This is a genomic window from Ewingella sp. AOP9-I1-14 (genome assembly GCF_052375995.1).
Classification (GTDB): Bacteria; Pseudomonadota; Gammaproteobacteria; order Enterobacterales; family Enterobacteriaceae; genus Ewingella; species Ewingella allii.
This window is the reverse complement of the sequence record NZ_JBQSVA010000010.1, coordinates 1-57,671: the sequence shown is the minus strand read 5'-3', so window position 1 is coordinate 57,671 and position 57,671 is coordinate 1. Positions and strand designations below refer to the sequence as shown.

At 54.2% G+C, this 57,671-nt stretch carries 49 protein-coding genes and 6 tRNA genes (1 of these 55 running past the window's edge); 14 read left to right on the top strand and 41 right to left on the bottom strand.

Translation table 11 applies throughout. From position 1 onward, the window contains the following. Positions 1 to 13, top strand: partial view of a homoserine/homoserine lactone efflux protein gene (gene rhtB, locus ACT3RT_RS20460; protein ID WP_034794819.1) — the final stretch only. Its footprint begins 608 nt before the window's first position; the window shows 13 of its 621 coding nt (coding positions 609-621); the start codon falls outside the window, past its left edge; it ends in the stop codon at positions 11 to 13. A 63-nt stretch (positions 14 to 76) separates the two neighbouring features. Here the strand turns inward: rhtB and rhtC are convergent, their stop codons facing one another. The 3 genes from rhtC to pldA all read right to left on the bottom strand — a co-directional run bounded on the left by rhtC (position 77) and on the right by pldA (position 3,581). Beyond that, entirely contained in the window at positions 77 to 706 is a 630-nt protein-coding gene (gene rhtC, locus ACT3RT_RS20455; protein ID WP_496203640.1) for a threonine export protein RhtC, read from the bottom strand. A gap of 40 nt (positions 707 to 746) precedes the next feature. Next, complete coding sequence (gene recQ / locus ACT3RT_RS20450; protein ID WP_353504387.1) at positions 747 to 2,579, bottom strand: ATP-dependent DNA helicase RecQ; 1,833 nt, start codon at positions 2,577 to 2,579, stop codon at positions 747 to 749. 123 nt (positions 2,580 to 2,702) lie between these two features. Further along, complete coding sequence (pldA, locus tag ACT3RT_RS20445) at positions 2,703 to 3,581, bottom strand: phospholipase A (RefSeq protein ID WP_034794811.1); 879 nt, start codon at positions 3,579 to 3,581, stop codon at positions 2,703 to 2,705. A gap of 248 nt (positions 3,582 to 3,829) precedes the next feature. Here pldA and ACT3RT_RS20440 point away from each other — a divergent pair, with 248 nt between their 5' ends. Together ACT3RT_RS20440 and rarD are read left to right on the top strand one after the other, a co-directional pair. Next, the gene (locus ACT3RT_RS20440; protein WP_486033842.1) at positions 3,830 to 4,309 is read left to right on the top strand and encodes a thioesterase family protein; all 480 of its coding nucleotides are present in this window, start codon (positions 3,830 to 3,832) and stop codon (positions 4,307 to 4,309) included. Between the two features lie 81 nt (positions 4,310 to 4,390). Next, on the top strand, positions 4,391 to 5,278 hold the full coding sequence (rarD, locus tag ACT3RT_RS20435; RefSeq protein ID WP_496200946.1) for an EamA family transporter RarD: 888 nt from the start codon (positions 4,391 to 4,393) through the stop codon (positions 5,276 to 5,278). Here rarD and ACT3RT_RS20430 read toward each other — a convergent pair. Together ACT3RT_RS20430 and corA are read right to left on the bottom strand one after the other, a co-directional pair. Next, complete coding sequence (locus ACT3RT_RS20430) at positions 5,267 to 6,328, bottom strand: AbrB family transcriptional regulator (RefSeq protein WP_485903946.1); 1,062 nt, start codon at positions 6,326 to 6,328, stop codon at positions 5,267 to 5,269. The genes rarD and ACT3RT_RS20430 overlap by 12 nt on opposite strands. Before the next feature lie 142 nt (positions 6,329 to 6,470). After that, the gene (corA, locus tag ACT3RT_RS20425) at positions 6,471 to 7,427 is read right to left on the bottom strand and encodes a magnesium/cobalt transporter CorA (protein ID WP_034794805.1); all 957 of its coding nucleotides are present in this window, start codon (positions 7,425 to 7,427) and stop codon (positions 6,471 to 6,473) included. A 429-nt stretch (positions 7,428 to 7,856) separates the two neighbouring features. Here corA and ACT3RT_RS20420 point away from each other — a divergent pair, with 429 nt between their 5' ends. After that, entirely contained in the window at positions 7,857 to 8,333 is a 477-nt protein-coding gene (locus ACT3RT_RS20420; protein ID WP_353504385.1) for a WbuC family cupin fold metalloprotein, read from the top strand. A gap of 122 nt (positions 8,334 to 8,455) precedes the next feature. Here the strand turns inward: ACT3RT_RS20420 and uvrD are convergent, their stop codons facing one another. The 7 genes from uvrD to ACT3RT_RS20385 form a co-directional block, all read right to left on the bottom strand. After that, a complete protein-coding gene (gene uvrD, locus ACT3RT_RS20415; RefSeq protein ID WP_496203639.1) occupies positions 8,456 to 10,621 on the bottom strand; it encodes a DNA helicase II in 2,166 nt (721 codons plus the stop codon). Positions 10,622 to 10,699: 78 nt separating this feature from the next. Further along, positions 10,700 to 11,416, bottom strand: a complete 717-nt coding sequence (gene yigB, locus ACT3RT_RS20410; RefSeq protein ID WP_496200947.1) for a 5-amino-6-(5-phospho-D-ribitylamino)uracil phosphatase YigB — start codon at positions 11,414 to 11,416, stop codon at positions 10,700 to 10,702. Then, positions 11,416 to 12,330: a tyrosine recombinase XerC gene (gene xerC, locus ACT3RT_RS20405; protein ID WP_353504382.1), complete on the bottom strand. Its 915-nt coding sequence runs from the start codon at positions 12,328 to 12,330 to the stop codon at positions 11,416 to 11,418. Before xerC ends, yigB begins: the two co-directional genes overlap by 1 nt. Continuing rightward, positions 12,327 to 13,031, bottom strand: coding sequence for a DUF484 domain-containing protein (locus ACT3RT_RS20400; RefSeq protein WP_353504381.1), 705 nt, complete (start codon positions 13,029 to 13,031; stop codon positions 12,327 to 12,329). Before ACT3RT_RS20400 ends, xerC begins: the two co-directional genes overlap by 4 nt. After that, entirely contained in the window at positions 13,028 to 13,852 is an 825-nt protein-coding gene (gene dapF / locus ACT3RT_RS20395) for a diaminopimelate epimerase (RefSeq protein WP_185688847.1), read from the bottom strand. The genes ACT3RT_RS20400 and dapF overlap by 4 nt, the downstream gene beginning before the upstream one ends. A gap of 102 nt (positions 13,853 to 13,954) precedes the next feature. After that, positions 13,955 to 14,158, bottom strand: coding sequence for an LPS translocon maturation chaperone LptM (lptM, locus tag ACT3RT_RS20390; RefSeq protein WP_353504380.1), 204 nt, complete (start codon positions 14,156 to 14,158; stop codon positions 13,955 to 13,957). A 136-nt stretch (positions 14,159 to 14,294) separates the two neighbouring features. Next, on the bottom strand, positions 14,295 to 16,853 hold the full coding sequence (locus ACT3RT_RS20385; protein ID WP_353504379.1) for a class I adenylate cyclase: 2,559 nt from the start codon (positions 16,851 to 16,853) through the stop codon (positions 14,295 to 14,297). Between the two features lie 374 nt (positions 16,854 to 17,227). Here ACT3RT_RS20385 and hemC point away from each other — a divergent pair, with 374 nt between their 5' ends. Genes hemC through hemY form a run of 4 tightly spaced genes read left to right on the top strand, consistent with a single transcriptional unit; the run spans position 17,228 to position 21,310 of the window. Then, a complete protein-coding gene (gene hemC / locus ACT3RT_RS20380; protein WP_496203638.1) occupies positions 17,228 to 18,169 on the top strand; it encodes a hydroxymethylbilane synthase in 942 nt (313 codons plus the stop codon). Further along, positions 18,166 to 18,906 carry a uroporphyrinogen-III synthase gene (hemD, locus tag ACT3RT_RS20375; protein WP_353504377.1) on the top strand — a complete coding sequence of 247 codons (741 nt, stop codon included), beginning with the start codon at positions 18,166 to 18,168 and terminating at the stop codon, positions 18,904 to 18,906. Before hemC ends, hemD begins: the two co-directional genes overlap by 4 nt. 22 nt (positions 18,907 to 18,928) lie before the next feature. Next, positions 18,929 to 20,110 (top strand): uroporphyrinogen-III C-methyltransferase, encoded by a 1,182-nt coding sequence (gene hemX / locus ACT3RT_RS20370; protein ID WP_485903888.1) that lies wholly within the window; start codon positions 18,929 to 18,931, stop codon positions 20,108 to 20,110. Between the two features lie 3 nt (positions 20,111 to 20,113). Then, the gene (gene hemY / locus ACT3RT_RS20365; RefSeq protein WP_485903887.1) at positions 20,114 to 21,310 is read left to right on the top strand and encodes a protoheme IX biogenesis protein HemY; all 1,197 of its coding nucleotides are present in this window, start codon (positions 20,114 to 20,116) and stop codon (positions 21,308 to 21,310) included. A 711-nt stretch (positions 21,311 to 22,021) separates the two neighbouring features. On the opposite strand, the gene ACT3RT_RS20360 is transcribed toward hemY, so the two are convergent. From ACT3RT_RS20360 to trxA, 17 genes are all read right to left on the bottom strand, one after another. Further along, positions 22,022 to 22,098, bottom strand: a tRNA-Pro gene (locus ACT3RT_RS20360). Between the two features lie 59 nt (positions 22,099 to 22,157). Next, positions 22,158 to 22,243, bottom strand: a tRNA-Leu gene (locus ACT3RT_RS20355). Positions 22,244 to 22,274: 31 nt separating this feature from the next. After that, positions 22,275 to 22,350 (bottom strand) — tRNA-His (locus ACT3RT_RS20350). 71 nt (positions 22,351 to 22,421) lie between these two features. Beyond that, positions 22,422 to 22,498 (bottom strand) — tRNA-Arg (locus tag ACT3RT_RS20345). Positions 22,499 to 22,641: 143 nt separating this feature from the next. Continuing rightward, positions 22,642 to 24,036, bottom strand: a complete 1,395-nt coding sequence (gene thrP, locus ACT3RT_RS20340) for a bifunctional threonine/serine APC transporter ThrP (protein ID WP_353504374.1) — start codon at positions 24,034 to 24,036, stop codon at positions 22,642 to 22,644. Positions 24,037 to 24,283: 247 nt separating this feature from the next. Further along, positions 24,284 to 25,024 (bottom strand): lipopolysaccharide N-acetylmannosaminouronosyltransferase, encoded by a 741-nt coding sequence (wecG, locus tag ACT3RT_RS20335; protein ID WP_496203637.1) that lies wholly within the window; start codon positions 25,022 to 25,024, stop codon positions 24,284 to 24,286. Further along, on the bottom strand, positions 25,021 to 26,403 hold the full coding sequence (gene wzyE, locus ACT3RT_RS20330; RefSeq protein ID WP_496203636.1) for an ECA oligosaccharide polymerase: 1,383 nt from the start codon (positions 26,401 to 26,403) through the stop codon (positions 25,021 to 25,023). The genes wecG and wzyE overlap by 4 nt, the downstream gene beginning before the upstream one ends. After that, on the bottom strand, positions 26,400 to 27,488 hold the full coding sequence (locus ACT3RT_RS20325; RefSeq protein WP_485903883.1) for a TDP-N-acetylfucosamine:lipid II N-acetylfucosaminyltransferase: 1,089 nt from the start codon (positions 27,486 to 27,488) through the stop codon (positions 26,400 to 26,402). The genes wzyE and ACT3RT_RS20325 overlap by 4 nt, the downstream gene beginning before the upstream one ends. Next, positions 27,485 to 28,735 carry a lipid III flippase WzxE gene (gene wzxE / locus ACT3RT_RS20320; RefSeq protein ID WP_496203635.1) on the bottom strand — a complete coding sequence of 417 codons (1,251 nt, stop codon included), beginning with the start codon at positions 28,733 to 28,735 and terminating at the stop codon, positions 27,485 to 27,487. Before wzxE ends, ACT3RT_RS20325 begins: the two co-directional genes overlap by 4 nt. A gap of 1 nt (position 28,736) precedes the next feature. Continuing rightward, on the bottom strand, positions 28,737 to 29,867 hold the full coding sequence (gene rffA / locus ACT3RT_RS20315) for a dTDP-4-amino-4,6-dideoxygalactose transaminase (protein ID WP_485903881.1): 1,131 nt from the start codon (positions 29,865 to 29,867) through the stop codon (positions 28,737 to 28,739). 4 nt (positions 29,868 to 29,871) lie between these two features. After that, complete coding sequence (gene rffC / locus ACT3RT_RS20310; RefSeq protein WP_485903879.1) at positions 29,872 to 30,570, bottom strand: dTDP-4-amino-4,6-dideoxy-D-galactose acyltransferase; 699 nt, start codon at positions 30,568 to 30,570, stop codon at positions 29,872 to 29,874. A gap of 21 nt (positions 30,571 to 30,591) precedes the next feature. Further along, complete coding sequence (gene wecC, locus ACT3RT_RS20305) at positions 30,592 to 31,854, bottom strand: UDP-N-acetyl-D-mannosamine dehydrogenase (protein WP_396132681.1); 1,263 nt, start codon at positions 31,852 to 31,854, stop codon at positions 30,592 to 30,594. Next, positions 31,851 to 32,981: a non-hydrolyzing UDP-N-acetylglucosamine 2-epimerase gene (gene wecB, locus ACT3RT_RS20300; protein ID WP_353504367.1), complete on the bottom strand. Its 1,131-nt coding sequence runs from the start codon at positions 32,979 to 32,981 to the stop codon at positions 31,851 to 31,853. The genes wecC and wecB overlap by 4 nt, the downstream gene beginning before the upstream one ends. A gap of 73 nt (positions 32,982 to 33,054) precedes the next feature. Further along, positions 33,055 to 34,113, bottom strand: a complete 1,059-nt coding sequence (gene wzzE / locus ACT3RT_RS20295; RefSeq protein ID WP_496203634.1) for an ECA polysaccharide chain length modulation protein — start codon at positions 34,111 to 34,113, stop codon at positions 33,055 to 33,057. Positions 34,114 to 34,153: 40 nt separating this feature from the next. Next, entirely contained in the window at positions 34,154 to 35,233 is a 1,080-nt protein-coding gene (gene wecA, locus ACT3RT_RS20290) for a UDP-N-acetylglucosamine--undecaprenyl-phosphate N-acetylglucosaminephosphotransferase (protein ID WP_353504365.1), read from the bottom strand. Positions 35,234 to 35,513: 280 nt separating this feature from the next. Next, complete coding sequence (gene rho, locus ACT3RT_RS20285) at positions 35,514 to 36,773, bottom strand: transcription termination factor Rho (protein ID WP_013577536.1); 1,260 nt, start codon at positions 36,771 to 36,773, stop codon at positions 35,514 to 35,516. A 417-nt stretch (positions 36,774 to 37,190) separates the two neighbouring features. Beyond that, positions 37,191 to 37,517 carry a thioredoxin TrxA gene (gene trxA, locus ACT3RT_RS20280; protein ID WP_353504364.1) on the bottom strand — a complete coding sequence of 109 codons (327 nt, stop codon included), beginning with the start codon at positions 37,515 to 37,517 and terminating at the stop codon, positions 37,191 to 37,193. Between the two features lie 118 nt (positions 37,518 to 37,635). Between trxA and rhlB the strand changes: the two genes are divergently transcribed. Continuing rightward, positions 37,636 to 38,934 (top strand): ATP-dependent RNA helicase RhlB, encoded by a 1,299-nt coding sequence (gene rhlB / locus ACT3RT_RS20275; RefSeq protein WP_353504363.1) that lies wholly within the window; start codon positions 37,636 to 37,638, stop codon positions 38,932 to 38,934. Between the two features lie 6 nt (positions 38,935 to 38,940). Further along, positions 38,941 to 40,446, top strand: coding sequence for a guanosine-5'-triphosphate,3'-diphosphate diphosphatase (gene gppA, locus ACT3RT_RS20270; RefSeq protein WP_353504362.1), 1,506 nt, complete (start codon positions 38,941 to 38,943; stop codon positions 40,444 to 40,446). 70 nt (positions 40,447 to 40,516) lie between these two features. On the opposite strand, the gene rep is transcribed toward gppA, so the two are convergent. Next, on the bottom strand, positions 40,517 to 42,535 hold the full coding sequence (gene rep / locus ACT3RT_RS20265; RefSeq protein WP_353504361.1) for a DNA helicase Rep: 2,019 nt from the start codon (positions 42,533 to 42,535) through the stop codon (positions 40,517 to 40,519). A gap of 175 nt (positions 42,536 to 42,710) precedes the next feature. Here rep and ppiC point away from each other — a divergent pair, with 175 nt between their 5' ends. Then, entirely contained in the window at positions 42,711 to 42,992 is a 282-nt protein-coding gene (gene ppiC / locus ACT3RT_RS20260; RefSeq protein WP_154148082.1) for a peptidylprolyl isomerase PpiC, read from the top strand. A 244-nt stretch (positions 42,993 to 43,236) separates the two neighbouring features. Here ppiC and ilvC read toward each other — a convergent pair whose 3' ends face one another. Beyond that, complete coding sequence (gene ilvC, locus ACT3RT_RS20255) at positions 43,237 to 44,712, bottom strand: ketol-acid reductoisomerase (RefSeq protein WP_485903871.1); 1,476 nt, start codon at positions 44,710 to 44,712, stop codon at positions 43,237 to 43,239. 173 nt (positions 44,713 to 44,885) lie between these two features. Here ilvC and ilvY point away from each other — a divergent pair, with 173 nt between their 5' ends. Then, positions 44,886 to 45,767 (top strand): HTH-type transcriptional activator IlvY, encoded by an 882-nt coding sequence (gene ilvY / locus ACT3RT_RS20250; RefSeq protein WP_353504359.1) that lies wholly within the window; start codon positions 44,886 to 44,888, stop codon positions 45,765 to 45,767. A 57-nt stretch (positions 45,768 to 45,824) separates the two neighbouring features. On the opposite strand, the gene ilvA is transcribed toward ilvY, so the two are convergent. The 7 genes from ilvA to ACT3RT_RS20215 all read right to left on the bottom strand — a co-directional run bounded on the left by ilvA (position 45,825) and on the right by ACT3RT_RS20215 (position 53,822). Next, positions 45,825 to 47,369: a threonine ammonia-lyase, biosynthetic gene (gene ilvA, locus ACT3RT_RS20245; protein WP_353504358.1), complete on the bottom strand. Its 1,545-nt coding sequence runs from the start codon at positions 47,367 to 47,369 to the stop codon at positions 45,825 to 45,827. Positions 47,370 to 47,374: 5 nt separating this feature from the next. Continuing rightward, a complete protein-coding gene (gene ilvD / locus ACT3RT_RS20240; protein ID WP_353504357.1) occupies positions 47,375 to 49,225 on the bottom strand; it encodes a dihydroxy-acid dehydratase in 1,851 nt (616 codons plus the stop codon). 134 nt (positions 49,226 to 49,359) lie between these two features. After that, positions 49,360 to 50,289: a branched-chain amino acid transaminase gene (locus tag ACT3RT_RS20235; RefSeq protein WP_486033807.1), complete on the bottom strand. Its 930-nt coding sequence runs from the start codon at positions 50,287 to 50,289 to the stop codon at positions 49,360 to 49,362. A gap of 16 nt (positions 50,290 to 50,305) precedes the next feature. Next, complete coding sequence (gene ilvM / locus ACT3RT_RS20230) at positions 50,306 to 50,569, bottom strand: acetolactate synthase 2 small subunit (RefSeq protein ID WP_034794713.1); 264 nt, start codon at positions 50,567 to 50,569, stop codon at positions 50,306 to 50,308. Then, complete coding sequence (gene ilvG / locus ACT3RT_RS20225; protein WP_485903868.1) at positions 50,566 to 52,212, bottom strand: acetolactate synthase 2 catalytic subunit; 1,647 nt, start codon at positions 52,210 to 52,212, stop codon at positions 50,566 to 50,568. Before ilvG ends, ilvM begins: the two co-directional genes overlap by 4 nt. A 137-nt stretch (positions 52,213 to 52,349) precedes the next feature. Further along, a complete protein-coding gene (gene ilvL / locus ACT3RT_RS20220; RefSeq protein WP_015699153.1) occupies positions 52,350 to 52,451 on the bottom strand; it encodes an ilv operon leader peptide in 102 nt (33 codons plus the stop codon). 132 nt (positions 52,452 to 52,583) lie between these two features. Next, a complete protein-coding gene (locus tag ACT3RT_RS20215; protein ID WP_353504355.1) occupies positions 52,584 to 53,822 on the bottom strand; it encodes an MFS transporter in 1,239 nt (412 codons plus the stop codon). A gap of 363 nt (positions 53,823 to 54,185) precedes the next feature. Here ACT3RT_RS20215 and ACT3RT_RS20210 point away from each other — a divergent pair, with 363 nt between their 5' ends. After that, positions 54,186 to 55,727 carry a YifB family Mg chelatase-like AAA ATPase gene (locus ACT3RT_RS20210; protein WP_496203633.1) on the top strand — a complete coding sequence of 514 codons (1,542 nt, stop codon included), beginning with the start codon at positions 54,186 to 54,188 and terminating at the stop codon, positions 55,725 to 55,727. Between the two features lie 25 nt (positions 55,728 to 55,752). Here the strand turns inward: ACT3RT_RS20210 and ACT3RT_RS20205 are convergent, their stop codons facing one another. Then, positions 55,753 to 56,091 (bottom strand): MaoP family protein, encoded by a 339-nt coding sequence (locus ACT3RT_RS20205; RefSeq protein WP_034794706.1) that lies wholly within the window; start codon positions 56,089 to 56,091, stop codon positions 55,753 to 55,755. A gap of 118 nt (positions 56,092 to 56,209) precedes the next feature. On the opposite strand from ACT3RT_RS20205, the gene hdfR reads away from it, so the two are divergent. Next, positions 56,210 to 57,037, top strand: coding sequence for an HTH-type transcriptional regulator HdfR (hdfR, locus tag ACT3RT_RS20200; RefSeq protein ID WP_353504353.1), 828 nt, complete (start codon positions 56,210 to 56,212; stop codon positions 57,035 to 57,037). A gap of 400 nt (positions 57,038 to 57,437) precedes the next feature. On the opposite strand, the gene ACT3RT_RS20195 is transcribed toward hdfR, so the two are convergent. Further along, positions 57,438 to 57,513, bottom strand: a tRNA-Trp gene (locus tag ACT3RT_RS20195). 53 nt (positions 57,514 to 57,566) lie between these two features. Further along, positions 57,567 to 57,643: transfer RNA gene (locus ACT3RT_RS20190), tRNA-Asp, on the bottom strand. Positions 57,644 to 57,671: the final 28 nt, after the last annotated feature.

The following is a 57,671-nucleotide window of genomic DNA, read 5'->3' as shown; positions in this document are numbered from 1 at the left end:
CAGAAAAGCCTAGTTAGCACAACACGTTAGGCAAAATGCGCGCAGTCAGTTGGCTGCGCGCAGGCAAGATGAAGTCTTAACGAGAAATAATCAGGTGGATGCCGAAACCGGTGAACAGCACGCCCGCCACGCCATCAATCCACTTCGCTAAACGCTGATAACCACGGCGCATCACAGGCATTGCAAACACCATCGCCACCACGGAGAACCACGCAAAGGTCTCGGCGATGATCAGGATAAACAGCCCCCAGCGCTCGCCACTTCCCACGTCATCACCCACAAACAGCGAGAACACGCTGCCGAAGTAAATCACGGCTTTCGGGTTAGACAGATTGGTCAGGAAACCGCGCATAAAGGTGCGGCCACGCGCGGGAAGCTGCACCGGCTTTTCTACCTCGGCTTCCACGCCAGCCTGCTTCTTGGCGCGGGCAGATTTCAGCAACTGCCACCCCATCCAGCACAGGTAAATGCCGCCGCCGATGGTGATGACGTCATGCAGCCACGCCATTTTCTGCAAAATCAAATGCAGGCCCATCAAGGCAACACCGGCCCACACCACGATGCCGAGTGAAATCCCCACCACGCCCATCATCGCCTCTTTACGAGAACGGCTGGCGGCAGTTTGGGAAACGAAAAAAAAGTCAGGGCCTGGGCTCATTAACGCAATCAGATGCACCATCGCCACGGTCAAAAACAGAATTAACATAGCTCGTACTCAGTGTGGAAAAATAAAGAAAGAGCCCCGATCACTCGTCGCCATTATCAATGTGATCGCGAATCATCGCCATAAATGGTCTGCCAAACTTCTCGAGCTTGCGCTGGCCGACGCCGGTGATATCCAGCAGGTCGCTTGGGCTGACCGGTAACTGCTCGGCCATCTCCAGCAGGGTGGTGTCATTGAAGACCACGTAAGGCGGCACGTTATTTTCATCGGCCAGGGTTTTACGCAGCTTGCGCAATTTGGCGAAAAGCTTGCGGTCGTAATTTCCGCCATAGGTTTTCTGGCTGTTGCTGCTTTTGATTTTCAGCGTCTGAATTCGCGGCACCGCCAGTTGCAGAGCCACTTCACCACGCAGCACCGGGCGCGCAGCCTCAGTGAGTTGCAAAGCAGAGTGCATGGCGATGTTCTGCATGATCATGCCGAGATGAATCAGTTGGCGCACCACGCTGGTCCAGTGCTCGTTGCTCTGTTCTTTGCCGATGCCGTAAACCGTCAGCTTGTCGTGCCCATACTCGCGAATTCGTTGGTTATTTGCGCCGCGCAGCACTTCAACCACATAGCCCAAGCCAAAGCGTTGGCCGACGCGCGCCACTACTGAGAGCGCCTTTTGCGCGTCCAGCAAGCCGTCATAGCGTTTTGGCGGATCAAGGCAGACATCGCAGTTGCCGCAGGCGTTCTGCTTGCCTTCGCCAAAGTAGTTGAGCAGCACCAGGCGCCGACAGGTCTGAGCTTCGGCAAAGGCATTCATCGCATTGAGCTTGTGGCGCTCGACGTCCTGCTGCGGCCCGGCTGGCTTTTCATCCAGACAGCGACGCAGCCAGGCCATGTCGGCCGGGTCATACAGTAAAACGGCTTCTGCGGGCAGGCCATCACGCCCAGCGCGGCCGGTTTCTTGGTAATAGGATTCGATATTGCGCGGAATGTCGAAATGGACCACGAAACGCACGTTGGGTTTGTTAATCCCCATGCCGAACGCCACGGTCGCCACCACGATTTGCAAGTCATCGCGCTGGAAGGCTTCCTGCACATTGCCACGGGTTTCATTGTCCAAACCGGCGTGATAGGCCCCGACGCTCAAGCCACGGCTTTGCAGACGTGCGGCGGTGTCTTCGACTTTCGCCCGGCTGTTGCAGTAGATAATGCCACTTTTGCCGCGCTGGTCTTGCACGAAGCGCAGCAGCTGGTCCAGCGGCTTGAACTTCTCCACCAAGGTATAGCGAATGTTAGGGCGGTCGAAGCTGCTAACTTGAATCAGCGGGTCGTTGAGCTCCAGCAGGCGAGCGATGTCGCTGCGGGTGGCTTCGTCGGCGGTGGCGGTCAGCGCAATCACCGGCAGCTGCGGATAACGCAGCTTAAGCTGGCCCAGCGCGCGGTATTCCGGGCGGAAGTCGTGACCCCATTGGGAGATACAGTGCGCTTCGTCCACGGCGAGCATCGCCGGATTCCACTGCTGTAGCTGCTCCATAAAGTCGCCCATCATCAGGCGCTCAGGGGCGATATAGAGCATTTTGATGCGGCCAGTGCGGCAGCCGGCCATCACGTCCATCTGCTGTTCGCGAGTTTGCGTCGAGTTGAGGCAACCGGCTTCAACCCCGGCGGCCATCAGTTGGTCGACCTGATCCTTCATCAGCGAGATGAGGGGAGAGACCACCAGCGTCAGGCCGTCCATCACCAGCGCGGGAATTTGATAGCACAGTGACTTACCGCCACCCGTGGGCATCACCACCAGACAGTCTCGTCCGGAGATAGCCGCATTGATGATGGTCTGCTGACCCGGTCGGAATTGCTGATAACCGAAGGTATCGCGTAATACCTGCTGTGCCAGCTCTTCTTTGTTTATCACTGCCGCCGTAGACACTCAATTCCCCAACTGTTCAAACCGCCCGGCGCCTAAAGAGACACCGAGAATGTACACTTATCATTACCCTAAATCCTGCGAGTCGCCTTAGGGCAACCTGTAGCTTGAAGTATGACGGGTAAATTACATAATGTCGTTCAGCATAATACCAACACCGACGCGAGTCTGCTTGTAGTTGTAATCAATCAATGACTCGCCGTAGCCGCTGAAGACTTTGGTATAGAAGCGCATGTGCTTGGTGATCGGGTAGCTTACGCCCACGTCAGCGCCGCCGTAGCCGGTGTTCCAGTTGTAACGACTCTCAACGCTAATGACGCTCTCGCCCAGCGCGTAGCCCACTTTCAGACGGTAGTAACCCATGTATTTGGTGATGTCCGGGTTGTCATCGTTTTTGTCGCTTTCGGGAATGCGATACCAAGGCTTAAGATCTAACTGCCAGTTACCATTTTGTGCCATCCAGCGTGCATACACGCGGTTCCAGCTGCGCGAGGTCGGGTCTGAGCGGCCATTGGAGTCATGATTTACACCATACTCGGCTTCGCGCAGGGTCCAGCCCATAAACTGATAATCTGTCGCCCAGGCGATAAAAATTTGCGGCTCATAGTTGGTTTCACGGAAAGGGGAAGATTCCGCACGGTTAGAAAGCTGCCAGAACGATTTTTGCGTATAAGACGCACCGAGCAGGGAGTTATCACCGGCAATGCCGCGCCAAATCGGGAAACCGAGGCTAAGTTGGAACTCAACTTCATCATGGCGAGCATTGTCTGCCCAGTCATAAGACTTAATGGCGTCTTTATTGATGCTGCTGGTGTCGGTGTAAACTAAATAGTTGGTGTCGTAAGGATAAAGCGTAAAAGGGTTGTCATGCTCTTGCAGTAAGTTGGCGATAACGCTGCCACGAACGCTAGGTTTATCGTGCACTTCCTGAATTGTCGCTTCTGCCGCATAGCCCAACGCAGGCATTACCATCAAGGTTGCCCCAACAGCCCAATTTTTACGCATTATGTCTCCACTCAAAAGTAGGTGCCGGTAAACGGCTTTGATTTTATAGAGTTATCTCTTGCCTGCCCGCTGGCGGCTTCCTATCCTGGCCCCAGAAGGCGAAGCTATTCTACACAAAAACTTACAATGGCTGAGGATTGATTAGATTTAGCACTTACCGTATGGAAATCAATGATACCAAGGCCTAAAATCTACAATCTATTAACATTCAAACCGGTATTCACCGCGACACCCTTCAGGAAATTGTCATGTCCGCATCTCTTAGCCACGAGGCTGCTCGCCAGCTCATTGGCGAAATTTTCGTTTACGATATGCCGTTTAACCGCGAGCTGGGCCTTGAACTCAAACATCTTGACGGGGACAGCGCCGAGCTGACCTTCACCCATCAGACGCGGCTGGTCGGCAACGCCGCGCAGAAGATCCTCCACGGGGGCGTGATTGCCGCCGTGCTGGACGTGGCCGCCGGGCTAGTGTGCGTGACCAGCTCCCTGATTCGCCGCGATAAGCCAGACCACCCGCTGTTGGAAGACGAAATGCGCCAGCGCCTGTCCAAAATGGGCACCATTGATCTGCGCGTCGACTACCTGCGTCCGGGGCGTGGCGAGGTGTTTACCGCCAGTGCCAAGCTTATTCGCGCGGGCAATAAAGTCTCGGTCGCACGCGTGGATTTGCACAGCGACAGCGGCGTTCACATCGCCACCGCCAACGCCACCTATCTGGTTGGCTAAATCACAGCCTGAACATATCCTAAACTCGCGGCGGCAAGATTCAGTTAGACTTGTCGCCTCACTTTCGTTTCGAGCATGAACATGGACGCACAGCGCACTCGACAGGGCATTATTTTCGCCTTCGTCGCTTATTTCATCTGGGGGATCGCCCCGGTCTACTTCAAGTTAATCCATCAAGTTCCGCCGCCGGAGATCCTGACTCACCGGGTTATCTGGTCGTTCTTCTTTATGCTGGCCCTGCTCTCTCTGAGCCGCAGCTGGGGCGACGTCCGCCGCGTGGCGAAAAAGCCCAAAACCCTGATGCTCCTGCTGGCGACTGCGCTATTAATCGGCAGTAACTGGCTGATTTATATCTGGGCCATCAATAACAATCACCTGCTGGAAGCGAGTCTCGGCTATTTTATCAACCCATTGGTGAATGTGGTGCTCGGCATGCTGTTTTTGCGAGAGCGATTCCGAAGAATGCAGTGGGTGGCGGTGCTGCTGGCCCTGATTGGGGTGCTGATTCAGGTGTGGGTGTTTGGCTCGGTGCCGGTGATTGGTCTGGCGCTGTCGATGACCTTCGCCTTCTACGGCCTGCTGCGCAAGAAGATGGGGGTGGACGCGCAAACCGGCATGTTGATTGAAACGCTTTGGCTGCTGCCGGTGGCGGCTATTTACCTGTTCCTGCTGGCGGACAGCGCCACCAGCCACCTGACGGCCAACGCGTGGTCGCTGAACCTGATGCTTATCTCGGCGGGCATCATTACCACTATCCCGCTGCTGTTCTTCACCGCGGCCACCACGCGCCTGAAGCTCTCCACGCTGGGCTTCTTCCAATACCTTGCTCCGACCTTGATGTTCCTGCTGGCGATTTTCTACGGCGAGCAGGTCACGGCGTCCATGATGATCACCTTCGGCTTTATCTGGGCCGGGCTGGCATGCTTCATCGCCGACGCCCTCTACACCCAGCGTCGGTTAAGGCGCTGAGGAAGCAGGCTTGGCGCTGCGCGAGATAAACCTCGCCATCGCCGGGCCAGTGACAATGATGGTCAGCAGGCGCAAGGTCTGCATGGCCATCACGAAGCCCAAATTAACGTTACTCCCCGCCGCGATAATCGCCACGGTGTCCAGCCCGCCGGGGCTGGTTGCCAGATAGGCCGTCAGCATATCCACGTGCAGCACTTTGGTCAGCAGCCACGCCATCGCGCCACAGAGCACCATCAAGCCAATGATTGAAGCAATCATCTGCGGCAGCGTGCGTAACGCCAGTTTGAAAATCGGACGGGTGAAGCGCAAACCGACGCTCCAGCCAATCAGCGTGTAGGCAATCGCCAGTAGCCATTCAGGCACTTGCAGCGTCATGGTGCCGGTTGAGTGCAACACCGCGCCGACGAAGGCTGGCAGCAGCAGCGCGCCGGAGGGAATGCGCAAGCGCGGCCCCAGCCAGACGCCCGCCAGCGCCAGCAGCAGCGTTACGCCAAAGCGCCAGTCAATCGGCGGAAACCAGACCACTGCGGCGGCGGCCGAGGCGCTGTCTCCGAGGCTCATGCGCGCCACAAAGGCGGCGGCCGTGGCGACAAACAGCACGCGCAGATATTGCATGAAAGCCACTAAACGCACGTCTGCGCCGAAATCTCCCGCCATGGCAACCATCGCGCTGGCCCCGCCCGGCGATGAGCCCCAGGCCCCCGTCGGCCCCGGCAAATTACTGAATTTCACCAGCAGCCAGCCCGACAGCCCACTGGCCATCAGCGTGGCGATCAGCACCAGCAGCACCATCGGCCAGTCATTGAGCAAGGGAGGAATAATCGAGGGAGAGAGGCTTTGGGCGATCATACAGCCCAGAATGCCCTGTGCGATTTTGAAGAAGATCGGCGCAATTCGCACCGTGGCTCCCAGCAAACCCATCAGAACGCCGATAATCATCGGGCCGAGCAGCAAGGCGGCAGGCACGTGGAAAGCCTGAAAAATAAAGCCGAGGATCAGCGAGGAGATCACCAGCAGCGTCCACTGGCCCCAGGGAGCAATCTTTTCCATCAACATGGTTTGAATCTACATCGGCATAAGCGGAGGCATAGTTTTAGCATAAAAACTATTAACAGAATTAGAACATCTGCGGGAAAAAGGGGATTTTCGCGGGAGGCAAACCGCCAGCCCCGAGAGGCTGGCTGATAAAAACTTACAGCCAGTTTTTACGTTTGAAGTACAGGTAAGGCGCGAGTCCGGCCAGAATCATCAAGCTGATAGCGCCCGGATAGCCGAAGCTCCACTTCAATTCCGGCATGAACTCGAAGTTCATCCCGTAGCTTGATGCCACCAGCGTTGGCGGCAGGAACACCACCGAGACCACCGAGAAGATTTTTATGATGCGGTTCTGCTCGATATTGATAAAGCCCATCGCCGCCTGCATCAAGAAGTTGACCTTCTGGAACAGGGATTCGTTATGCGGCAGCAGGGATTCGATATCGCGCAATACTTCGCGCGCCTGCTCCAGCTGACCTGCTGGCAGACGAGCCTTGCGCACCAGGAAGTTTAGCGCACGCTGGGTATCCATCAGACAGAGGCGAACTTTCCAGCCCACGTCTTCCAGCTCCGCCAAGGTAGAGAGCGCGGCGTCATATTCGTCGCCCTGATGCCCTTCCATGATAACCCGGCTAAGTTTTTCTAGATCGCTGTAGATGTTTTCGATTTCATCCGCCAGCTGTTCGATTTTGGTTTCGAACAGGTCCAGCAGCAGCTCATAGGCGTTGCCGTCGCCAAGCTTTTGATTTCTGGCGCGCATGCGGTACAGGCGAAACGCGGGCAGTTCACGCTCGCGCAGGGTGTAGAGACGCCCTTCGCGAATAGTAAACGCCACGGTGCTGTTGCCCGCGTGGTCTTCGGCATCTTCGAAATAGAAAAAGGAGTGAATATGCAGGCCGTCTTCATCTTCGAAGAAACGGGCCGATGCTTCGATATCGTCCAGCTCTGGACGGGTCGCCAGGCTTTGGCCTAGCTCACATTGAACGCGCTCACGCTCTTGCTCATCGGGTTCAATCAGGTCAACCCATAACGACGTTTTCAGGTCGTCCGGCTCGCCTTCTTCCAGTTCCAAACGGGATAAGCGGCTGTTTTCTAACTTAAAAGCACTCAGCATGTGTCCGTTCTCCCTAAGGTGACAGGTGTGGACAACGCATTGAAGCACAGAAAAATACGGGGGTTGAAAGTCACCAGTACGTTTCAGACCAAATTCAGATCCGACTCACAGCGACAGACGGGGGTCGCCGACAACCACTAAGGCTATCAGCATTGAGGATAGCCTTAGAAGTGGTACCTTAAGAACAGGTTATCGAGCCAGTATCTACTGGGTGTGTCCAAGGCGCAGTTCCTCATTGATATTAGTGCGCGCATGTTACGCCGAGAAGAAAAACAGTGTCAACAAAGAACAAAACGAATTTTGCAACATTTAGGCATAATTTTCTCAGCGCCCTAACGCCCCTCACAGGCTTATGTGATGCCCGCTTTTTGGCTACACTCGGGCAATTCTTTTTCGTGCTTCACCGCCACTCGCGGTACAGGAATTCCGATGATTAAACAGATTAGCCAAGACACCCTGTGTGACTTAATCACCAAGGCGACCAACTCCCCGCGCCTGCGTCAGAACCTTAACATTCATCCTGCACCGGAAGACGAGGTTCAGCGTCTGGCCATCGCCATGGAGCCGGGCACTTACGTACGCATCCATCGCCACCCGCACACCTGGGAGCTGCTGACCCCGCTGCGTGGCCGTTTCTTGGTGCTGACCTATGACGAATCAGGCAAAGTCGCCGACCGCCTGTGGCTCGGCGGTGAGACTCGCCTGCTGGAGATCCCCGCCAATACGTGGCATAGCGTTCTGTCGCTGGATGAAGGCGGCGTGATTTTTGAAGTGAAGCACGGCGCCTATCAGCCGGTCACCGAAGAAGATTACCTGCCGGGCTCTGCGCCAGAGGGCGACGAGCGCGTCAAAGCGACACTGGAATGGTATGCGAATGCCGAAATTGGGGATGTGTTTGCTGTCTAGTCTGCCACAGAGTAAGCGTTAACGACGCAGCAAGGTTGAGTTCGGCCAGCGCGTAGACACCGGAATGGACACAGAGGCCATGAGGATGTCGAACACTGCCCGAACTCAAGATTGCCGGTAAGTTAGCTTACTGCCTCTAACCTTGCGTAGGCCGCAACCAGCCACTTGATCCCTTCGCCGGGGAACGCGACCTGCAAGCGGCTGTGCTCGCCGCTGCCTTCCATGTTAACGATAGTGCCTTCGCCGAATTTCGGGTGCATTACGCGCTGGCCGAGTTTAAAGCCGGTATCGCTGGTGCTGACCGGCGTTCCCATGCGTTTATGGCTGACCGGGCGCGACACGCTGGCGCGCAGGCGGACTTCCTCGACGCAGTTTTCTGGCAGTTCGCCCACAAAGCGCGAAGGCCGGTGGAACACCTCTTTGCCGTACAGACGGCGCGTTTCAGCGTAAGTCAGCGTCAGCTTTTGCATGGCGCGGGTTACGCCGACATAGGCCAGACGGCGCTCTTCTTCCAGACGGCCGCCCTCGTCGAGCGACATCTGGCTTGGGAACATGCCCTCTTCCATGCCGACGATAAACACCTGCGGGAACTCCAGACCTTTTGCCGAGTGCAGCGTCATCAGCTGCGTGGCGTCCTGATTGGCATCGGCCTGCCCCTCACCGGCTTCCAGTGCGGCGTGGGAGAGGAATGCCTGCAGCGGCATCAGGTCCTGATCTTCATCCTGATAGCTGAACTGGCGCGTCGCCGTCACCAGTTCCTCAAGGTTTTCAATTCGCGCCTGGCCTTTCTCGCCCTTCTCCTGCTCATACATCATGAACAGGCCGGAATCTTTAATCACGCGGTCCGTCTGCACGTGCAGCGGCATATCGGCAGTTTCATGGGCCAGTGCGTCAACCAGTTCGCAGAAACGTTGTAATGACGCCGCGGGGCGGCCCGCCAGCACTTTCTCTTGCAGCAGCACGCGGGTGGATTGCCACATGGTCAGCTGTCGGTCACGGGCAGTCTGGCGCACCACGTCCAGCGTGCGATCGCCAATGCCGCGCGTCGGCGTGTTGACCACGCGCTCGAAGGCGGCGTCGTCATTGCGGTTGGCCATCAGGCGCAGATAGGCTAAGGCGTCTTTGATTTCCTGACGCTCGAAGAATCGTTGCCCGCCGTAGATGCGATAAGGCATCGCCATTTGCAGTAAAGCTTCTTCCAGCACGCGCGACTGGGCGTTGCTGCGATAGAGGATAGCGCAATCTTTCAGCGCGCCGCCGTTGTCCTGCCACGTCTTGATACGGTTGACCACGAAACGCGCTTCATCCAGCTCGTTAAAGGCGCAGTAGAGGGAAATCGGCTCACCCTCTGGGTCTTCGGTCCACAGATTTTTACCCATTCGCCCGCTGTTGTTGGCAATCAGGGTGTTGGCCGCGGTCAGAATGTTGCTGGTGGAGCGATAGTTCTGCTCAAGGCGAATGGTGTGCGCGTTAGGGAAATCTTTCAGGAAACGCTGAATGTTTTCGACCTGAGCGCCGCGCCAGCCGTAGATTGACTGGTCATCATCGCCAACGATCATCACATTATTGTTATTGCCTGCCAGCAGGCGGATCCAGGCATATTGAATGCCGTTGGTGTCCTGAAACTCGTCCACCATCAGGTTGGTAAAGCGTTCGCGGTAGTGCTGAAGAATGTGCGGCTTGTTGAGCCACAGCTCGTGGGCGCGCAGCAGCAGCTCGGCGAAGTCCACCAGCCCGGCGCGGTCACAGGCCTCTTGATAAGCCTGATAGATGCGCAGCCAAGTGGCTTCCACCGGATTGTTGTACGTCTCGACGTGCTGCGGGCGCAAACCTTCGTCTTTTTTGGCGTTGATGTACCACATCGCCTGACGCGGCGGCCACTGTTTGTCGTCAATATTCAATGCTTTAACGATGCGTTTCAACAGGCGCAGCTGGTCATCGCTGTCGAGGATTTGGAAGTCCTGCGGCAGATTGGCGTCCAGATGGTGGGCGCGCAGCAGGCGATGCGCCAGACCGTGGAAGGTGCCGATCCACATGCCGCCCTGACTGGTGCCAATCAGCTGATCGATACGATGACGCATCTCCGCCGCGGCTTTGTTGGTAAAAGTCACCGCCATGATGGAATACGGCGAGCAGTTCTCTACCGACAAAAGCCAGGCAATGCGGTGTACCAGCACGCGGGTCTTGCCGCTGCCCGCTCCCGCCAGCACCAACAGATTGCTGCGCGGCGCGGCCACGGCTTCACGTTGTTTTTCATTTAAGCTGTCGAGCAGGTCAGAAACGTCCATAGGCACCGTAGGTCTGGATGAGAAAAGCATCCACGGGGGACGCTTTTCTACTGTGAATTTATACAGAGAATGAGGGGATTATAGCAATGCTGTCAGCGATGCCAACTGCGAAATCTCAATGTGGGGTAGCAGGCGGGCATCTTTGACCTGCATCAGGTTGCCTTCGCGCAGGTTTATCCAGCAGGCCTGCATGCCGCAGCTTACTGAACCGGCGACATCGGTGGTCAGGTCATCGCCGACGTGCAGGAACTGCTCAAGGGGGATGCCGAGCTTCTCAGACGCCGTTTGGTACATGTCGACGTAAGGCTTGGCACGCCCGTCGGGGCCGCCGCGCAGGGTAAATTGGAAGTACTGCGATAGGCCACAGGCTTCCGGGTCGGCATTACCATTGGTGATCGCCACCAGCGGCCAGCGTTTGGCTAAGGCCGCCAGCGCATCGTGGTTTTCCTGCGGAACGGTGATTTGACTGCGCCAATGGGCGAAGTTTTCCATCGCCGCATAGGAGCCTTCGCTGGCCTCGTTTTCGTTTAAGCCAGAACGCTTCATGGCGTGAAATACCGCCTGACGCCGCCACTCGGTAACATCGTGATAAATCTCGCCGTCCTGCTCCAGCAGCTCGGCGCGCACTTCGCGGATAAACTCGCTTTGCAGATTCGCCAGCGCGGGGTGATAGCCCTGAATAAATTTCAATGTTTCGACATCGGTGCGACGGATAACCGGATAATTGTCATAAAGCGTATCGTCTAAATCGAAGCTGATCGCCTCAATCCGGTTAAGCGGACGGTAAAACTTCATCAGGTTTTTCCTCGTTTAGCGCGTGGATGTGCGGCATCGTACACCGACGCCAGATGTTGGAAGTCGAGATGGGTATAGATTTGGGTGGTCGATAAATTCGCGTGGCCCAGCAGCTCCTGCACGGCGCGCAGATCCCCACTCGACTCCAGAACGTGCGTCGCAAAGGAGTGGCGCAGCTTGTGCGGATGAATATGGCTATTCACTCCCTGCTTAACGCCCCACTCGGCAAATCGCTTTTGTACATTGCGCGCCGAGATACGCTTGCCCTGGCTCGACAGGAATAAGGCGTCATCTTCCGGCCCAAACAGGTCGCGCAGCTCCAGCCAGTGCTCAATCCACGTCACCGCCGTGCGGCCTATCGGCACTTTGCGCTCTTTGCTGCCTTTCCCCACCACCCACACTTCGCCCGAGGCCAAATCCAGATGGCGCGTATTGACGCCAACCATTTCAGACAGACGCAGCCCCGCGCCGTACATCACTTCCAGCATGGCGCGATCGCGCACCGACAGCGGGTCGTTGAGGTCGATATCCAGCAATTTATTTACTTCATCGACGTCGATATTTTTCGGCAGATGCTTAGGCGCGCGCGGCGTGGCAATGCCTTTCGCCGGGTTGGCAGGCAAAACGCCTTGAAACACTAACCAGTCGAGGAAGCTGCGCAGCGCCGACATGCGCAGAGCCAAACTGGCGGCGCCAAGCCCGGCGCGTTTGCTGCGAGCTAATAACATGCGGACTTTGGGGGCATCCAACTGCTGCCAGTTGGCGATATTAATTTCACTTGCCATAGCCACCAGCGTTTCGAGTTGGCGTCCGTAGCTGGTTGAGGTGAGCGGACTGAGCTGGCGCTCAACCCGCAGATAACGCAAAAAAGCCTCGACTGCGGTATTCAGCGGCGAGTCAGTTTGCTGGCTCATGCCCGTTCTATCCAGCGTTCCAGCAAGCCCGGCAGCATTCGCGCTAACTGGTTGAGCATCACTGTGCCCATCCCCGGCTGATAATGTTGCGGGTCGCGGCTGCTGAAAATTAGCATGCCTAGCTCGCCTTGTTCCCCCATCAGGGAGAGCGCCACGGAGCCGACGGCTTTGGCCTGCGGCAATACCAGCAGCAACTCGGGGCCATTCAGGCTGCCGAGGAAGTGGTGGGTATCGCCAAGGCGTTGAATACGCAGAGATTCAAAGGCGCTGCGGCTGAGCGCTAAATGGGTGAAGTCCGACGGCGCGCCAATGCGCCAGCTTTCGCTAAACAGACGCACATTGGCACCGGCGAGGCCCAGCCCGCGCGCCCAGCGTTGCAGGCGATTGAGCATATCTTGCAGACTGGTGGCCGCCGCGAGGGTGGCCTGCAGATCGATTAAGCGCCCGAACAGGGCTTCGTTTACCGAAGCCTGCTCCATCAATAAAGTGATCTCTTCTTCCAGTTGGCCGATGTGATGACGCTGACGCCCCAACTGCCATTCCACCAGGGAAACGCTGCCTTTAACCGGGTGCGGCACGTGCATCTGCTCGACGCTGCGCGCGTTACGGATAAAGAAATCGGGGTTTTGTAGCAAATACTGCATCACGCTTTCATCGTCTAGCTCGATGGCGGCGTCTAACTGGTCGTCAAGATTGTTCATAGATGAATAAATCCGTCGTATACGTGGGTGGCTGGCCCGGTCATATAAAGTGGATGACCCGGTCCTTTCCAGCGAATGTCGAGGCTGCCTCCCGGCAGTTCCACCTGAACTTCTTCAGCAAGTATGCCCTGCTGAATGCCGACGGCAACTGCCGCACAGGCGCCACTGCCGCAGGCCTGAGTTTCACCCGCGCCGCGCTCATAGACGCGCAGTTTGACCGAGTTTCGGTCAACCACCTGCATAAAGCCGACGTTCACGCGCTCAGGAAAACGCTCGTGGCTTTCCAGCAGCGGGCCTAGCAGCTCAACGCTTGCCGTGGTGACATCTTCGACCTGCAACACGCAGTGCGGGTTGCCCATCGAGACCACGCCGCAGAATACCGTATGTTCTTCAGCGCGAAGAATATAGGTCTTTTCCTGCTTAGGCGCGCGGAACGGCACCTGCTGAGGTTCAAAAATCGGCTCGCCCATATTCACTTGTACCAGTTCGTCCTCGGTGACGGTTAATACCATACGACCGGTTTGCGTACTGACGCGAATATCACGTTTATTGGTTAAGCCTTTGATACGAACAAAGCGGGCAAAGCAGCGCGCGCCGTTACCACACTGGGCAACTTCGCTGCCATCCGCATTGAAAATACGGTAATGGAAATCCAGTTCGGGATCGTAAGGTGGCTCAACCACCAGCAGTTGGTCAAAGCCAACACCGCGAAAACGATCGGACAGACGACGGATCAATTCTGGAGAGAAATAAACATTTTGAGTGACGGCATCGACGACCATAAAGTCGTTGCCCAGGCCGTGCATTTTGGAGAACTGCATATTTTACTCCGCTTACCGCTGGTCAAATCCAGTCGCAATGATCCCTTAATCTACTGTGTTTTCCGCTAAAAATCTTACCGGAAGCGCAATATGTTCACGCCGTTAGTCGCGCGTTCTAGTGCCGAGCTTTTCTGGTGAAACGCCATTTTCTTGTGATGAACCATCGCCCGGCGTGCCTTTGACCTGACCGTTTTTATTGGTCGTCGAGCCATCGGCTGGCGGGAAATAGAGTGGGCCTTTTAGACCACAACCTGAGAGCGAAAAGAGTAATGTCGCGGCCAAAGACCAGCGTAAAGCGTTTTTCATTTTATGAATGCCTGTAATTCATGCGACCAAGCTCTCTATAATCGCAGGTGGATCATGAAAAGCAATAGGAATGACGATTTCGGGCCGCAGGTTTTAGTCGTTTGCTGCGAAGAAAGCCTATCTCCAACGGGAGAGATTAATGCAGCTGGAAGCGTTGGGGCACTTTTGCCGATTCAGGCGCGTTGTCGCCCACGGTGGCGCAAAGATGAGACAGCGGGTTGTTGCGGAACGGGATCACCTGCGTGCGGTCATCAAGCGAAACAATCTGATAGAACTGCGGCAAGTTGAAATTGATAAAGCTCGAACCATAGGTAAAGCGGTCGTGGGAGGACGAGTAGAAGCGGCTCACGTCACGCACCAAATCCTCTTTACTGCCTTCACAGTGGTGGTAAACCTCAACGCGGTTGGCTTCATCCAGTATATAGATGTTGAAGCCCACCTCATCATTCCCCTCTTCAAAGAAGAACTGGATGATACCTTCGCTGGCATAGCCATCAATCACCGCCGGAAGGTGCGCCTGGTCGGTCTGCACTTTGACAGACAGGCCGTGCAGTTTGTTATTGGAAATCGCGCCGTAGAACTCAATGGCGTTTTCCAGCTTCTGCACCGACACGCTCAGGCGTTCGAAGAATAATCCCCAGGTCTGGCCGGAAACGCGCACGGCTTTGAAACGGCCCGGCTCGAGGCGTTTGCTCGACAGGCGCAGCTCGATGCACTCAGACACCAGTTGCTGAATACGGGTGCGAATCAAACCGCGCAGATGCTGGCTGTAGCAGAACACTTCCACCGATTCCGGCGGCGCGGCGTCCTGATGCATTTTGCCCAGAATGGTTTTCAGCGCTTCAAGCACCGCCTGCTCGCCGCTGAAATGCAGAGTACGCACTTCATTCCACGAGTTACGGTAAAGCAGGTCAATACTGCCCACCAGGCACTGCTGTTGCTGGCCGAAGCTGAAAACGTCCAGCTTGCGGAAGTCGAAATGCACCACCTGATTGCGGAAGGCCGCGGTCGGGTCATGCTCAAGGTTGACGATGATCGCCAGATGGCGGATTTCACACGGGCTATAGAGCGCTTTTGGCGTCGGAGCAGGCAAACGCAGCGGGAAGTGATGCGCCACGTCGGCCACCAGTTCACGTAACTTGGCGATATCGCACAAGTTGCCGCTCTTAATGTGCAGGCGCGTGGTCGGCGTCAGCAGGCCGTTGAAGTAGGCCCAGGCCACCAACTTGTTCAGATAACGGTTATATTCCAGCGGCTGATGGCTGACGATAGATTCCATCGACGGCGACTGGTTATACAGATACCAACCCGCGCGGTTCGCACGGCCAATTGGCACGTGGATGAAGGTCAGGTCGCTTTCTGATAAGTCAGGGGAGATCTGCGGGTTAACCAGCGTCACCTTGCCCGGCAGGGCTTCAAAAGCGGCGTACAACTTACGGGTCAGCACGCCGATATCCTGCGGGCTGGCGCTGACGCTTAAGTTGTTGCGGCGAGCGAAACGAATCAGGTTACGGTAGCTCTGCATCATGGCGTCGAGCAGTTCGTTATGTGCTTCGCGGACGCGCTCGATTTTCCAATTTGCGCGGTTATCCAAAATCGCCAGACGCTCTTCGCTCCAACCCCACTCGCTGACCAGTTGGGTCAGGATTTCGCGACGCCAGCCCACGGAAGCGCGGGAGCGCGACAGCTTTTCGCACACTTTTAAGTAGAAGCAGCGGCGGACTAAATCGAGGCGAGTAGTGTCTTCAATCTGGGTGAGGTAGCGGGTTACGCGGTCGAGCATCATGCAGTAGGAGTCGAGGCCGAAACAGACGATTTCGCCCTGATGCAGACGCTGTTTGATGTCCATCGCCAACAGCTGGGTATTCGGGTACTCCCACGAATAAGCTTCCAGCAGCAGGGTTTTCAGCACCGCCTTGTAAGGCGAATCGATACTTTTATAGAGCTGCCACAGGCTGGCACCGAAATACTCTTCGGCAGACAGCGTGCTCAGGCCGCCGAGATCCAGCCATTCGTTTGGCGTCAGCGCGCCCTGCGCGTATAGCGACAGGACGTACTCGTCGTAATGCCCCTCTTCCTCGCCCGGCACCATATTCCACAGAATACGTTTCCCAGCCAGACGCACGGCAGTACGATAGAATTCATCGAGCAGTAAAATGTGCTGGGTCGAACCACAGTCTTCGCCGCCAAGGCTGCCACTTTCATTGTGGCGGAAGCGGTTCTCGTCGATCAGGAAGAAGCTCAGTTCCACGCCCAGCGAAGCGGCCCATTTTTCCAATAGGCTGCATTTTTCCTGCAGGCGGTTGCGCTCTTCGTTGTCGAGCCAGGATTGGTGACACACCCAGATATCTAAGTCTGAGTTGTGACTTTGACCAATGGAGGAGGTGCTACCCATGGAGTAAACGCCGGTGATCGGCAGTTCGCCCTTGGCCATCTCATCAAGCGGGCTGCCCCATTTCTCTTGAAGATCAGCAAGATAGTCGTTTTGAGTATCATCAGGCGTGAAAATGCAGACGCCGTGAGGAACCTTACCCTCAAGGTATCCCGGCATCAAAGGATGATGGTGATGTAGTAAAACTGGCAGAAGACTGTAGACCTGTTGGAAAGCCGGCCCCATGGCCGCTAAGGCGCGATCTACGCGAAGTTGGTTGATCGCATCCAATCTCTGCTTCAATGTCTCGATATACAAGTACAAGACTTTTTCGCCTGATTTTCCAGTGTCTCGAAATAACCCCGTTCCAAAGCCGTCATTTGTCGAAAAGCAGAATTAGTTGACGGATAAATGCTGGAAACGTGATCAATTTAACACCTTGCCGATTGACCGTAAAGGAAGTAACGCACCACAATTATTCTTCTGCTACTATGCATTTTACTTCTTTAACACCTGCGTAACAATTCCCTTTTGTGCTGCTTTCTTTCCTTTATTACCTTTTAACAAAATCATGCAATTTACTGCCCGTTTGCAAATTATCGTCACAAAGCGATGGATGCTCGCGATGGCTTCTTACGCTGACAGCTTTCCTCTGTCGGTGGTAGGATGGTCAGCGAAATAGTAAAACGGTAACAAGCATGTTAGACAAAATCATTCGAATTGCCACCCGACAGAGCCCGCTGGCTCTGTGGCAGGCACAGTACGTTCAGAAGCAATTAATGGCCTGTCATCCCGGTTTGCAGGTCGAACTGGTTCCGATGGTCACCAAAGGCGACATCATTTTAGACACCCCGCTGGCCAAGGTGGGTGGTAAAGGTCTGTTCGTCAAAGAGCTGGAATTAGCCATGCTCGACGGTCGCGCGGATATCGCGGTTCACTCAATGAAAGACGTTCCGGTGGAATTCCCGGAAGGCTTAGGTCTGGTGACGATTTGCGAGCGCGATGACCCGCGTGACGCCTTCGTGTCCAACCATTACGCCAGCCTCGCCGACCTGCCGCAAGGCAGCGTCGTAGGCACCTCGAGCCTGCGCCGTCAGTGCCAACTGCGCGAACAGCGCCCCGATTTAGTGATTCGTGATTTACGCGGCAACGTCGGCACCCGTCTGGCGAAGCTCGATAACGGCGACTACGACGCGATTATTCTCGCCGTCGCTGGCCTGAATCGCCTTAATTTGCAAGACCGCGTGCGCACCGCGCTGACGCCGGAAGAGTGCTTGCCGGCCGTGGGCCAAGGCGCCGTGGGTATCGAATGCCGTCTTGATGACAGCGAAACCCGCGAACTGCTGGCTCCGCTGGCACACCGCGAAACCACGCTGCGCGTGCTGGCCGAACGTGCCATGAACACGCGGCTGGAAGGCGGATGTCAGGTGCCAATTGGCAGCTATGCGGAAATCGACGGCGACCAAATCTGGCTTCGCGCCCTGGTCGGCGCACCCGATGGCAGCCAAATGGTGCGTGGCGAACGGCGTGGCAACACGGCAGACGCCGAGCGCATGGGGGTTGATCTGGCCGAAGAGCTGCTGGCCAAGGGCGCCCGTGAAATTCTGCAGGAAGTCTACCAAGGTAATCCGCCAAAATGAGTATATTGGTAACCCGCCCCTCTCCTTCTGGAGAACTGTTGGTCAGTAGACTAAGAACGCTTGGTCGGGTTGCCTATCACTCCCCTTTGATTGAATTTGCGCCGGGAAGGGAACTCGCGGTTCTGCCGAACCTGCTATCCTCTTTAAACCAGCATGACTTAGTGTTTGTGCTTTCCCAGCATGTTGTTAAGTACGCAGAACGTGCTTTACAGCAGGTAAATCAGCCATGGCCCGAGCACGTCAATTATTACGCGATTGGGCGCACCACCGGCCTGCTTTTCCATCGTGTGAGTAGCCTGCCGGTGATTTATCCACACGACGGCGAAACCAGCGAAGTGCTGCTCAACCTGCCAGATTTACAACATTTGGCGGGGAAAAAAGCGCTGATTTTGCGCGGCAATGGCGGACGTGAACTGCTGGCTGAAACGCTGCGGGAACGCGGCGTAGAAGTGACTTACTGTGAGTGTTATCAGCGCAGCCAGATTTATTACGATGGCAGCGAGCAAAGCTCGAGCTGGCAGCGCGCCGGTATCAATACGCTGGTGGTCACCAGTGGAGAAATGTTAGAACAGCTTTATACGTTAGTTCCTGATTACTATCGCCAATCTTGGCTACTACGCTGTAGCCTGATAGTGGTCAGTGAACGCTTAGCGACCCTCGCCCGCCAGTATGGCTGGCAGGATATTCGGGTCGCTGAAAACGCAGATAATGATGCGCTAATTCGTGCATTAAAATAACCTGACTAAGGGATGTGCCAAGATGACGGAACAAAAAAATCCTTCCGCACAGGATGACATGATCACCCCTGCGGCTGAGAGCCCCCAACAGCCAGATGTTGATCACCGTGAAAAACCACAAGATATTCAGTTAGATCGGCAAAATGAGCAGCTGAATGCTTTGCGTAAAAAACAGCGCACTGCGCCAGTTCTGGGTGCTATCGCCATCGTATTGGTGATTGCCTTAGGGGCGGGTCTTTACTATCACGGACACACTCAGGGACTGAAGCAAACGGCGGCAGTTGATGAGCTACAAGACCAACTTATCGCTTTGCAGAAAACCCAGCAGCAGGACAAGCAGCAAATTGCCGACCTGCTCAGCCAACAAGACAAATCGCAGCAGACCAGCGAGCGTCAGCAAGCCTCTTTCAGCCGCCAGTTGAACGAGTTGCAGGATAAAGTTGCCAGCATTTCCGGCAGCGATGCCAAAACCTGGCTGCTGGCTCAGGCCGACTTCCTGGTGAAGCTGGCCGGCCGTAAGCTGTGGAGCGACCAAGACGTCACCACCGCCGCCGCGCTGCTGAAAAGCGCCGACGCCAGTCTGGCCGACATGAATGACCCAAGCCTGATTGAGGTGCGTCGCGCGCTGAATGAGGATGTGTCCAGCCTGTCGGCGGTCACTCAGGTCGACTTCGACGGCATCATTCTAAAGACTAATCAGCTGACGAATCAGGTAGATAACCTGCGTCTGGCCGACAACGACAGCGATGAAGCGCCGATGGATGACGACGGCACCAGCCTGTCCAGCTCCCTCAGCGAATGGCGTCAGAACCTCACCAAGAGCTGGCATAACTTTATGTCAGATTTCATCACCATTCGCCGCCGCGATAGCAGCGCAGAGCCTCTGCTGGCGCCGAATCAAGATGTCTATCTGCGCGAGAATATCCGCTCCAAGCTGCTGATTGCCGCCCAGGCCGTGCCGCGCCATCAGGATGAGATCTACAAACAGTCGCTTGAATCCGTTTCCACCTGGGTTCGCGCCTACTTTGATACCAGCGACCCGGCAACCAAAGCTTTCCTTGAAGATGTGGACAACCTGAGCCAGCAGTCTATTTCGATGGACGTCCCGGACCAGCTGAAAAGCCAGCCGATGCTGGAAAAACTGATGCAAACCCGGGTGCGTAATCTGCTTCAGCAGCCCGCAGCCTCTACTCAGGGGGAATAACGCATGCTAAAGGTCTTAGTGTTATTCCTGATTATCATCGCCGGGATTGTGGTCGGCCCGATGCTCGCTGGGCATCAGGGTTATGTGTTGATCCAAACCGACAACTACAACGTTGAAACCAGCGTTACCGGCTTGGTTATCATGTTCGTGGTGCTGATGCTGGTTCTGTTCTTCATTGAATGGATCCTGCGCCGCGTGTTCCGCACCGGCGCACGCACTCGCGGCTGGTTCGCCGGGCGTAAAAGCACTAAGGCGCGTAAACAGACGCAGGCTGCCATGTTAAAACTGGCGGAAGGCGACCATCGTCAGATGGAAAAACTGTTGGCGCGCAATGCTGACCACGCCGATCAGCCGGTAGTGAACTACCTTCTGGCGGCGGAAGCGGCGCAGCAGCGCGGTGATGACATTCGCACCAATCAGTATCTGGAACGCGCCGCCGAACTCGCCGATATCGACCAGATGCCGGTGGATATCACCCGCGTGCGTATTCAGCTGGCGCAGGGAGAGATCCACGCGGCGCGCCACGGCGTGGATCGTCTGATTGGTCAGTCTCCGCGCCATCCGGAAATCCTGCGTCTGGCCGAGCAGGCCTATCTGCGCACCGGGGCTTATGCCTCATTGCTGGAGATTTTGCCGTCTATGGCAAAAACGGGCGTGCATGACGATGAAGAGCTGCGCGTGCTGCAAGAACAAGCCTATATCGGCTTGATGAATCAAATCATGGCCGAGGAAGGCAGCGACGGACTGAAACGTTGGTGGAAAGACCAGAGCCGCAAAACTCGCCATGAAGTGGCCTTGCAGGTCGCCATGGCGGCGCATCTGATTGAATGCAACGATCAGGACTTAGCGCAGGAAGTGATTCTGGACGGCATAAAGCGCCAATATGATGAACGTCTGGTCGCCATGATGCCAAAACTGCGTTCAGGTAATCCTGAACAGCTGGAGAAGGCGCTGCGTCAAATCATCAAGCAAAATGGCTCAACCGCGCTGCTGAGCAGCACGCTGGGGCAGCTGTTGATGAAACACGGCGAGTGGGCGCAGGCGGCGGAGTCCTTCCGTGAAGCACTCAAACAGCGCCCGGACGCCTACGACTACGCATGGCTGGCCGACGCGCTGGATAAGCTCCACAAACCGGCAGAGGCCGCAGAAATGCGCCACAAAGGCTTGATGCTGACACTGAACAACTCGCAAGAGCAGTAAGCTTCGAGCGGCTAGAAATACTTATTGCAGAAAGGCTCCTTCGGGGGCCTTTTTTATTTCTGTCAATAAGATACGAGTTACCAGTGATTCGGGTAAGGGAGTGCAGCCAACGCCTCTGCGGCTTGAAGGATGACGGGTATTTAGGCAAAAAAAAACACTTGCCGATAGGCAAGTGCATAAAACAATCAGGTCTAAGACAACAGGGGAGTGCCTCACTCAACGATTTGCCTGCTGGTTGATAAATGCCTGATGAGAGGCGCTTATCGGTCAGATAGACAATAGGCACTATAAAGTGGCTCTGCGTCATTCCCAGTTTTATGAAGCCCTAAGGCAAACATAGGAGGTGGAATGAGCATCTACGCAGTAATTATTGCAGATTGCGTGCCACAATTCTAAAAATCATCTCCAATTGACTCAATAAACATTTATCATTTTGATTTTAGATGAATTTATAAGAGATAAATTTTCTCACGCCTTTGCGCGCTGAACCTCCCCCTAAGCCAATCCCCGACTTAAATGAAATAAGTGTTGCTGGCAAACGACACCCTTCTCAAGTGCTCTATAAGACCATAAATTTCAATGAATTAAGTGTCACCGGATAGCGACAAGCATAGGTATGGATGTTGCTGAAGGGAGACAAGAGTTGGAAAGAGGGAATTGATAAACTCCAGACGAAAAAAAACCTGCTTTAAAAAGCAGGTTTCTTCGAATTGGTCGGCGAGAGAGGATTCGAACCTCCGACCCACTGGTCCCAAACCAGTTGCGCTACCAAGCTGCGCTACTCGCCGATGTCGTGCATCTTACTACTTTTTAATGCTAACAGCATCATTTAAATGCGTTTTGTGTGTGGTGCGAAGGGAGGGACTCGAACCCTCACATCCTAAGGACACTAACACCTGAAGCTAGCGCGTCTACCAATTCCGCCACCATCGCATGTCACATTCACAAAATCATTTAAAAAATTTGGGGTGGCTAATGGGACTCGAACCCACGACAACTGGAATCACAATCCAGGGCTCTACCAACTGAGCTATAGCCACCATTTCAAACTCTTCCACACGTGAACTGTTCAACATCAAACAGTACCACCGCAACTCTAGCGCAAACTTAATGGTGCGCCCGACAGGATTCGAACCTGAGACCTCTGCCTCCGGAGGGCAGCGCTCTATCCAGCTGAGCTACGGGCGCTTAGCGCCGTTGCGGGTGGGGATACTACGGTTTTAATGCCACCCTGTCTAGTGCTTTTTATTGGAAAAGTTGCGTTTGATTGCTCTTTGTCCAATACGCATTAAAAGTAGGCGTCTTACCTTCCCCACCCATGACTTACGACGTTATTTTAGGCTTTCTGCCGGTAGAGATGCTCGCTTGTGCATCCCCAGCCCGAAGTATATCAAGCTGATCGCCGCGATGAAAATACCGCCTACCAGCAAAGATACCCGCGTATCGGGGTTTATCGCCATTCCGACCAGCACGCAGGCCAAAAATGCCAGCGTCAGATAGTTGACGTAAGGGAACAGTATCGATTTAAACGGATGGTCTTTCAGCTTCTCTTTGTGCGCCTCGCGAAAACGCAGCTGGCTGACCAATACCACGAACCACGGCACCATGCCCGGCAGCACGCTGGCGCTGTAGACATACACAAACACTTTCTCTGGGTTGGGAATGACGTAATTCAGGCATGACCCTACCACCAGCACCGCGATAGACACTGTGATGCCATGCACCGGCACGCCGCTTTTCGACACTTTCCCCAGAAACGCCGGAACCTGACGATTCTTCGACAGCGCGTAGAGCATGCGCCCGCAGCTGTACATCCCGCTGTTACAGCCCGACAGCGCCGCCGTCAGCACCACAAAGTTAATAATCCCCGCCGCCGCCGTGATACCGATTTTGGCGAAGGTCAGCACAAACGGGCTACCGTGGGTGCCCATCTCATTCCACGGGAAGATAGTGATGATGACGAAGATTGCGCCGACGTAGAAAATCAGAATACGCCACAGGATGTTATTGATGGCGCGCTTTAGCGTCACCTGCGGGTTCTTGGCCTCACCGGCAGTGATACCCACCAGCTCGACACCCTGATAGGACGCCACCACGATACACAGGGCGAACAGGAAGCCTTTCCAGCCGCCGGCAAAGAAACCGCCGTGCGCCGTCAGGTTGCCAAAGCCAATGGGCTGGCCATGGTTGCCGAAGCCAAAGAAAATCACCGCCAGCCCCACCACGATCATCACAATAATGGTGGTGATTTTGATCAGCGCGAACCAGAACTCAAACTCGCCGTAGAGCTTAACCGCCGCCAGATTGGCCGCAGCGACGATAGCCACGGCGGCAATCGCCGGTATCCACTGGGGTAAGTCTGGGAACCAATATTGCGCATAAACGCCAATGGCCGTGATTTCAGAGATGCCCACCGCTATCCACATGAACCAGTAGCTCCACGCGGTCAGATAGCCATAGTAAGGCCCGAGATACTTGTGCGCATAAACTGCAAAGGAACCGGCGACCGGCTCGAGATGCAGCATTTCGCCCATCGCGCGCATGATGAAGAAGACGAACACCCCGGCCAGAATATAAGCCAGTAAAACCGAAGGTCCTGCCCATTTCAGCGTACTCGCCGCCCCCATAAACAGACCCACGCCGATTGTCCCGCCCAGGGCAATCAGCTCTATATGACGGGCTTCTAGCCCTCGGTGTAGACCACCTTTTTCCTCGTTACTTGCCATAAATCCTCAATGTTATCGTTATTGTGTTTGCCTTCCGGATTGCCCGGAATGTTATTTTTATAGTCTGCTTTTCCCGCTCGGGAGTTAAAACGGGCAGTATGGTTTCGCATTTTGTGATCAGTTGCAAACCACGAATTGAGAAGCTGCGCCTCGGTTGACAACGGGCGCTGCAATAATCGGCAAATGGGCAGGAAAAACGAGAGGTGGCGCGCCGCGATAGTGAAAAAACCGCGACGCAAAGCGGGAATTAGAGCTGGTTGGTATAGTGGTAGCGCAGATATTTGAGCAGTTTTAATTGGCGGCCCAGTCGGCTTGGCTGGCGAATCAGGCGATACAGCCACTCAAGGCCGAGCTTTTGCCAGACTTTCGGCGCGCGCTTCACATGGCCGGTGAACACATCGTAAGTGCCGCCAATCCCCATATATAAGGCCTGAGGGTGAACAAGCTGGCAGTCGCGCATCAAGATCTCTTGCTTTGGCGACCCCATCGCCACGGTGACAATTGCCGGCTGTAACGCTTTCACCTGTTCCAACAGCGATTCGCGCTGCTGCGGCGTAAAATATCCATCCTGACTGCCAACAATGTTGACGTTCCACTGCGCCCGCAGCATGGCTTTGGTCTGCTCTAGCACCTCGGGTTTGCCGCCAATCAAAAATACCGGCGTCCCCTCCTGCCCGGCGCGCTGCATTAAGCCTTCCCACAGGTCGGCTCCTGCGATACGCGAAACCTTGGCTGCAGGGTATTTCCGACGAATAGAACGCACAATGCTGACGCCATCGGCATATTTGTAATCCGCCTGATTAATCAGCTCGGCGATGTCGGGGCGGCTTTCCATGGTCAGCACTTTTTCGGCGTTAATCGCCACCAGAGAGCCAGTTTTCAGCTGCGGACCGTCGAACAGGTAATTGATAAAGTGGTCCATATCGTAAAAGCCGCATAAATTTATGCCGCGAATGGAATAGGTTGGGATGTTGTTATTTGAAATCATGAATATTCCTGCGACGACGCGGGCGTCGTTGGGTTCCCTTTAGTTGAAGCATGGTCAAGCACGCGGCGTGGGCGGATAAGCCCGATGGCATCAAACATCCAGTAGAGTAATTTTGCGACCACCAGACACAAGCCAAAAATCATGCAGAAAAACACCACGCGGGAGAAGAAAGAGTCCACCCCTTCGCGCGCCAGCACGATCATATTGAATACCGCGCCGAAACAAAAGCTTTGCAGAATGGCGGCTTTGTAGGGGTTAGTCTCGGCCTTGCCCAACTCATAGAGCCAGTCGAACCATTTGATGATTAACCCCACCACCACCGCGCCGAGCGGGATAAACCAAACGCCGCCCATCACCACCAGCGAGCCGATTAGGGTCGGTGAAATCGCCAAACCAGAGTGGTTATTCAGCACGTCCCAGGTGAAGTAGTTGGCCGAGTTCAGCACCACCGCCGGGCGTTCCGGCCACAGCCAGCTTGGGATAAACACGTAAAAGTCGCGCACAATCGGCGCCAGCCCCTGAAAACTGATTTTGTCGTAGTTTTGCAGCAGCAGCCCGAGGTTTTCCCAAGGAGAGAAGGTGTCGCGAGTCAGATAGAGGAAAGTGTAGAACGCCTCGGGGCCATTCACATTCATGCCATAGCGTTTTAGCGCCAGCCAGAACATGCCGACCACCGCCATCACGCCCGCCGTCGCCAGCATCCACAGGGAAATCCAGCCGCGCACAATACCAATAAACAAGAATAAGGCGAAGGCGATGATAATGTTGGCCCGCGTGCCGCCAACAATCACATAGGTGAGCAGCCCAAAAGCCACGGTGCTGACCAAGAAGAACAGCCAGCTGCGGCTGTTTTGGCGCAGAAAATAGACCACCAGCATGGCGGGAATAAAGAAGTAGAAGAAGCGTTTTAACGCCACGCCCGACACTTCGCTGGAGAAGATCTGGCTGTAAGACTTAAGCTTAAACAGCAGAAAACCGTTGTGCAGGAAGAAGATAGACACCGTCACGATAGCCACCAGCGCCAGTAGCATCCACGTCAGGTGGGTTTCCACCCGATTCATGGTGAAAATCGGCACGCGGGGCTTGTCAGACCGCGCCCTGAGACGCGTTTTATAGCAGACGTAGTAAATGCCGTAGAAGCAGGTGGCCGCCAGCATAGCTTGCAGCAGATTCTCGACCGGCACCACTTTGACATCAAAACGAAACACCAACAGGCAGGTCAGCGGGAAGCCGAAATAGAATGTCAGCAGATAAAGCATGGAGAAGAAGACGTTGAAGTTAAATCTGACGCGGCGAAACTCTTTGTATGTCAGCGTCAGAATAAAAATCAGAGAGAGCGCGTAAACCAGGCTCAGACCGCCAAACTGGGTCAGCGTCATGATGCCGCTCCGCCCGTTACCAGCTCGATTGCCTGCTGCCAGCCCGCAATGTAGTTCGGGTTGAAGAAGTCGATATTCTGCCGATCGGCGCTGAGTAATTGGCGGCGGGCCTCGGCCACTGTCGCGCTATCCAAGGTATCGCCGTAAAACAGCACCGGCAGGTGTTGCTCCGCCAGATCCTGCCAGAACGGGTTTTTACGGCTGACCACGAAAGGCACGCCGAACTGAATCAGCAGGCAAAGAGTGCCAATCGCCTGTTGGCGGTCGAAAATGAAATAGCCCAGCGAGCAGCGACGCAGCAGGTTGAGATAGGCATCAAAGGGCATGGCGTCGGTCAGTAACTCAACATTCTCTGCCGGGAATAAGCTCAGCGCGGCGGCTCTAACCTGTTCAATGTATTGCTGATTATCCGCCGGATAGCCCATGGGGATAATCACCTTAATTTCTGCGCCAAACTGCTGGTGCAGCGAATTCAGTGCTTCAATGTGGCGATTACTGCGATCGCCGGAGTTGCCCACCAGCACGGTCATTGGCCCGGACGGTGCTGGCTGTTCGGCTGGCTGGGTCAGCGCCGGGTCCATGCGCGTCGGGAAATAGAGCAGTGATGACGCCACGCGCGGGTGCCGCTGGTGATAGTGATTCAGGTCGCCGCGAGTGCCAAACACGTGGCCAATGCGCCCCTGAGCCAAACGGCGCAGCAGATAGAACAGGCGGAATTTCAGGCTGCCAGAGGCTTCGTATAAATCCGCGCCCCAGATATGCCAACACGCCTGACGCGCTTTAATCTTGCCACTGAGCAATGCGAGCCACAGGGTCGGGTTGAACTGCCCATGCAGGAAGAACTTCTGCTGGCGATTGGCCTGAGCCTGCGCAATAACCGCCTGTGCCAGCGTTTTCTTGTCCTGATAAACTTCAATATTCAGCCGGGTAAACTCGCCAAAGGCTGATTTATCGGCGGCCACCACCATAAAGCGTCGAACCTGCTCCGGCGGCAATTGCTCCGCCAGCACGTCATTGAAGAAGCGCAAAACGGTAAGATTATGGTGCGGGATATCAGATCCCAAAACGTGAATCAGCGTCGTCATGCTCGTCTACGGTAAATAACAAAAACGATGCTGCACAGGGCGAAATAGACAATGTAAGTCGCCATGTAGGCCTGCGCAGCGCCAAGAGAACCCTTTAATGGGATGAGCCAGTGGGAGAAAGCCGTTAGCAACGCGAACTGGCTAATCTCGGTCAATATATAAAAGCGCAATGAGGCTTTGGCAATCACCAGATAGCCAAACACATAGGAGCCGACTTTGAGCACATCGCCGACCAACTGCCAGGCGAACAGGTCGCGCATGGCGGTGAACTGGTGAGAGAACAGCAGCCAAATCGCGAAATCACGCAGTAGCCAAACCATAAAGCTGGCACAGGCCACGGCGGGAATAACAAACTTCAGCGATTTAACAATTTCGTGGGAAATCGCCTGTTTATCGGTCAACCGCGACAGCGTCGGCAACAGATAGACGCTAAAAGAGGCGGTGATGAACTGCAAATAGGCGTCTGAAATGCTGCTCACGCCCTGCCAAATCCCCACCTCATCCCAGCTGTAATATTTCGCCAGCAGGTTTCGCATCATCACATAAGCCACTGGCAGGGTCACTGAGGTGATGAGGGCCATCAGGGTAAATTTGCCCAGATGGCTGGCAATGGCGCGATCAAAACCTACACGCAGGAAGTGCAGTGGAAAAGGCTTACGCCGCCAGAGCATCACTCCGGCAGGCAGCACCACCAGAGCCGGCACCAACGCCAACCCCGCCAACGCACCTTCATAGCCACCGAGCTTGAAGCAGAGTAAATAGGCCAGCAGGCCAATCAGACTGCCGCCGATCACCGCCAGCGCATTCCCCCGCGCGTCCCGATAACCTTTCAGGATGGCTTGGAAGTAGTTGGCGTAGGCGATGCCCATCTGGATAAAAGCCACGGCGCGCACTACCGATTGATACCTGTCGTGACCAAAAAGCCCGATGCTTATCGGCGCGGCGGCCAGCAGAAACACCAAGGCCAGCGCGGTAGAGAAAAACAGGATCAGGCTGGAAGCCGTGCCCAGTACCGCCTTTAAGCGCGCAGGGTCATGCTGGTGCTCTGCGACATACTTGGTGACGCCGTTGAAAATCCCAGCCCCGGACAGCACGCCGAGCACCGTTACCATTTGGCGGAAATTCCCCGCCTGCCCCACGCCGCTCGGGCCGTAGGCCACCGCCAGCAGCTTGACCACCAGCAGGCCCGCCGCAATTTTTATCAGCGTCGAGCCAGCCGTCCATACCGATGCTTTTGCCAGTGACATATCAGGAGAAGTATTTCAGCATGGTGGCGATCACGGTCTGCTGCACGTCGTCGGTCATGTTATAGAACAACGGCAGACGCACCAGACGCTCGCTTTCTGGCGTGGTAAAACGGTCTTCGCCGCTGAATCGGCCGAAGCTTAGCCCGGCAGGGCTGGTGTGCAGCGGGATATAGTGGAACACCGTCAGAATATCAGCCGCTTTCATATGGGCGATAAAGGCGTCGCGGTCGGTGATATCGTTCAGGCGCAGATAGAACATGTGGGCATTGTGCACACAGCCCTCTGGAATGGTCGGAAGCGTAATGCGCCCGGCCTGTGCCAGCGGCTGTAAAGCGCTGTGGTAGTTATCCCACAGGGCCAGACGGCGCTGGTTAATTGGCTCGGCCGCTTCCAGCTGCGCCCACAGGTAGGCCGCCTGTAGGTCGGACATCAGGTAGCTGGAGCCAATATCGCGCCAGGTATATTTGTCCACTTGCCCACGGAAGAATTGGCTGCGGTTAGTGCCTTTTTCGCGAATGATCTCAGCGCGTTCAATCAGCGCTTTATCATTGATAAGCGTCGCCCCGCCCTCGCCGCCCGCCGTGTAGTTTTTGGTTTCATGGAAGCTAAAACAGCCAATGTGGCCAATCGCCCCCAAAGCCTTACCTTTATAGGTCGACATCACGCCCTGCGCGGCATCTTCCACCACGAACAGGTTATATTTCTCGGCCAGCTGCATGATGGTGTCCATCTCGCAGGCCACGCCCGCATAGTGCACCGGTACAATGACGCGAGTCTTGTCAGTGATCGCGGCTTCAATCAGCGTTTCATCTATGTTCATGGTGTCTGGGCGCACATCGACAAAGACGATTTTCGCTCCGCGCAGTACAAAGGCGTTGGCCGTGGAAACGAAGGTGAAGCTTGGCATGATCACTTCGTCGCCTTCTTTGATATCCAGCAGCAGCGCCGCCATTTCCAGCGACGCAGTGCATGACGGGGTCAGCAGAACTTTCGCGCTGCCAAAACGCTGCTCAAACCACTGTTGGCAACGCAGGCCAAACCCGCCGTCACCACACATTTTCCCGCTGCTCATCGCCGAGCGCATGTAATCAATCTCAGTACCGAAAACCGGAGGGGCGTTAAAAGGGATCATATTTTCACCTGTACAACCAATATGCCGAGCGGGTGATTTTCCCTCCGCTGGCGAGATAAAGATTAAGGGCGGCGACATTGCCGGTTTGCGTCGCGACGTGCAAATACGACAGGCCGTGCGCCACGCACCAGTGCTTAGCGGCGGCCATCAGCTGCTTACCGATGCCGCAGGATTGCCACGCAGGCAACACCGCCAGCAGGCCAATTCGCGCCTCACCCGGCGCAATTTCGCGCAGTGAGACAAAGCCCAGTAATTCACCCGCCGCGTTTTTGATCAGCAAACACTGGTGATCGAAAGTGCCTCGCACGGCCTTCTCGGCCCACACTGCGTAGAAACGCGCGCTATCCCCGGCTTGATACCAGGGAGCGCGGAAACGGCTGTGGGTGAACGCGGCCGAGGCGGCGGCGGTGACTTGTGGGATATCGGATTCTAAGGCCGGGGTAGCCGCGCTAACGGAGTCGGTGCCACCATTGAGCGCGATGCAAACATCAATCTCGCCCTCGGCGAACTGGAAACCTGCGGCCTGAAGCGCATTCAGCGCCGCCACGTCATTCGCGCCTATCTTGGCCTGCACCAACTCAAAGCCTGAGAGGTGCGCGACGTCCAGAGGAGGCGAGCCAGGGTCAGCGTGAAACTTTGCCGTTCGCAGATGGAAAAAATCGCTTTCCCATTCAAGAAATTCGAGCGTTCCACAAAGACTCATGCTTACCTCCGGCCAAGATGATCAGCGCCAAACCCCTTTGGTATCAACAATCCAGGACTGTTTAACCCGATCGGCAGGGATCGCTTTAAAGATTTTGTGATCGACCAGCATGACCAGCAGATCGGCATTCTTCAGCGCGTCGTCCAATGAATGCAGCGTAACTTTGTCGCTCAGCGACGCGGGAAGCTGATGCACGTGAGGCTCGACGGCCCACGTCTCACCAGCGTGCCAGTCAGCAATAAGTTTGCTGACTTCCACCGCCGGACTTTCACGCAGATCATCAATGTTCGGTTTGAAAGCCAAACCGAAACAGGCAATTTTAATCTCTGATGCCCGTTTGCCGGTGGCGGTAAGGCAGTCGGCAAGCTGAGCTTTCACCCGATCCACCACCCAGTGCGGCTTGCTGTCGTTAACTTCACGCGCGGTGCGGATCAGCTTCGACTGCTCGGGGTTCTGCGCCACGATAAACCAGGGGTCAACCGCGATACAGTGGCCGCCAACGCCGGGACCGGGCTGCAAAATGTTAACGCGCGGATGGCGGTTGGCCAGCGCAATCAGCTCCCAGACATTAATACCCTGCGCATCACAAATCAGCGACAGCTCGTTGGCGAAAGCGATATTGACATCACGGAAGCTGTTTTCAGTCAGCTTGCACATCTCGGCGGTGCGCGAATTGGTCACCACGCACTCACCTTGCAGGAAAATATTATACAAATCGCAGGCGCGCTGAGAGCAAACGGCGGTCATTCCGCCAATTACACGGTCATTTTTAATTAATTCAACCATCACCTGGCCGGGCAATACGCGCTCAGGGCAGTAGGCAATATTGATATCAGCGCGGTCGCTCTCTTGCTGCGGGAAGCTCAAATCAGGGCGGCACTCTGCCAACCATTCGGCCATCTGCTCGGTCGTGCCGACCGGCGAGGTCGATTCGAGAATCACCAGATCGCCCTTTTTCAGCACCGGCGCAATGGAGCGCGCGGCGGCTTCAACATATTTTAAGTCCGGCTGATGCTGGCCTTTAAACGGCGTAGGCACCGCAATCAAAAAAGCATCGGCAGGATAAGGGCGGGTTGATGCTTCAAGGAAACCTTCATCAACGGCCTGCTTAACCAGCGCGTCGAGGTCAGGCTCGACGATGTGGATGCCACCACGATTAATGGTATCGACCGCGTGCTGGTTGATATCTACGCCAATGACTTTTTTCTGGCGCGAAGCAAAGGCCGCGGCCGTCGGCAATCCGATGTAGCCCAGCCCAATGACGGAAATCGTATGGAAGCTCATGGTGATACTCGATAATTCTTCAGTGCGTCTAAAATACGACGGCAAGCCTCGCCGTCGCCGTAAGGATTGTGCGCCCGGCTCATGCTTTGGTAGGCATTTTCGTCATTGAGCAAACGGGTCACTTCTTCGATCACTTTTTGCGTTTCTGTTCCGACTAATTTAACCGTCCCAGCGCTGACAGCTTCCGGCCGCTCGGTCGTCTCACGCATGACCAACACCGGTTTGCCAAGCGACGGTGCCTCTTCCTGAATACCGCCAGAATCGGTCAGGATCAGGTAGGACTTATCCATCAAATAGACGAAAGGCAGATAATCTTGCGGTTCAATCAGGATGACATTATCAATGCCATGCAAGATGCGGTTAACCGGCTCACTCACATTCGGGTTGAGATGGACCGGATAGACAATTTGCACTTCAGGGTGCTTCAACGCGATGTCGGCAAGCGCATTGCAAATCCGCTCAAAACCGCCGCCAAAGCTCTCCCGACGATGGCCGGTGACTAAGATAAGCTTCTTATTTTCATCGATAAACGGATAGCGGGCCGCCAACTTTTCGATCAGCGCCGCATCGCCCTGCACGCGGTCGCGCACCCACAGCAAGGCATCGATCACCGTATTACCGGTGACAAAGATGTCGTCAGCATCAATAGATTCGTGCAGCAGGTTGGCGCGGGAGGTCTCCGTCGGGGCAAAATGCCACTTCGCCAAGTGCGCCGTCAGCCGCCGATTCGCCTCTTCAGGCCACGGCGAAGAGAGGTCGCCGGTGCGCAGACCGGCTTCAACATGCCCGACGGGGATCTGCTGGTAAAACGCGGCCAGGCTGGCGGAAAAAGTGGTGGTGGTATCGCCATGGACCAAAACGATATCTGGCTTAAAGTCCTGAAGTACTGGCTTTAAACCCAGAAGAATGCGGCTGGTGATTTCGGTCAGGTCTTGCCCTGGCTGCATAATATTAAGATCGTAATCAGGTACGATACCGAACAGATGCAGGACTTGATCGAGCATTTCACGGTGCTGCGCCGTGACGCAGACTTTTGACTCAAAGGCATCATCCTGAGCCAACGCGTGCAGTAAAGGGGCCATTTTGATGGCCTCTGGTCGTGTGCCGAATATGGTCAACACTTTCACAATGAGTCTCTCTTTTCGGTTAGGCCGGGTGCGTTCCTACCGGCCAGACGAAATATCGTCTTTATTAAATGAGTTACGCGGCTGTGCGGCTCCGGCGTTTCGCCAATGCAATGCCAGCACCTACCAATGCGCCAACGGCACCCCACATGATCATCAGGAAAGCCCGGCGCGGACTGTCGCGCTTCACCGGCTCTTCCGGAGTTCGCAGGTAGCGGTAGGTCTGGAAATGGGCCGTCAACGTAGGCCCAACATTTAAGGTCGATAACATCGCCCGGTTCTGGTCATAGTCGAGGTCATAACTCGGCCCCGAGGCCTGTAGCAATTCAGCCCGCGCCTTGAGCATTGGCACACCTAACAGGAACATGTCGGAATTGGGCAACTGCTCGGCCGGGGTATCAGTACGGCTGCTATTAATGTTCTGCTGCTGGGCTATCTTTAGTGCTTGCTCAGTATTGTTGGTTTGGCGCTGGAAGATAGACTGGGCGACGGCTTCCTGACGCTTAACCTGTGCTTTCATCGATTGGGTGCGGGCAGCCCATGCGCCTTGCAGCTCGTCAAACAAGTGTTGCGCCGCGCGCTTGCTGGCGAAATTAACATATTCACGCAGCAGTTTATTGGCATCAGCGGAGGTTTCGGCGGTCAGTTTCACGCTGTCGTTCGGCACTTTCAGCGCATCTCTTGCGGTAAACTGAATGTCGCTAATCATGTCATCGAGCAGGGCAGCATCGGCACGCGCGTCGCCCTCTTTACGCTGCTGGTAATAAGGGCTGTGCAGCCAGAAATCGCGACGCGTATCGTAGGAAGCCAGCTGCATCACAAACTCGCTGTAGGCGTCGTCAGAAATCGTTGGCTGGACGCCCAGCGGGGCTACCGCATTGCGCGTATCGAGATTGCGTAAGAACTGCGCCTGAGAAAAATAAGAAGCGAGGTTGTTAACCGTTGGCCGATCGGTGATCGCCGTCGAGCTCCACTCCTGCTTCATTAAATAGGAGGAACCCAAGGCGATAACGGCAAACAGCAGCCCAATACCTAAAATCCACAGTTTTCCGCTCCAAAGAGCGCAACATAAGCCACGAATATCCAGCTCATTATCGATGGATTGAACCTCGGTTACTTTCGTCTCTGACTTCATCAAAGCTTTCAAACCTCTAAATAATGACTGATTGATAACATCACTTTGCGTGGCGAAGACGTCTTTTAATCCGCTTCAACAAGCGAGCTACCCGCCATGCACGTTTAATGCAGTAGCCATAAAATAAAAATGCCAGCAGGAACAGTATCAACATTAACCATTCAGGTACAAACCCGAGATTTTCACCAATTACGCCAATGGCGGCCAACAACGCGGCGGCCAATGTAATTAATACAAACGCCTGCCGAGGGCTAAAGCCCGCACGCATTATAAGATGGTGGATATGCTGCCTGTCCGGCGAGAAAGGGCTCATACCTTTACGGAGACGGCGGTACATAATGGCAATCATATCCATTAGGGGAATGGCAATGAGCCACAGCGCCGTTACCGGGGTCATTGGCGCTGCAACGCCCTGAGTGCTTTGCAGCAAAATCCAAATGGCAGTGAAACCGATTAATGTACTGCCGGCATCCCCCATAAAAACTTTATACCTTGGGCCGAAAACGCCGAGATTGAGCAATATATAGGGTAATGTTGCAGCAATCATGGAGAAGCACCACAGAGCCAGCTCCATGTGCCCACTCCTATACATGACAATGCCCATTGCGCCGAAGGTTACACTCGATAACCCGCCGAGCAGCCCATCAATACCATCGACCATGTTGAATGCGTTAATGGCCGCCCATACGGCAAATAGCGTAATAGGATAGCCAAACGGCCCCAATACCATGGCCCAAGGCCCGATAATATGGCCCAAATCCTTCAAAATCAGTCCGGCGAAGTACATCATCACTATCGCGACCAATGCCTGCACTAATGCGCGAATTTTAATACTGATATCAAAGCGATCGTCCATTGCACCGACAAATACCAGCAATCCCGCGCATCCGAGATAAAGCGAGCTATGGGCAATAGGGTAATCAGTGATCAGGAAAGTGAAACAGATCCCGGCAAATACAGAGATGCCACCCACCAGAGGGATCAAACCTTGGTGCTGCTTACGGTAATTAGGTTTATCAACTAAGCCGACTTTCTTGGCAACTTTTCGAGCCACAAATAAAAAGGCTAAAGAAAATAAGAAGATAATGAAGAGTTCAGTACTCATATTGAGTATGTTCACAGTAAACAGATCTCTGCAAATAGATAAGGCTGCTGATGGCCAACGTCATAAAATCTCATAGCCTTAGTGTCATATCCTTTGGTGACAATTAGGGTCTTTAACCGATAAATATGTCTTTTCCTAATCGCCAGGCAGGGTAGAGAAAGAGTCGCTGAAAGACTATCGGCGCTTATCCTAAATGTATCTCTTTTCAGAAGTTGCCATATCGTAGCCGCCATAAACGAAAAACGCCACGGATTAGCGTGGCGTTAGCTGACTTTTACAACAAATTGACGTCAAATTATGAACGTTTCATCATGTCGAAGAAATCATCATTGGTTTTGGTCATCGCGAGCTTATTAATGAGGAATTCCATCGCGTCAATTTCACCCATTGGATGGATGATTTTGCGCAGGATCCACATTTTCTGCAGCTCTTCAGAAGTGGTGAGTAACTCTTCTTTACGGGTACCAGAACGGTTGTAATCGATAGCCGGGAAGACGCGTTTCTCAGCGATTTTACGCGCGAGATGCAGTTCCATGTTGCCGGTACCTTTAAATTCTTCGTAGATAACTTCATCCATTTTAGAACCGGTATCCACCAGCGCCGTAGCGATGATAGTCAGGCTGCCGCCCTCTTCCACGTTACGTGCCGCACCGAAGAAGCGTTTTGGACGGTGCAAGGCGTTAGCATCCACACCACCCGTCAACACTTTACCGGACGCAGGCACCACGGTGTTGTAAGCACGAGCCAGACGCGTGATGGAGTCCAGTAAGATGATGACATCTTTCTTGTGCTCAACCAGGCGCTTCGCCTTCTCGATAACCATTTCTGCAACTTGCACGTGGCGAGAGGCTGGCTCATCGAAGGTAGAGGCGATCACTTCGCCTTTAACCAGACGCTGCATCTCTGTCACTTCTTCCGGACGCTCGTCAATCAGCAGCACCATCAGTACGCAATCAGGATGGTTGTAAGCAATGCTGGTGGCGATATTTTGCAGCAGCATCGTTTTACCGGCTTTCGGCGGTGCCACGATCAGGCCACGCTGGCCACGGCCAATTGGAGAAGCTAAGTCGAGTACGCGAGCGGTTAAATCTTCGGTGGAGCCGTTGCCGCGTTCCATACGCAAACGGGAGTTTGCATGTAACGGGGTTAAGTTTTCGAAAAGAATTTTACTGCGGGCATTTTCTGGTTTGTCGTAGTTAACTTCGTTAACTTTCAACAGGGCAAAATAACGTTCGCCTTCTTTAGGGGGACGAATTTTACCGGAAATGGTGTCTCCAGTACGGAGGTTGAAGCGGCGAATTTGGCTTGGAGAAACGTAGATGTCGTCGGGACCGGCGAGGTAGGAACTGTCTCCAGAGCGGAGGAAACCAAATCCATCCTGCAATATCTCCAGTACGCCATCACCGAAGATGTCTTCTCCGCTTTTCGCATGTTGCTTCAGAATTGAAAATATAATGTCTTGCTTGCGCATACGGGCTTGGTTTTCCAGCCCCATATTTTCGCCGAGTGCAATCAGGTCAGAGACCGGCGTGTTCTTTAATTCGGTAAGATTCATAATGGTGGGTTCTTAAACTCGGGGTATGTCTCGAACATCTGTCGTGAATGGGTATGGCAGGGTCATCCATGCCTGTTTGTGTAGGACACTCAATTAGCAGTTTCTGAATATAGGCCACAGGCAGTCGCACGCGGGCTATTCAAGATGGGAAGACTGATATTTGAAGGTGTCTTAAAGCCGATTTTGTCAAAACCGTTAGATTGTCAAAGCACAGTGCCGATTAAAGTTATTGTTATAAAAGCGACTTTATAGGTCTAGGCAGATGTTTTTGACACAGAGTAAAACGTTAGAATCAAACTACAGGTAAGCTCTATTTGCAGTGAGAGTAAACTTAACACGCTTATTGACAGGCGTCTAGCGGACAATATGAAAAACACGTCAGCCCGCTAAACACCTGGAGTGGGTCATCCCGACCGATTACAGATTTGCAGTCAGGAATTCTTTCAACTGACTTTTAGACAGTGCGCCAACCTTAGTTGCAGCGACTTCACCATCTTTAAATAACAGCAGCGTAGGAATACCACGGATGCCGTATTTAGGTGCTGTACCTGGGTTTTCATCGATATTCAGCTTCGCGATGGTCAGCTTGCCTTCGAACTCAGTGGCAATCTCATCCAGAATCGGAGCGATCATTTTACAAGGACCACACCATTCAGCCCAGAAATCGACCAGAACCGGCGCTGTGGCCTTCAATACATCATTGCCGAAACTGTCATCGGTTAGGTGAATAATTTTATCGCTCATGTTCTACTCCAAAGGATTATCTTTACCTTGTTGATGTAGCATTAACCAACATTAGGTTGACTTTATTTCACCGGATACGCTTTCGTAAAGCAATAGTTAGCTGATATTCTACCACACTATGAGCAAAACACACTTGACCGAACAGAAGTTTTCCGACTTCGCCCTGCACCCGCTTGCAGTTGAAGCCCTTGAAAAGAAAGGCTTTCATTACTGTACTCCTATTCAGGCATTGGCATTGCCAATCACGCTCGCTGGGCGTGATGTTGCAGGTCAGGCGCAAACCGGTACCGGCAAGACGCTGGCTTTTCTAGCGTCTACTTTCCATTATCTGCTTTCTAACCCGGCTGCTGAAGGTCGCCAGACCAATCAGCCACGTGCCTTAATCATGGCACCGACCCGCGAATTAGCCGTGCAAATTCACTCGGATGCAGAAGCACTTTCCGAGTCCACCGGTTTGAAACTGGGGCTAGCCTATGGCGGCGACGGTTATGACAAACAATTAAAAGTCCTGGAAAGTGGCGTTGATATTCTCATCGGCACTACCGGCCGCTTGATTGATTACGCCAAGCAAAACTACATCGATTTAGGCGCCATTCAGGTTGTGGTTCTCGATGAAGCTGACCGTATGTTCGATCTCGGCTTTATCAAAGATATCCGCTGGTTGTTCCGCCGCATGCCGCCGGCTAACCAACGCCTTAACATGCTGTTCTCAGCAACCCTTTCCTACCGTGTGAAAGAGCTGGCGTTCGAAAATATGAATAACGCCGAGTCGATTGAAATCGAACCGGAACAGAAAACGGGTCACCGAATTCAAGAAGAGCTGTTCTACCCTTCAAATGAAGAAAAAATGCGCCTGCTGCAGACGCTGATTGAAGAAGAATGGCCAGATCGCTGCATCATCTTCGCCAACACCAAACATCGCTGTGAAGACGTCTGGGGCCATCTGGCTGCCGATGGTCATCGCGTAGGTTTGTTAACGGGTGATGTGCCGCAGAAGAAACGCCTGCGCGTGCTGGAAGATTTCACAGCCGGTACGCTGGATATTCTGGTCGCCACCGACGTTGCTGCCCGTGGTTTACATATCCCAGCCGTTACGCACGTATTCAACTACGACTTGCCTGACGACTGTGAAGACTACGTTCACCGTATTGGCCGTACCGGCCGTGCTGGCTTAAGTGGTCACTCTATCAGTCTGGCTTGCGAAGAATATGCGCTAAACCTGACGGCGATTGAAACTTACACCGGCCACAGTATTCCGGTTAGCAAATACAATAGCGATGCCCTGTTGACTGACTTGCCTGCACCAAAACGTTTGGCCCGTTCCCGTACTGGAAACAACGGTCAGCGTCGCAACAGCAATTCTTCATCACGCCGCAGCAGCGCGCCTCGCAATAATAACCGTAAACGCACGGGCTGATTTACTATGCTGAGCTCCACCTCATTATATGCCGCAATCGATTTAGGCTCGAACAGCTTTCACATGCTGGTTGTCCGTGAGGTGGCAGGCAGCATTCAGACGCTGGCGAAGATAAAACGCAAAGTCCGTCTGGCCGCCGGCCTTGATAAAGACAACCTGCTTTCTCAGGAAGCCATGCAGCGCGGCTGGCAATGTCTGAAGCTGTTTTCAGAGCGCCTGCAGGATATCCCTCGAGATCAAATTCGCGTGGTCGCCACGGCAACCTTGCGTTTAGCCAGTAACGCCGATGAATTCTTGCAAAAAGCGCAGGAAATCCTCGGTTGTCCGGTTCAGGTTATTGCTGGCGAAGAAGAAGCTCGCCTGATTTATCACGGCGTGGCACACACCACCGGCGGTCCCGATCAGCGTTTAGTGGTTGATATCGGCGGCGGCAGCACGGAATTAGTCACCGGAACTGGCGCACAGGCCACGGCGCTCATCAGCTTGTCGATGGGCTGCGTCACTTGGCTTGAACGCTACTTTGGCGATCGTAATCTGGGTAAAGAGAATTTCGACAAAGCGGAACAAGCCGCGCTCGATATGATCACCCCGGTTGCACCTCGGCTATTGGCCAATGGCTGGCAGATTTGTGTTGGCGCGTCAGGCACCGTTCAGGCGCTGCAGGAAATCATGGTGGCTCAGGGCATGGATGAACGCATCACCCTCGCCAAGCTGCAACAGCTGAAACAGCGCGCTATCCTCTGCGGCAAGCTCGAAGAGCTAGAGATTGAAGGCTTAACGCTGGAACGTGCTCTGGTTTTCCCAAGCGGCCTGTCGATTCTTATCGCCATCTTCAAAGCTCTCAATATCGAAACCATGACCCTTGCTGGCGGCGCGCTTCGCGAAGGTTTGGTGTATGGCATGCTGCACTTGCCTATCGAGCAAGATATTCGCCAGCGCACCTTACGCAACCTCCAGCGTCGCTATCTGCTAGACAGTGAACAGGCTAACCGCGTCGCGCAACTGGCGGAGAACTTCTCGCTGCAAGTCGCCAGTGGCTGGCAGTTGGATGCCCGTGCTCGGGAGCTGTTGAACAGCGCCTGCCTGATCCATGAAATTGGCCTCAGCGTCGACTTCAGGCAAGCTCCGCATCATGCCGCGTATTTAATTCGCCATTTGGATTTACCGGGCTTTACTCCCGCCCAGAAAAAGCTGCTGGCAACGCTGTTGCAGAACCAGAGTCAGGCATTAGATTTGCCTCTGCTCAGCCAGCAAAACGCCGTACCGCCGCGCCAGGCCCAGCGTTTATGTCGCATCTTGCGACTGGCGATTATCTTTGCCAGCCGTCGTCGCGATGACACGCTTCCGGCCGTGCGCCTGCGCGCCAACGAGGACGATTTGAACGTGATTGTCCCTCATGGTTGGCTGGAGCAGCATCCACTGCGCGCAGAAGAGTTAGAGCAGGAGAGCCATTGGCAGAGTTACGCCCACTGGCCGTTGTTCATCGAAGAGAGTGGTAAGCCAGCTGTCTGATTGGCTCTGAAGTGACGTAAAATAGTAAAGGCGACCCAGGTCGCCTTTTTTGTTGCTGTTTTGCGAGCTGCTATTTTTTGGCGTTTGCCAGCTGAGCGCGGATCTTCTCCAGGTGGCTCTGCCCTTTGACCATGCGCTCCTGCGCACTCACCACTTTACGCTCGGTTTCCCACTCAAGGTCATCCTGCGGAAGCTCCAGCAGGAAACGGCTCGGCTCGGGGCGGATCAGCTCGCCGTACTGACGGCGTTCGCGGCACAAAGTGAAGATCAGCTCTTTCTGCGCGCGGGTGATCCCCACATAGGCAAGGCGGCGCTCTTCATCAACATTGTCTTCATCGATGCTGCTCTGGTGAGGCAGCAGCCCCTCCTCCATCCCGACCAAAAAGACGTAGGGGAATTCCAGACCTTTCGAGGCATGGAGGGTCATCAGTTGAACCTGATCCAGTTCTTCATCACTTTCGCCGCGCTCCATCATGTCTCGCAGGGTAAAGCGCGTCACCACCTGAGTTAGCGTCATCGGCTCGTCGAGATCGGTGCCTTCGAGCATTTCCGTCATCCAGCTAAAGAGCTGGTTAACGTTTTTCATGCGCATTTCTGCGGCTTTCGGGCTTGGCGAGGTTTCAAACAGCCAGCTTTCATAATCCACGCCGTGGATTAAGTCGCGCACGGCGGCCACCGGCTCTCTCTCAACACGGTCAGCGATGGTTCCCATCCAATGGGTGAAGCGCTGCAATGACTCCAGCCCGCGGCCGGTGAGATATTGGCTTAATCCCATGTCGAAGCTGGCTTTGAATAAGCCTTTATTGCGCTGATTTGCCCACTCCCCCAGCTTTTGCAGTGTTGCCGCACCAATCTCACGGCGCGGCGTGTTCACAATGCGCAAGAACGCGCTGTCATCGTCAGGGTTGGTCAGCACGCGTAAATAGGCCAGCAGGTCTTTAATTTCAGGCCGCGAGAAGAATGACGTGCCGCCGGAGATGCGATAAGGAATGCGGTTTTGCATCAGCATCTTTTCAAACAGCCGCGACTGGTGGTTGCCACGGTACAGAATGGCGTAGTCACCATAGTCAGTCTTATTCATGAAGTGATGGGCAATTAGCTCGCCCGCCACCCTTTCCGCCTCGTGATCTTCGTTATTGGCAGTGATGACTTTGAGTGCTTCGCCATAGCCCAGCTCGGAGAACAGACGCTTCTCAAACACGTGTGGGTTATTGGCAATCAGGATGTTGGCGGCTTTGAGAATGCGTTGCGACGAGCGGTAGTTCTGTTCCAGCTTGATCACTTGCAGCGCAGGGAAGTCCTCTTTGAGCAGCACCAGATTCTGTGGACGGGCGCCGCGCCAGGAGTAAATCGACTGGTCATCATCCCCCACCACGGTGAAGCGCGCGCGACTGCCCACCAGCAATTTCACCATCATGTACTGGCTGGTGTTGGTGTCCTGATATTCATCCACCAGCAGGTAGCGCAGCTTGTTCTGCCAGCGTTCCCGCACCTCTTCATTGCGTTGCAGCAGTAAGGTCGGCAGCAGAATCAAATCATCAAAATCGAGAATATTACAGGCGCGCATGTGGTCGTGATAAAGGCTATAGCAGAGCGCGAAGATCTTGTCGCGCTCCGATCGCGCCAGATCGGCGGCGCGCGCTGGATCAACCAGATCGTTCTTCCAGTTGGAGATCGTCGAGATCAGCTGTTGCAGCAGCGTTTTATCTTGCTCCAGCCACTTCTCGCTCAGCTCCTTGAGCAGCGCTAACTGGTCTTGGTCATCAAACAGGGAGAAATTAGATTTCATGCCGAGCGCGGCATATTCCTTTTTGATGATCTCCAGACCCAAGGTGTGGAAGGTTGAAATCATCAACCCGCGCGCTTCTTTACGACCCAGCGTTTGCGCTACGCGCTCTTTCATCTCACGCGCGGCTTTATTGGTAAAGGTTACGGCGGCAATATGACGTGCCTGATACCCACATTGACGGATCAAGTGTGCGATTTTATTGGTGATCACCCTGGTTTTACCGGAACCAGCGCCGGCCAGAACCAAGCAAGGTCCGGTTACGAATTCGACGGCGTGTTGTTGACTAGGGTTTAATCGCATGACCTGTTTTTTGCTCACTTGATGGACAAGGAGGGCGATTGTAGCAGAAAGAGAAGCTGAGATTGACTGGCTTTAGCGCCCAATTTGCATCTATGGAACACAGGCTGGATTCCACTTGGCCGCTTGCAGGTGTTACATTACGCCTCTGGAAACTCTCTCGTAAAAAGGTCTTATCATGGCGAAAACTGCCGCAGCAATGCACATCCTCGTGAAGGAAGAAGCTCAAGCACAAGAAATTCTGGCCCAGTTGAAAAACGGTGGCGATTTCGAGAAGCTGGCTAAGAAACACTCGACTTGCCCGTCAGGCAAAAAAGGCGGCCACTTAGGCGAGTTCAAACAGGGCGCAATGGTCCCGGCTTTCGATAAAGTGGTATTTTCCGCTCCACTGATCGAGCCACAAGGCCCGCTGCACACCCAGTTCGGCTACCACATCATTAAGATCCTGTACCGCAACTGAGTTTTCGTTTCGGCGCAGTAAAAAGAAAGGGCACCGCATTTTCATGCAGTGCCCTTTTTTTAATGCAGTACCCGCTCTAACACTGGGATATCCAAAATCATTCGAGTTGCGGACAGCCTGAAGACCCGAGTAATTCGAGCTACAGGAAGGCGGCAAATGAGGGAATCCCGATGAGCTTACTCAAGTAAGTGATTCGGGTGACCAAGTGCAGCCAACGCATCTGTAGTTCGAAGTACGAAGGGGATTAGCTTGCGACGGCGATACGCTTCATATCCGTCATATACCCACGCAGCTTATGACCCACAGCTTCGATTGGGTGATTGCGAATGGCTTCGTTAACATCACGCAGCTGCGCGTTATCAACGTTGGTGCCTGCAACAGATTTACCCAAATCGCCAGCTTGCAGCGTCGTCATGAACTCTTTCAGCAATGGCACTGCGGCGTTAGCGAACAGGTAGTTGCCGTACTCAGCGGTGTCAGAGATAACCACGTTCATTTCATACAGGCGTTTACGCGCGATGGTGTTAGCAATCAGCGGCAGCTCGTGCAGAGATTCGTAGTAAGCAGACTCTTCGATGATACCAGCAGCCACCATGGTTTCGAATGCCAGCTCAACGCCTGCTTTAACCATAGCGATCATCAGAACGCCGTTGTCGAAGTACTCTTGCTCAGCGATTTTGCCTTCAAACTGTGGTGCGTTTTCGAATGCCGTCGCGCCAGTCTCTTCACGCCAGGTCAGCAATTTCTTATCGTCGTTAGCCCAGTCAGCCATCATGCCGCTAGAGAATTCGCCGGAGATGATGTCGTCCATGTGCTTCTGGAACAGTGGAGCCATAATGCCTTTCAGCTGCTCTGACAGCGCGTAAGCACGCAGTTTAGCCGGGTTGGACAGACGGTCCATCATCAGCGTAATACCGCCTTGCTTCAGGGCTTCGGTCACGGTTTCCCAGCCGAATTGCAGCAGTTTTTCTGCGTAAGCTTCATCAACGCCGTCAGCGACTAATTTGTCGAAGCACAGCAGAGAACCGGCCTGCAACATGCCGCACAGAATGGTTTGCTCGCCCATCAGGTCAGATTTAACTTCCGCAACGAAAGAAGATTGCAGAACGCCCGCACGGTGACCGCCAGTTGCCGCAGCCCATGCTTTCGCAATAGCCATACCCTCGCCTTTCGGGTCGTTTTCTGGGTGAACGGCAATCAGAGTTGGAACGCCGAAACCGCGTTTGTACTCTTCACGCACTTCGGTACCCGGACATTTTGGAGCAACCATCACGACGGTGATGTCTTTACGAATTTGCTCGCCAACTTCAACGATGTTGAAGCCGTGGGAGTAACCCAGAGTTGCGCCATCTTTCATCAGGGGCTGAACGGCTTTAACAACGGAGCTGTGCTGTTTGTCTGGCGTCAAGTTAATAACCAAGTCCGCCTGTGGGATCAGCTCTTCATAAGTCCCTACTTTGAAGCCGTTTTCTGTCGCTTTACGCCATGATGCGCGTTTTTCTGCGATAGCTTCAGCACGTAAGGTGTAAGAAACATCCAGACCGGAGTCACGCATGTTCAAACCTTGGTTAAGGCCCTGCGCGCCACAACCCACAATCACGACTTTTTTACCCTTCAGGTAGCTCGCTTCATCAGCGAATTCGTCGCGACCCATAAAGCGGCATTTGCCCAATTGTTCTAACTGCTGGCGCAGGTTCAAGGTGTTGAAATAGTTAGCCATCGTAATACTCCGTTCTTTCTCTGAGGATGTTGTTATGTGTGGTTCACCGGTTTTGGGTGAACGCGATGAAATTACTATATGTTATGTACTGTGTTGCTTAAATTGATATATTGAGAAGATGACGTTGCAGAATATGCAACATGCTGTTCCGACTCACATTGGGGAAACCGCGCATGGATCTTCGCGATCTCAAACTCTTTTTACATCTGGCCGAAAGCCGCCATTTTGGGCGTTCGTCCAAGGCAATGCATGTCAGCCCCTCGACCCTTTCTCGCCAGATTCAGCGCCTGGAGGAAGAGCTGGGCCAGCCGCTGTTTCAACGTGATAACCGCACGGTACAATTGACCAGCGCGGGGGAGCAGCTTCGAAACTTTGCTCAGCAGACGTTGTTGCAGTACCAGCAGCTGCGTCACTCGCTCGACCAGCACGGGCCCTCGTTGAGTGGCGAGTTGCGACTCTTTTGTTCCGTGACGGCGGCATATAGCCATCTGCCGCCTATCCTTGATCGATTCCGCGCCCAGCATCCGTTGGTAGAAATCAAACTCACCACCGGCGACGCCGCAGACGCGGTCGAGAAAGTGCAGTCTGCCGAAGCCGACTTGGGTATCGCCGGGCATCCAGAAAACCTGCCATCCAGCGTCGATTTCATCCAAATTGGCGAAATCCCGATGATCCTCATCGCCCCGTCATTACCCTGCGCGGTGCGAAATCAAACCAGCGAGCCTCATCCGGATTGGTCGCAAATCCCGTTTATCCTGCCGGAGCACGGCCCGGCGCGTAAGCGAATCGACATTTGGTTTAAACGTAATCGCCTGATAAACCCACTCATTTATGCCACAGTGTCCGGCCACGAAGCCATCGTCTCAATGGTTGCCCTCGGCTGCGGCATTGCCCTGCTGCCTGACGTAGTGCTAGAGAATAGCCCCGAACCGGTGAGAAACCGCATTACCGTGCTGGAAAATGTGACGCTTGGCTCACCCTTAGAGCTAGGCGTGTGCGTACAGAAGAAGCGTCTTAAGGAGCCGCTCATCGACGCCTTCTGGCAACTGTTATAAACCTGTTTTGCGACAGAAAAAGGACAAATAAAAAGGGCCAAAAGGCCCTTTGATTTTCTAGCCCGCCAAGAAGAAACGGAAGGCCGGGTTTTCACTTTCGTTGTGGCAGTCATAGCCCAACGCGGAAAGATTTTTTTCAAACTCCGGCTCTTGCTCGGTCAGTTCAAAAGCGGCCAAAACGCGACCAAAATCTGTGCCATGGCTGCGATAGTGGAACAGCGAAATATTCCAGTGCGTGCCTAAGGTTTGCAGGAATTTCAGCAACGCGCCCGGCGATTCCGGGAACTCAAAGCTGTAAAGCCTTTCGCGCAGAGGCTTGCTCGGGCGGCCGCCAACCATATAGCGGACGTGCAGTTTCGCCATTTCATCGTCGGAGAGATCAACGACCTGATACCCGCCGTGGTGCAGCTCGTCGATGATCTCTTTGCGTTCGACATTGCCACGCGTTAGGCGCACACCCACAAAGATGCAGGCATCCTTGTCGTCGGCGTAGCGATAGTTGAACTCGGTGACCGAGCGCCCGCCGAGCAGCTGGCAGAACTTCAAGAAGCTGCCTTTTTGCTCAGGGATGGTCACGGCCAGCAAGGCTTCTCGCTGCTCGCCAAGCTCACAACGCTCTGAAACATAACGCAAACCATGGAAGTTCACGTTGGCGCCAGAAAGGACATGCGCCAGCCGTTCCCCCTGAATATTATGTTGTTGGACGTATTTCTTCAGCCCGGCCAAGGCCAGTGCGCCAGAAGGCTCGGCGATGGCGCGGACGTCTTCGAACAAATCTTTGACCGCGGCGCAAATCGCGTCGCTGTCGACGGTGATCACGTCGTCTAAATACTCGCGACACAGACGGAAGGTTTCGTTGCCGATGCGCTTAACGGCCACGCCTTCAGCAAACAGCCCGACGCGCGCCAAGTCCACCGGCTCGCCAGCATCCAGCGCGGCGCGCAGGCAGGCGGAATCTTCAGCTTCGACACCAATCACCTGAATTTGCGGCATCAGCTGTTTAATCAGCACCGCCACGCCCGCCGCCAGACCGCCGCCGCCAACAGGGACAAATACCCGGTCCAGATGAGCATCTTGCTGGAGCAGCTCCATCGCCAAGGTGCCCTGCCCGGCGATAACCGCCGGATGGTCGAATGGCGGGACGAAGGTCATGCCCTGCTGCTGAGAAAGCTCAACAGCTTTGGCCTTCGCTTCGTCAAAATTAGCGCCGTGCAGCAGCACTTCGCCGCCAAAATTACGCACGGCATCCACTTTGATGTCGGCGGTCGCCACTGGCATGACGATAAGGGATTTAATGCCTTTTTTGCTGGCTGAAAGCGCAACGCCCTGCGCGTGGTTGCCGGCCGAGGCCGTGATCACGCCGCGAGCAGCCTGCTCTTCAGTCAAGCTCGCTATCATCGAATAGGCGCCGCGCAGCTTGAAACTGTGCACAGCCTGACGATCTTCGCGTTTAACCAGAATGGTGTTGTTCAGGCGGGAGGAGATTTTCTCCATCACCTGCAGTGGCGTGACCTGCGCCACTTCGTAAACCGGCGCGCGCAGTACGGCGCGGAGATACTCCGCGCCTCCCGGCTGGTCGGATAGGGGTTGTGATACCGCCATGACCGTTAGCCTCCCAGCTTACTCTTGTCACGCACTGCGCCTTTGTCGGCGCTGGTTGCCAGGCTGGCATAAGCGCGCAGCGCGAAGGAGACCACGCGCTCACGGCCGTGTGGAGTCCACGCCTGATCGCCACGGGCCAATTCAGCTTCATGGCGCGCAGCCAGTTCGGCGGCTGGAACATCCAGCACCATGCTGCGGTTTGGAATGTCGATATCAATCATGTCGCCATCTTTCACCAGCGCAATCAGGCCGCCGCTGCCCGCTTCCGGAGAAACGTGGCCGATGGACAGACCTGAAGTACCCCCGGAGAAGCGACCGTCGGTGATCAGCGCACACTCTTTACCCAGACCCATCGATTTCAGATAAGTGGTTGGGTAAAGCATCTCTTGCATGCCCGGCCCGCCTTTCGGCCCTTCGTAGCGAATCACCACCACGTCGCCAGACACCACTTTGCCGCCGAGAATCGCTTCAACCGCCGTGTCCTGGCTTTCATACACTTTTGCCGGACCACGGAAGGTCAGGTTCGATTTATCCACGCCCGCCGTCTTAACAATACTGCCCGCCTCGGCCAAGTTGCCGTACAGCACGGCCAGTCCGCCGTCTTTGCTGAACGCATGTTCCAGAGAACGGATACAGCCTTCCGCGCGGTCATCATCCAGCGTGTCCCAGCGGCAATCCTGCGAGAACGCCTGCGTGGTGCGAATGCCCGCCGGTCCTGCGCGGAACATTTTTTTCACCGCTTCGTCTTTGGTCAGCATGATGTCGTACTTATCCAAGGTCTCCGGCAGCGTCAGGCCGAGGATGTTTTTCACATCGCGATGCAGCAGGCCTGCGCGGTCCAGTTCGCCAAGAATAGCCAACACGCCGCCCGCGCGGTGAACGTCTTCCATATGGTATTTCTGGGTGCTTGGTGCCACTTTGCAAAGATGCGGGACTTTGCGAGACAGGCGATCGATGTCGGTCATGTCGAACTCAATCTCGCCTTCCTGCGCCGCAGCCAACAGGTGCAGAACGGTGTTAGTCGAGCCGCCCATCGCGATATCCAGCGTCATGGCGTTTTCGAAGGCGGCTTTGCTGGCAATGCTGCGCGGCAAGGCTGTCTCATCGTCTTTTTCGTAATAACGTTTGGTCAGTTCAACAATGCGTTGACCGGCGGTCAGGAACAGCTCTTTACGATCAGCGTGGGTCGCCAACAGTGAACCGTTACCCGGCTGGGACAGGCCCAGAGCTTCGGTCAGACAGTTCATGGAGTTGGCGGTGAACATGCCGGAACAAGAGCCGCAGGTCGGACAGGCTGAACGTTCGATTTGCTCACTGTCGGCATCGCTGACGTTCGGGTTCGCGCCCTGAATCATGGCGTCAACCAAGTCGAGCTTGATGATTTTGTCGGAAAGCTTGGTTTTACCGGCTTCCATCGGGCCGCCGGAAACAAAGATAACCGGAATGTTAAGGCGCAGAGACGCCATCAGCATTCCCGGGGTGATTTTGTCGCAGTTGGAAATACACACCATGGCGTCGGCGCAGTGCGCGTTAACCATGTATTCCACCGAGTCGGCAATCAACTCGCGCGAAGGCAGTGAATACAGCATGCCGCCATGACCCATGGCAATACCGTCATCGACGGCGATCGTGTTGAACTCTTTAGCAACACCGCCGGAGGCTTCGATTTGTTCGGCAACCAGTTTACCCAAGTCGCGCAGGTGCACGTGGCCCGGTACGAACTGGGTAAAGGAGTTTACAACGGCAATAATTGGCTTACCGAAATCGTCATCGGTCATGCCGGTGGCACGCCATAAAGCGCGGGCGCCAGCCATGTTACGGCCGTGAGTGGTGGTAGCGGAACGGTACTTAGGCATGCTCTATTCACTCCAAATCAAGTCAATGTGCAGGTGACGCGATCGCCACCTGCCGTATTTCTTATTTACCCTCAATCATTCGGGCTGCATCAAAGCGACCAACGCAGAGGCCGCCCGAAGGGTGACGGGTAAAATTATTGTGGGTTGATTGGATCCAACCAGCCCCATTTGTCTTCGGTTTTGCCGGTGAACAGGCCGAAGAATGCATCCTGGATTTGTTTGGTCACTGGACCACGTTTGCCGATACCCACTTGGATGCCGTCAACGCTGCGAACTGGGGTGATTTCAGCCGCGGTGCCGGACATAAAGACTTCATCAGCCAGATACAGAGATTCGCGAGACAGCACTTGCTCACGCACTTCCAGACCCATGTCTTTCGCCAGCTTGATGATGGCATCGCGGGTGATGCCCGGTAGTGCAGAAGAGGTGAATGGCGGCGTGAAGATAATGCCGTCTTTAACTTCAAACAGGTTTTCGCCCGCGCCTTCGGAAACATAACCGTGAACATCCAGCGCGATGCCTTCCTGATAGCCGTGGCGGCGAGCTTCGCTACCGACCAACAGGGAAGAAAGATAGTTACCGCCCGCTTTCGCGGCAGTTGGGATGGTGTTAGCTGCTACGCGGTTCCATGAAGAAACCATCGCATCGATACCTTGCTCCAGGGCTTCTTCACCCAGATAGGCGCCCCAAGGGAACGCAGCGATGATCACATCAGTTTTGTAACCATCTGGCGGGTTTACACCCATGCCGACGTCGCCGATGAACACCAGCGGACGGATATATGCGCTCACCAGCTTGTTGGTACGCAGGGTTTCGCGACAGGCTTCCATCAGCTCATCAACGCTTTGGCTGACTGGCATACGGTAGATCTTGGCTGAGTCACGCAGGCGCTGCATGTGTTCACGGTGACGGAACACCACTGGGCCTTTGTGGGAGTCGTAGCAACGAACGCCCTCGAAGACCGAGGTGCCGTAATGCAGTGCGTGTGACATTACGTGTACTTTCGCTTCCGCCCAAGGAACCATCTCGCCATTGAACCAAATGAAATCAGCTTTCTTCGTCATTCTCTCTTTCCTTAACTTACGCGTTGGCGCGTATTTGTTGTGATGTGTGCTGTTGGATCTCGACGCAGGCGACATCCATCAATTTGCGTAACTGTGAAGACAGTAAATCTACAGACCGCTGGCTGGCAACGGTCAATTCAATATTTATGTTTTCCGCATTTATCATAGGGGTCATATTCATCGCGCACACCTGAAAACCACGGTGGCGAACAACGCGTAAAACCCGTTCTAACATTTCAGGGCGGAAGCGAGCTTGAATTGAGACGTTATGCTGCATCATGACATTTTCTCCAACATATTTTCGTTGCCTGCGCCTGGCGGCACCAGTGGCCAGACGTTCTGGCTTTCGTCGATGGAAACCTGAAGCAAATAAGGACCTTCACTATTGAAGAAAGCGTCCAGGGCGGCGTCGACTTGATCTTTACGGCTGATACGTTGGCCTGGGATATCAAACGCGCTGGCCAGCGTGACAAAATCGGGGTTATCAGAGAGGTTGGTTTCGCTATAACGTCCATCAAAGAACAGCTCCTGCCACTGTCGAACCATGCCTAAACGCTGGTTATCCAACAGCAGGATCTTTAACGGCAACTGTTTTCGCTTGATGGTGCCCAGCTCCTGAACGTTCATCATGAATGAGCCGTCGCCAGAAACGCAGATAACCATGTCGTTCGGGCGAGCAACCTGCGCGCCAACCGCCGCGGGGATACCGAAGCCCATGGTGCCCAAGCCACTGGAAGTGATGAAGTTTTCCGGGCGGCTGAACTGCATGTGCTGCGCCGTCCACATTTGGTGCTGACCGACGTCGGTGGTGACGACGGTTTCCGCCGATTTACGCTCGGAGATCTGCTTGAGCAACAGCGGCGCAAAGATGGCATCGCCAGGATGGTCGTAGCGAGGCTCGCCCTGCACTTTCAGCGTCATCACGCGATCGCGCCAGCTGTGGATAGACAGCGGCTGCTTCAAGGCGGGCAGCAAGGTTTTCAAATCGCCCTGCAATGCCACGTGGGCCTGACGCAATTTGTTCATCTCGGCAGGGTCGATATCCATATGGATAACGGCGGCGTGTGGCGCGAAGGTGTTTAATTTGCCGGTAACGCGGTCGTCGAAACGGGCGCCGACGGCGATCAGCAAGTCGCATTCTTGTACGGCAAGATTGGCGGCTTTGGTGCCATGCATGCCTAACATGCCCAGATAGCACGGGTCGTTAGCATCTGGCGCGCCCAGACCTTTAAGGGTGGCGACCGCAGGAATGCCGGTGGTGGCGATGAAATCACGCAGCGCCGGAACCGCCTGAGCGATGCCCACGCCGCCGCCAACGTACATCATCGGTTTTTGCGCGGCGGCAATCATATCGTAGGCCTGTTGCAGTTCGGCGATTGGATGCGCAAACTGCTCTTCAACCGGTATCAAGTGCGGCGGTAATTCACCCATCGCCAGCTGGATATCTTTAGGAATATCAATCAGAACAGGTCCTGGACGGCCACTGGTTGCGATAGCAAACGCGTCAGCCATGATTTCCGGCAGAGCGTCCAGCGACTCAACTAAAAAGCTGTGTTTGGTGCAGGCGAGAGACAAGCCTAAAACGTCGATTTCCTGAAAAGCATCAGTACCGATAAACGCCGAGCTAACCTGGCCGGTGATCGCCACCAGAGGAACGGAATCCATCAACGCGTCAGCCAGGCCGGTGATTAAATTCGTTGCGCCAGGCCCGGAAGTGGCGATACACACGCCGACTTTCCCGGTTGAACGCGCGTAGCCAATGGCGGCCATGGCGGCGCCCTGCTCGTGTCGGCACAGTAGGTGTTCGACGCCACCGTCATACAATGCATCGTATACCGGCATAATTGCTCCGCCTGGGTAGCCGAAAACCATATCGACCCCCTGTGCGCGCAATGCTTGTACTACCCACTGTGCTCCGGTCATCGTTATTCTCCTGCCTTTTTGGGTTCTGCGCAGAATTTTATGCTGTTGCTCATTTTCTATTCTCGCCTCAATTTTGCTCTGACCAAAAAAAAACCCCGGACCTTTCGGTGCGGGGTTCTTTTCAGGTTCAGGCTTGTTTAATAAGCCTTTCTTCGTCCAAGTGCAGCCCCGCACGGTGGGATAATAATCACCACCACGCTAATCACGACTAGGCTAACTACTAGGAGAAGGGCTTTCATTTTTTGGTTTCTTAAATTCTTCTTACGAACGATTGCCTACAGAGTTATCACAGTCAGGTGTGATGTGACAACACTTTTCTTAGGTTATTACCTATAGCCTGCTTACCATTAACTCAAAAATAGTTAATCAAATCAGGCATTCGTATGAACTTTCGCCCCAGATGATTTTATTTCACCAGAGAGCACTTTTCCGCGCGTATCACGTCCGAAGGAAACCAACACGGCAATGACGATGGCCACGGTTCCGGCCACAACGGCCATCGCTAAACCATAATTATGGTCGTTGCTTTCCGCAATGTAGGCCTGCAAGGTGGCGTTGACTGACGCCAGCAGATTACCCAGTTGGTAAACAAAGCCGGGCAAGACCGCGCGGGTGTTAGCTGGCACCAGTTCGGTAAGGTAACTCGGCACCACGCCCCACGCGCCCTGCACCATCAACTGCATCAAGAATGCGCCCAAACCGATGGTCCATACGCCACTGGAGAACGCCCATAACGGGATCACCGGAAGTGACAGTAAGGCCGCGATAATAATGGCTTTTTTTCGGCCTATTTTTTCGGAAAGTGAACCAAAGAAGATGCCGCCGATGATAGAAGCGATGGTGTAGCCAATCGCAATCAGGCTGACCGTGTGGGCATCAAATCCGTGCTGAATTTTCAGGAAGGACGGATAGAGATCCTGAGTCCCGTGGCTGAAGAAGTTGAAAGCGGCCATCAGCACCACCAGATAAACGCACAACTTCCAGTGAGATTTAAGCACTGGCAGCAAAGCGGTGCTCTCTTTGCGCTCTCTGGCGGCAAGCCATACCGGCGATTCCTGAACTTTAAACCAGATGAAGGGCAGCAGGAAAATCGGCACCGCGCCGATCACGAACATGCCTCTCCAGCCGACCACGTTCGAGAACAACCCGTAAACTACCGCGGCCAGCAGATAACCAAAGGGATAGCCCGCCTGGAAGACGCCCGACATAAATCCGCGAGAGCGATCCGGGATGGTTTCCATTGCCAGCGAAGAGGCCACGCCCCAAACACCGCCCATCGCCACGCCATAAATCACTCTTAATACTAAGAAAACGGTTAGCGAAGGCGCCGCCGCTGTGCAGAGTTCAAAGACTGAGAAGAAGGCAATATTGATCATCAATATCGGCTTACGGCCATACTTCTCTGCCGCGCGTCCGAACAGCAATGCCCCTATCGGCCTCACTGCGAGGGTCAGCAAGATGGCAAGAGTCACCTCTTTGATATCCACGCTAAAAGCCGTAGCAATGTCGCTGAGTAAGAAGACGAGAATGAAGAAATCGAACGCGTCGAGCGTCCAACTTAAAAAACTGGCAATAGCGACATTACGCTGTCTGGAGGTCCAACCGAACATGGTGTGTTTCCTATCCCGGAAAAGTGTAGGGGGCGCTCATTGCTGTATCCGGAACAAATCAATGAGGCTGAAGCAATGTTAAACAAGAAAACGAAATGTTTATTTATTGTTAATATCCAAATAAATTAAACACTCTGATTCAAAAACCAGCAAGATTATTAGTTTGCTAATTTGTTTCCAGATACCGCAAAGTGTTAACAGCTATTGCTCAATTTGCGATCCCCCTCGCACTCTCCCCCTGCAAGTTCCCCCCTGAAAATTATGATTTCGAGCTGTGCTGGAGAGTCAGTCATCGCCTGATTCTTCGCCAGTCGATTGCGACATACTGCGTCCTTCACTTGGCTTTGACGCAGGGAGATGCTGATGGCATTAGCAGTTGTTCACACCCGAGCCTCGCTTGGCGTGCAGGCTCCGGGCGTTTCGGTTGAGGTTCATATCAGCAATGGTCTACCCGCCCTGACGCTCGTTGGGCTGCCAGAAACGACGGTGAAAGAAGCGCGGGATCGAGTTCGCAGCGCCATTATCAACTGCGGGTTTACCTTTCCTGCCAAGCGCATCACCGTCAATCTGGCTCCCGCCGATTTGCCTAAGGAGGGTGGCCGGTATGACTTATCCATCGCGCTAGCCATTCTCGTCGCTTCTGAGCAGCTTTCAGGGGATAAGTTGAATGAGTATGAGTTCGTGGGGGAGTTAGGGCTTTCAGGGGCGTTACGCGGCGTAAATGGCGCTATCCCTGCTGCCTTGGAAGCTCAAAAAGAGGGCCGGCGGTTAATCCTCCCCAAAGATAATCGCCAAGAGATGTCTCTGCTGGAGACGGGCATCGCCAAAGTCGCCGATCATCTTCTGCAGGTCTGCGCGTTCTTACAGGGGGAAGCGGATTTGTGCGACGTCGAGCGCGTCGAACCCCCTGATATCTATGCGAATCAGCCCGACCTTGCTGACATCATTGGGCAGGAGCAATCCAAGCGAGCCTTAGAAGTGGCCGCCGCCGGTGGCCATAACCTGTTGCTGATTGGCCCGCCGGGTACTGGGAAAACCATGCTGGCAAGCCGCCTGCCGGCACTGCTTCCCCCCTTAAGCAATCAAGAAACCTTGGAGACAGCGGCAATAGCCAGTCTGGTCTACAACCCAGAAGAGAATGGGAATTTCTCACGCAGCCGCCCTTTCCGCGCTCCCCACCATAGTACCTCCATGAGTGCTTTGGTCGGCGGAGGCTCTTTGCCCCGCCCTGGCGAGATTTCGTTGGCACACAATGGTGTTTTGTTTCTTGATGAACTGCCGGAGTTCGAACGCAAAGTGCTCGATGCGCTGCGACAACCCATGGAGTCAGGCGAGATCACCATCTCCCGCGCCCGCGCTAAGGTGCGTTATCCCGCCAGAGCGCAGCTCATTGCCGCCATGAATCCTAGCCCTACAGGCCATTACCAAGGGGTACATAACCGTACTCCCCCCCAACAGGTACTTCGTTATCTCAGCAGACTTTCAGGCCCCTTTCTCGACCGTTTTGATTTATCGATTGAAGTGCCGCTACTGCCACCGGGCGTTTTGAGTTTGCAAAGCCAAAGGTTAGGCTCTCGCGCCAAAGAGAGCAGCGCACAGGTGCGTGAGCGAGTGATCGATGCCCGTGAGCGCCAGTTGGCCCGAGCAGGGAAAATCAATGCGCACATGAGTAGCAGTGAAGTAGAAAAATTTTGTGAGCTTAAAAAGGAAGATGCTGAATTTCTGGAAGGGGTGCTGCACAAGCTAGGATTATCGGTTCGGGCATGGCATCGCATTCTTAAAGTGGCGAGAACAATAGCCGATCTCAATAATCAGGCTATGATTGAGAAAGCCCATATCTCTGAAGCGCTAAGCTACAGATGTATGGATAGATTGCTGCTGAAGTTACACAAAAGCCTGGCATAAAAAAACGGGGCAAAGCCCCGTTTCATTAATCATCGCTTTCCGTGTAATCTTCCACGGCGTCAGCTTGCGGCTTACCGCCAGACAACGTGTGGAATTTCTTCGGGCGACGTGTGCGAGTAATGTATTTATTCCACACTTTTTCCGCTTCGGTTGCCGGATCACGGCTGCCGCGGCAGACCTCAAGAAAGAGCTTTTCTTCCTCGGTTGCAGGTTCGCGTTTTCCCAAGTCCAGCTCATTGAAAGCAAAGCCGTAACGTTCTAGCATTTGCGCTTCTTTAATGGTGAAATCGCCATGCCGGGAGAACCCGCGAGGGTAGTGTTTATTGTCAAAAAAACGATTTGTCGTGATGAAGCTTTCCGCCATCTGACACGCTCCTAATTCTCTCATGGTCGTGCTGTTATGGCGCGGAGTATTAGATAGGCTTGACAATGTGTAAAACAAAACATTTAAATCTTAACGACAAAAAATATTGGAGATAGTTTTGGATACGGAATTACTGAAAACCTTTTTGGAGGTGAGTAGAACGCGCCACTTTGGTAGAGCCGCTGAATCACTCTATTTGACGCAATCAGCAGTCAGTTTTCGCATCCGCCAACTGGAGACCCAGCTTGGGGCAAATTTATTCACACGCCATCGCAATAACATTCGCTTAACGCCCGCTGGCGAGCGTTTACTTCCGTATGCTGAAAACCTCATGTCCACCTGGCAAATGGCTAAAAAAGAGGTTGTACGCTCTCTACAGCACACAGAATTGTCTATCGGGGCTACGGCTTCGCTCTGGGAAGCCTATCTAACGCCTTGGTTGCAATCTCTTTATACCCAACGTGAAGCATTGCGCCTCGAAGCGCGCGTGGCACTTCGACACTCGCTGGTTAAGCAACTGCATGAAAGACAGCTAGATCTCCTCATCACCACAGAACCACCCAAGATGGATGAGCTTTCCAGCCAGCTGCTAGGTAATTTCTCGTTACGTCTTTTCGCTTCAGCCAAGCATGACAAGACCGAACATGCGCCGTACGTGCGTTTGGAATGGGGTGCAGATTTCACGCAACAAGAAAGCAAAATGCAGACCAATGAGCAGGAACCTGTCCTAACCACCACGTCAGCACACCTGACGCGCCAGTTGTTAGAGACTACCGGAGGCTGTGCTTATCTGCCGACACATTGGGCAAAAGAGTACCCACAATTGTCGCCTTACCATGAGATCCCTCCTGTTATTCGGCCTCTATATGCCGTGTGGCTACAAAGCAGCGATCAGCAGGTGTTGATTCGTCAATTGCTCAAAACGCCTTTAATGACCCACCTGTGATGATTTAGCACAGCACCTTTAAGCTCTCCCGTAAACGTTCAGTGCATCAATTTCAATAACTTTATTCGGCATCATTGGCGCCATTGAAAGCATTAAAGCGCCTTTAATTCCTTAACTTCGCTACTCTTTCATCCCTTCAAAATTGATCGAATATCCCACTCTGGGGATCCAGACACTCACCATATTTGAGGGTTTTCCATCCAAAGATTGGTTGAAACTACGTCATAAACTAAAAGATAAATGATGAAAAAGCCTGTCTCACATTCGGGTTGTGACTATTCTGTGAGCAAAATAAGAAGTGAGTGCGAGGAGATATTGGCAGGTTTGGTAGGTTTGGTAGGTTTGGTAGGTTTTTAAAGCATAAAAAAAAAGCCCTTCGCTTTCGCAAAGGGCCTTTATATGGCAGGGGCGGAGAGACTCGAACTCGCGACACCCGGTTTTGGAGACCGGTGCTCTACCAACTGAGCTACGCCCCTAGATTCTGCTTAACATTATGCCTGCTAAGATTAGCAGGCATAATTTAAATAAGTGGCGGAACGGACGGGGCTCGAACCCGCGACCCCCTGCGTGACAGGCAGGTATTCTAACCAACTGAACTACCGCTCCACCGGTTCTTTCACCTACGCCAGAAATT

Excerpts from the sequence above, each read along its gene's own strand:
- hemX (WP_485903888.1), top strand. The coding sequence starts at position 18,929 with ATGACGGAACAAAAAAATCCTTCCGCACAGGATGACATGATCACCCCT.
- ilvD (WP_353504357.1), bottom strand. The coding sequence starts at position 49,225 with ATGCCTAAGTACCGTTCCGCTACCACCACTCACGGCCGTAACATGGCT.
- rarD (WP_496200946.1), top strand. The coding sequence starts at position 4,391 with ATGGACGCACAGCGCACTCGACAGGGCATTATTTTCGCCTTCGTCGCT.
- wzyE (WP_496203636.1), bottom strand. The coding sequence starts at position 26,403 with ATGACGCTGACCCAGTTTGGCGGTCTGAGCCTGGTTTACGCGCTCTCT.
- hemY (WP_485903887.1), top strand. The coding sequence starts at position 20,114 with ATGCTAAAGGTCTTAGTGTTATTCCTGATTATCATCGCCGGGATTGTG.
- ACT3RT_RS20420 (WP_353504385.1), top strand. The coding sequence starts at position 7,857 with ATGATTAAACAGATTAGCCAAGACACCCTGTGTGACTTAATCACCAAG.
- rhtC (WP_496203640.1), bottom strand. The coding sequence starts at position 706 with ATGTTAATTCTGTTTTTGACCGTGGCGATGGTGCATCTGATTGCGTTA.
- ilvM (WP_034794713.1), bottom strand. The coding sequence starts at position 50,569 with ATGATGCAGCATAACGTCTCAATTCAAGCTCGCTTCCGCCCTGAAATG.
- corA (WP_034794805.1), bottom strand. The coding sequence starts at position 7,427 with ATGCTGAGTGCTTTTAAGTTAGAAAACAGCCGCTTATCCCGTTTGGAA.
- ilvC (WP_485903871.1), bottom strand. The coding sequence starts at position 44,712 with ATGGCTAACTATTTCAACACCTTGAACCTGCGCCAGCAGTTAGAACAA.
- hemC (WP_496203638.1), top strand. The coding sequence starts at position 17,228 with ATGTTAGACAAAATCATTCGAATTGCCACCCGACAGAGCCCGCTGGCT.
- ACT3RT_RS20235 (WP_486033807.1), bottom strand. The coding sequence starts at position 50,289 with ATGACGAAGAAAGCTGATTTCATTTGGTTCAATGGCGAGATGGTTCCT.
- rffA (WP_485903881.1), bottom strand. The coding sequence starts at position 29,867 with ATGATCCCTTTTAACGCCCCTCCGGTTTTCGGTACTGAGATTGATTAC.
- gppA (WP_353504362.1), top strand. The coding sequence starts at position 38,941 with ATGCTGAGCTCCACCTCATTATATGCCGCAATCGATTTAGGCTCGAAC.
- uvrD (WP_496203639.1), bottom strand. The coding sequence starts at position 10,621 with ATGGACGTTTCTGACCTGCTCGACAGCTTAAATGAAAAACAACGTGAA.
- xerC (WP_353504382.1), bottom strand. The coding sequence starts at position 12,330 with ATGAGCCAGCAAACTGACTCGCCGCTGAATACCGCAGTCGAGGCTTTT.
- hemD (WP_353504377.1), top strand. The coding sequence starts at position 18,166 with ATGAGTATATTGGTAACCCGCCCCTCTCCTTCTGGAGAACTGTTGGTC.
- ilvA (WP_353504358.1), bottom strand. The coding sequence starts at position 47,369 with ATGGCGGTATCACAACCCCTATCCGACCAGCCGGGAGGCGCGGAGTAT.
- yigB (WP_496200947.1), bottom strand. The coding sequence starts at position 11,416 with ATGAAGTTTTACCGTCCGCTTAACCGGATTGAGGCGATCAGCTTCGAT.
- ACT3RT_RS20205 (WP_034794706.1), bottom strand. The coding sequence starts at position 56,091 with ATGGCGGAAAGCTTCATCACGACAAATCGTTTTTTTGACAATAAACAC.
- thrP (WP_353504374.1), bottom strand. The coding sequence starts at position 24,036 with ATGGCAAGTAACGAGGAAAAAGGTGGTCTACACCGAGGGCTAGAAGCC.
- wzzE (WP_496203634.1), bottom strand. The coding sequence starts at position 34,113 with ATGAAGTCAGAGACGAAAGTAACCGAGGTTCAATCCATCGATAATGAG.
- wzxE (WP_496203635.1), bottom strand. The coding sequence starts at position 28,735 with ATGTCACTGGCAAAAGCATCGGTATGGACGGCTGGCTCGACGCTGATA.
- wecC (WP_396132681.1), bottom strand. The coding sequence starts at position 31,854 with ATGAGCTTCCATACGATTTCCGTCATTGGGCTGGGCTACATCGGATTG.
- rffC (WP_485903879.1), bottom strand. The coding sequence starts at position 30,570 with ATGAGTCTTTGTGGAACGCTCGAATTTCTTGAATGGGAAAGCGATTTT.
- rep (WP_353504361.1), bottom strand. The coding sequence starts at position 42,535 with ATGCGATTAAACCCTAGTCAACAACACGCCGTCGAATTCGTAACCGGA.
- ppiC (WP_154148082.1), top strand. The coding sequence starts at position 42,711 with ATGGCGAAAACTGCCGCAGCAATGCACATCCTCGTGAAGGAAGAAGCT.
- ilvL (WP_015699153.1), bottom strand. The coding sequence starts at position 52,451 with ATGAAAGCCCTTCTCCTAGTAGTTAGCCTAGTCGTGATTAGCGTGGTG.
- ACT3RT_RS20440 (WP_486033842.1), top strand. The coding sequence starts at position 3,830 with ATGTCCGCATCTCTTAGCCACGAGGCTGCTCGCCAGCTCATTGGCGAA.
- ACT3RT_RS20400 (WP_353504381.1), bottom strand. The coding sequence starts at position 13,031 with ATGAACAATCTTGACGACCAGTTAGACGCCGCCATCGAGCTAGACGAT.
- trxA (WP_353504364.1), bottom strand. The coding sequence starts at position 37,517 with ATGAGCGATAAAATTATTCACCTAACCGATGACAGTTTCGGCAATGAT.
- lptM (WP_353504380.1), bottom strand. The coding sequence starts at position 14,158 with ATGAAAAACGCTTTACGCTGGTCTTTGGCCGCGACATTACTCTTTTCG.
- ACT3RT_RS20430 (WP_485903946.1), bottom strand. The coding sequence starts at position 6,328 with ATGGAAAAGATTGCTCCCTGGGGCCAGTGGACGCTGCTGGTGATCTCC.
- dapF (WP_185688847.1), bottom strand. The coding sequence starts at position 13,852 with ATGCAGTTCTCCAAAATGCACGGCCTGGGCAACGACTTTATGGTCGTC.
- ACT3RT_RS20215 (WP_353504355.1), bottom strand. The coding sequence starts at position 53,822 with ATGTTCGGTTGGACCTCCAGACAGCGTAATGTCGCTATTGCCAGTTTT.
- ACT3RT_RS20325 (WP_485903883.1), bottom strand. The coding sequence starts at position 27,488 with ATGACGACGCTGATTCACGTTTTGGGATCTGATATCCCGCACCATAAT.
- rho (WP_013577536.1), bottom strand. The coding sequence starts at position 36,773 with ATGAATCTTACCGAATTAAAGAACACGCCGGTCTCTGACCTGATTGCA.
- wecG (WP_496203637.1), bottom strand. The coding sequence starts at position 25,024 with ATGATTTCAAATAACAACATCCCAACCTATTCCATTCGCGGCATAAAT.
- ACT3RT_RS20210 (WP_496203633.1), top strand. The coding sequence starts at position 54,186 with ATGGCATTAGCAGTTGTTCACACCCGAGCCTCGCTTGGCGTGCAGGCT.
- ilvG (WP_485903868.1), bottom strand. The coding sequence starts at position 52,212 with ATGACCGGAGCACAGTGGGTAGTACAAGCATTGCGCGCACAGGGGGTC.
- rhlB (WP_353504363.1), top strand. The coding sequence starts at position 37,636 with ATGAGCAAAACACACTTGACCGAACAGAAGTTTTCCGACTTCGCCCTG.
- ilvY (WP_353504359.1), top strand. The coding sequence starts at position 44,886 with ATGGATCTTCGCGATCTCAAACTCTTTTTACATCTGGCCGAAAGCCGC.
- pldA (WP_034794811.1), bottom strand. The coding sequence starts at position 3,581 with ATGCGTAAAAATTGGGCTGTTGGGGCAACCTTGATGGTAATGCCTGCG.